The sequence below is a fragment of the Rothia similimucilaginosa genome (assembly GCF_029850875.1).
GTDB lineage: Bacteria > Actinomycetota > Actinomycetes > Actinomycetales > Micrococcaceae > Rothia.
Map to the genome: position 1 here is coordinate 1 of NZ_JAOVAM010000008.1, position 57,671 is coordinate 57,671.

General features: G+C 59.8%; 43 protein-coding genes, 1 tRNA gene, 1 pseudogene and 1 riboswitch (1 of these 46 running past the window's edge). Of the genes and pseudogenes, 26 read left to right on the forward strand and 19 right to left on the reverse strand.

Features of this window, described 5'->3' with window-relative positions:
- Nucleotides 1-108: 108 nt before the first annotated feature.
- The 4 genes from QFX05_RS06935 to QFX05_RS06950 form a co-directional block, all read right to left on the reverse strand.
- Nucleotides 109-1,509 carry an MFS transporter gene (locus tag QFX05_RS06935; RefSeq protein ID WP_279741982.1) on the reverse strand — a complete coding sequence of 467 codons (1,401 nt, stop codon included), beginning with the start codon at nt 1,507-1,509 and terminating at the stop codon, nt 109-111.
- A gap of 366 nt (nt 1,510-1,875) precedes the next feature.
- Entirely contained in the window at nt 1,876-3,696 is a 1,821-nt protein-coding gene (locus tag QFX05_RS06940) for an acetyl/propionyl/methylcrotonyl-CoA carboxylase subunit alpha (protein ID WP_279741983.1), read from the reverse strand.
- A 140-nt stretch (nt 3,697-3,836) separates the two neighbouring features.
- Nucleotides 3,837-4,562 carry a Maf family protein gene (locus QFX05_RS06945; RefSeq protein WP_279741984.1) on the reverse strand — a complete coding sequence of 242 codons (726 nt, stop codon included), beginning with the start codon at nt 4,560-4,562 and terminating at the stop codon, nt 3,837-3,839.
- Nucleotides 4,563-4,945: 383 nt separating this feature from the next.
- Nucleotides 4,946-6,355 (reverse strand): dicarboxylate/amino acid:cation symporter, encoded by a 1,410-nt coding sequence (locus QFX05_RS06950; protein WP_279741985.1) that lies wholly within the window; start codon nt 6,353-6,355, stop codon nt 4,946-4,948.
- Nucleotides 6,356-6,774: 419 nt separating this feature from the next.
- Here QFX05_RS06950 and QFX05_RS06955 point away from each other — a divergent pair, with 419 nt between their 5' ends.
- Both QFX05_RS06955 and QFX05_RS06960 read left to right on the forward strand, forming a co-directional pair.
- On the forward strand, nt 6,775-7,644 hold the full coding sequence (locus QFX05_RS06955) for a hypothetical protein (RefSeq protein WP_279741986.1): 870 nt from the start codon (nt 6,775-6,777) through the stop codon (nt 7,642-7,644).
- Between the two features lie 100 nt (nt 7,645-7,744).
- Complete coding sequence (locus tag QFX05_RS06960) at nt 7,745-9,037, forward strand: glutathionylspermidine synthase family protein (protein WP_279741987.1); 1,293 nt, start codon at nt 7,745-7,747, stop codon at nt 9,035-9,037.
- A 173-nt stretch (nt 9,038-9,210) separates the two neighbouring features.
- Here the strand turns inward: QFX05_RS06960 and QFX05_RS06965 are convergent, their stop codons facing one another.
- The 6 genes from QFX05_RS06965 to QFX05_RS06990 form a co-directional block, all read right to left on the reverse strand.
- A complete protein-coding gene (locus tag QFX05_RS06965) occupies nt 9,211-10,968 on the reverse strand; it encodes a DUF885 domain-containing protein (RefSeq protein ID WP_279741988.1) in 1,758 nt (585 codons plus the stop codon).
- Between the two features lie 220 nt (nt 10,969-11,188).
- Nucleotides 11,189-13,585 (reverse strand): restriction endonuclease, encoded by a 2,397-nt coding sequence (locus QFX05_RS06970; RefSeq protein WP_279741989.1) that lies wholly within the window; start codon nt 13,583-13,585, stop codon nt 11,189-11,191.
- Nucleotides 13,586-14,047: 462 nt separating this feature from the next.
- A complete protein-coding gene (locus tag QFX05_RS06975) occupies nt 14,048-15,136 on the reverse strand; it encodes a restriction endonuclease (RefSeq protein WP_279741990.1) in 1,089 nt (362 codons plus the stop codon).
- Nucleotides 15,137-15,435: 299 nt separating this feature from the next.
- A complete protein-coding gene (locus QFX05_RS06980) occupies nt 15,436-15,831 on the reverse strand; it encodes an acyl-CoA carboxylase subunit epsilon (protein ID WP_279741991.1) in 396 nt (131 codons plus the stop codon).
- Nucleotides 15,832-15,897: 66 nt separating this feature from the next.
- The gene (locus QFX05_RS06985) at nt 15,898-17,499 is read right to left on the reverse strand and encodes an acyl-CoA carboxylase subunit beta (RefSeq protein ID WP_279741992.1); all 1,602 of its coding nucleotides are present in this window, start codon (nt 17,497-17,499) and stop codon (nt 15,898-15,900) included.
- Between the two features lie 307 nt (nt 17,500-17,806).
- Nucleotides 17,807-18,088, reverse strand: coding sequence for a YciI family protein (locus tag QFX05_RS06990; RefSeq protein ID WP_279741994.1), 282 nt, complete (start codon nt 18,086-18,088; stop codon nt 17,807-17,809).
- Between the two features lie 232 nt (nt 18,089-18,320).
- On the opposite strand from QFX05_RS06990, the gene QFX05_RS06995 reads away from it, so the two are divergent.
- From QFX05_RS06995 to gatB, 9 genes are all read left to right on the forward strand, one after another.
- Nucleotides 18,321-19,250 (forward strand): biotin--[acetyl-CoA-carboxylase] ligase, encoded by a 930-nt coding sequence (locus tag QFX05_RS06995; protein ID WP_279741995.1) that lies wholly within the window; start codon nt 18,321-18,323, stop codon nt 19,248-19,250.
- Nucleotides 19,251-19,356: 106 nt separating this feature from the next.
- A complete protein-coding gene (locus QFX05_RS07000; protein ID WP_279741996.1) occupies nt 19,357-19,845 on the forward strand; it encodes a glucose ABC transporter permease in 489 nt (162 codons plus the stop codon).
- A 289-nt stretch (nt 19,846-20,134) separates the two neighbouring features.
- Nucleotides 20,135-21,286, forward strand: coding sequence for an adenylate/guanylate cyclase domain-containing protein (locus QFX05_RS07005; protein WP_279741997.1), 1,152 nt, complete (start codon nt 20,135-20,137; stop codon nt 21,284-21,286).
- The gene (locus tag QFX05_RS07010) at nt 21,283-22,176 is read left to right on the forward strand and encodes a PP2C family protein-serine/threonine phosphatase (RefSeq protein WP_279741998.1); all 894 of its coding nucleotides are present in this window, start codon (nt 21,283-21,285) and stop codon (nt 22,174-22,176) included. The genes QFX05_RS07005 and QFX05_RS07010 overlap by 4 nt, the downstream gene beginning before the upstream one ends.
- A 223-nt stretch (nt 22,177-22,399) precedes the next feature.
- Nucleotides 22,400-24,634, forward strand: coding sequence for an NAD-dependent DNA ligase LigA (gene ligA / locus QFX05_RS07015; RefSeq protein WP_414628309.1), 2,235 nt, complete (start codon nt 22,400-22,402; stop codon nt 24,632-24,634).
- Between the two features lie 707 nt (nt 24,635-25,341).
- The gene (locus QFX05_RS07020) at nt 25,342-26,046 is read left to right on the forward strand and encodes a transglycosylase family protein (RefSeq protein ID WP_279741999.1); all 705 of its coding nucleotides are present in this window, start codon (nt 25,342-25,344) and stop codon (nt 26,044-26,046) included.
- 211 nt (nt 26,047-26,257) lie between these two features.
- Nucleotides 26,258-26,554: an Asp-tRNA(Asn)/Glu-tRNA(Gln) amidotransferase subunit GatC gene (gatC, locus tag QFX05_RS07025; protein WP_005507016.1), complete on the forward strand. Its 297-nt coding sequence runs from the start codon at nt 26,258-26,260 to the stop codon at nt 26,552-26,554.
- 15 nt (nt 26,555-26,569) lie between these two features.
- Nucleotides 26,570-28,174: an Asp-tRNA(Asn)/Glu-tRNA(Gln) amidotransferase subunit GatA gene (gene gatA, locus QFX05_RS07030; protein ID WP_279742000.1), complete on the forward strand. Its 1,605-nt coding sequence runs from the start codon at nt 26,570-26,572 to the stop codon at nt 28,172-28,174.
- Nucleotides 28,174-29,679: an Asp-tRNA(Asn)/Glu-tRNA(Gln) amidotransferase subunit GatB gene (gene gatB, locus QFX05_RS07035; RefSeq protein WP_279742001.1), complete on the forward strand. Its 1,506-nt coding sequence runs from the start codon at nt 28,174-28,176 to the stop codon at nt 29,677-29,679. Before gatA ends, gatB begins: the two co-directional genes overlap by 1 nt.
- A 257-nt stretch (nt 29,680-29,936) precedes the next feature.
- Here gatB and QFX05_RS07040 read toward each other — a convergent pair whose 3' ends face one another.
- The 5 genes from QFX05_RS07040 to QFX05_RS07060 all read right to left on the reverse strand — a co-directional run bounded on the left by QFX05_RS07040 (nt 29,937) and on the right by QFX05_RS07060 (nt 36,320).
- Complete coding sequence (locus QFX05_RS07040; RefSeq protein ID WP_279742002.1) at nt 29,937-32,114, reverse strand: S9 family peptidase; 2,178 nt, start codon at nt 32,112-32,114, stop codon at nt 29,937-29,939.
- Nucleotides 32,115-32,330: 216 nt separating this feature from the next.
- Nucleotides 32,331-33,551: a ribosome small subunit-dependent GTPase A gene (gene rsgA, locus QFX05_RS07045; RefSeq protein ID WP_279742003.1), complete on the reverse strand. Its 1,221-nt coding sequence runs from the start codon at nt 33,549-33,551 to the stop codon at nt 32,331-32,333.
- Between the two features lie 75 nt (nt 33,552-33,626).
- Nucleotides 33,627-34,475, reverse strand: coding sequence for an ABC transporter (locus QFX05_RS07050; protein WP_279742004.1), 849 nt, complete (start codon nt 34,473-34,475; stop codon nt 33,627-33,629).
- A 1-nt stretch (nt 34,476) separates the two neighbouring features.
- The gene (locus QFX05_RS07055) at nt 34,477-35,337 is read right to left on the reverse strand and encodes an ABC transporter permease (protein WP_279742005.1); all 861 of its coding nucleotides are present in this window, start codon (nt 35,335-35,337) and stop codon (nt 34,477-34,479) included.
- On the reverse strand, nt 35,334-36,320 hold the full coding sequence (locus tag QFX05_RS07060) for an ABC transporter ATP-binding protein (RefSeq protein WP_279742006.1): 987 nt from the start codon (nt 36,318-36,320) through the stop codon (nt 35,334-35,336). Before QFX05_RS07060 ends, QFX05_RS07055 begins: the two co-directional genes overlap by 4 nt.
- A gap of 356 nt (nt 36,321-36,676) precedes the next feature.
- Nucleotides 36,677-36,789, forward strand: a riboswitch (SAM riboswitch).
- Nucleotides 36,790-36,892: 103 nt separating this feature from the next.
- Between QFX05_RS07060 and QFX05_RS07065 the strand changes: the two genes are divergently transcribed.
- The 3 genes from QFX05_RS07065 to QFX05_RS07075 all read left to right on the forward strand — a co-directional run bounded on the left by QFX05_RS07065 (nt 36,893) and on the right by QFX05_RS07075 (nt 40,192).
- The gene (locus tag QFX05_RS07065; protein ID WP_279742007.1) at nt 36,893-38,239 is read left to right on the forward strand and encodes a bifunctional o-acetylhomoserine/o-acetylserine sulfhydrylase; all 1,347 of its coding nucleotides are present in this window, start codon (nt 36,893-36,895) and stop codon (nt 38,237-38,239) included.
- Between the two features lie 190 nt (nt 38,240-38,429).
- Nucleotides 38,430-39,740: a homoserine O-acetyltransferase MetX gene (metX, locus tag QFX05_RS07070; protein WP_279742008.1), complete on the forward strand. Its 1,311-nt coding sequence runs from the start codon at nt 38,430-38,432 to the stop codon at nt 39,738-39,740.
- A gap of 224 nt (nt 39,741-39,964) precedes the next feature.
- Entirely contained in the window at nt 39,965-40,192 is a 228-nt protein-coding gene (locus tag QFX05_RS07075) for a MerR family DNA-binding protein (protein ID WP_279742009.1), read from the forward strand.
- Nucleotides 40,193-40,319: 127 nt separating this feature from the next.
- Here QFX05_RS07075 and QFX05_RS07080 read toward each other — a convergent pair whose 3' ends face one another.
- Nucleotides 40,320-41,135 (reverse strand): MerR family transcriptional regulator, encoded by an 816-nt coding sequence (locus QFX05_RS07080; RefSeq protein ID WP_279742010.1) that lies wholly within the window; start codon nt 41,133-41,135, stop codon nt 40,320-40,322.
- 94 nt (nt 41,136-41,229) lie between these two features.
- Here QFX05_RS07080 and QFX05_RS07085 point away from each other — a divergent pair, with 94 nt between their 5' ends.
- Nucleotides 41,230-41,982 carry an alpha/beta hydrolase gene (locus QFX05_RS07085; protein WP_279742011.1) on the forward strand — a complete coding sequence of 251 codons (753 nt, stop codon included), beginning with the start codon at nt 41,230-41,232 and terminating at the stop codon, nt 41,980-41,982.
- A 578-nt stretch (nt 41,983-42,560) separates the two neighbouring features.
- Here the strand turns inward: QFX05_RS07085 and QFX05_RS07090 are convergent.
- The gene (locus QFX05_RS07090) at nt 42,561-44,030 is read right to left on the reverse strand and encodes a multicopper oxidase family protein (RefSeq protein WP_279742012.1); all 1,470 of its coding nucleotides are present in this window, start codon (nt 44,028-44,030) and stop codon (nt 42,561-42,563) included.
- 29 nt (nt 44,031-44,059) lie between these two features.
- Here QFX05_RS07090 and QFX05_RS08410 point away from each other — a divergent pair, with 29 nt between their 5' ends.
- Nucleotides 44,060-44,317: a hypothetical protein gene (locus QFX05_RS08410; protein WP_279742013.1), complete on the forward strand. Its 258-nt coding sequence runs from the start codon at nt 44,060-44,062 to the stop codon at nt 44,315-44,317.
- Nucleotides 44,318-44,435: 118 nt separating this feature from the next.
- Here QFX05_RS08410 and QFX05_RS07100 read toward each other — a convergent pair.
- Nucleotides 44,436-44,749, reverse strand: a pseudogene (locus tag QFX05_RS07100) (sensor histidine kinase); the annotation flags it as partial.
- Between the two features lie 135 nt (nt 44,750-44,884).
- Between QFX05_RS07100 and QFX05_RS07105 the strand changes: the two are divergent.
- From QFX05_RS07105 to QFX05_RS07115, 3 genes are all read left to right on the forward strand, one after another.
- Entirely contained in the window at nt 44,885-45,211 is a 327-nt protein-coding gene (locus QFX05_RS07105; RefSeq protein WP_279742014.1) for a heavy-metal-associated domain-containing protein, read from the forward strand.
- Nucleotides 45,212-45,471: 260 nt separating this feature from the next.
- Nucleotides 45,472-47,496: a copper-translocating P-type ATPase gene (locus QFX05_RS07110; RefSeq protein ID WP_279742067.1), complete on the forward strand. Its 2,025-nt coding sequence runs from the start codon at nt 45,472-45,474 to the stop codon at nt 47,494-47,496.
- 90 nt (nt 47,497-47,586) lie between these two features.
- Complete coding sequence (locus QFX05_RS07115; RefSeq protein WP_279742015.1) at nt 47,587-47,733, forward strand: hypothetical protein; 147 nt, start codon at nt 47,587-47,589, stop codon at nt 47,731-47,733.
- 370 nt (nt 47,734-48,103) lie between these two features.
- Here the strand turns inward: QFX05_RS07115 and QFX05_RS07120 are convergent, their stop codons facing one another.
- Complete coding sequence (locus QFX05_RS07120; protein WP_279742016.1) at nt 48,104-48,319, reverse strand: RNA-binding S4 domain-containing protein; 216 nt, start codon at nt 48,317-48,319, stop codon at nt 48,104-48,106.
- A gap of 234 nt (nt 48,320-48,553) precedes the next feature.
- Here QFX05_RS07120 and QFX05_RS07125 point away from each other — a divergent pair, with 234 nt between their 5' ends.
- From QFX05_RS07125 to QFX05_RS07155, 7 genes are all read left to right on the forward strand, one after another.
- Entirely contained in the window at nt 48,554-49,933 is a 1,380-nt protein-coding gene (locus tag QFX05_RS07125) for a glycine--tRNA ligase (RefSeq protein ID WP_279742017.1), read from the forward strand.
- Between the two features lie 128 nt (nt 49,934-50,061).
- Nucleotides 50,062-51,039, forward strand: a complete 978-nt coding sequence (locus tag QFX05_RS07130; RefSeq protein ID WP_279742018.1) for a GNAT family N-acetyltransferase — start codon at nt 50,062-50,064, stop codon at nt 51,037-51,039.
- Between the two features lie 207 nt (nt 51,040-51,246).
- Nucleotides 51,247-52,413, forward strand: a complete 1,167-nt coding sequence (gene dusB, locus QFX05_RS07135; RefSeq protein WP_279742019.1) for a tRNA dihydrouridine synthase DusB — start codon at nt 51,247-51,249, stop codon at nt 52,411-52,413.
- Nucleotides 52,414-52,551: 138 nt separating this feature from the next.
- Nucleotides 52,552-54,639, forward strand: coding sequence for a DNA primase (gene dnaG / locus QFX05_RS07140; RefSeq protein WP_279742020.1), 2,088 nt, complete (start codon nt 52,552-52,554; stop codon nt 54,637-54,639).
- 216 nt (nt 54,640-54,855) lie between these two features.
- Nucleotides 54,856-54,928 (forward strand) — tRNA-Asn (locus QFX05_RS07145).
- A gap of 418 nt (nt 54,929-55,346) precedes the next feature.
- A complete protein-coding gene (locus tag QFX05_RS07150) occupies nt 55,347-56,219 on the forward strand; it encodes a phage holin family protein (RefSeq protein ID WP_279742021.1) in 873 nt (290 codons plus the stop codon).
- Between the two features lie 312 nt (nt 56,220-56,531).
- Nucleotides 56,532-57,671, forward strand: the 5' portion of a protein-coding gene (locus tag QFX05_RS07155) for a glycosyltransferase (RefSeq protein ID WP_279742022.1). 66 nt of this gene lie beyond the right edge of the window; the window shows 1,140 of its 1,206 coding nt (coding positions 1-1,140); the start codon lies at nt 56,532-56,534; its stop codon lies off the right edge, out of view.

Genomic DNA, 57,671 nt, shown 5'->3' on the forward strand with positions numbered 1-57,671 from the left:
AATTCCCCGGCCGCAAAAAAGGGGGGGGGGGGCCCCCCCCTATTTCTTAGAACTTCAGGAGGCGGCCCCCACCGCTTTGCTGTAGAGACGCGTTAGCTCCGCGAAGTTTTACTTCGTGGTGCTGACAGCGTTCATGTCCACATCACGGGTTTCGTGAGTGAGCAGGATGAAGACAACGCTCAGGATCGAAGCGAACGCCAGGTAACCGCCTACGGCAGCCACACCGTAGGAGGTGTTCAGCCACACTGCCACGAACGGGGTCAGCGCCGCACCGAGGATGGACGCCACGTTGTAGGCGATACCGCTGGCGGTGTATCGCACGTTGGTGGGGTACAACTCCGGCAGGTATGCGGACATGGAACCAAAGGACAGACCCATCAGGCACATACCGATGAAGATGAAGAAGGTGACCACTGCGACGTTCGCATTCTGGCCGGTGCCGACAACGGAGGGGGAGATGAACAGGCCGAAGCACAGACCGAAGACTGCCATCGCGATGGTGGTCCACAGCTGCTGGGTGCGGCGGCCGTACTTATCGGCCAGCCAACCCGAGATCGGGATGAAGATTGCGAAGCCGATGATGGAAATCAGCTGAATCACAAGGAACTCTCGGTAGGGGATAGCCAGACCGCCCTTTTCAACCTTGCCGATACCGTAGGAAAGAACCCACGCTGTCATCAGGTAGAACAGCACGTAGCATGCAACCATGATGAAGGTACCCTGAATCATGGGCCACCAAGCGACCTTGAACGCCTCAACGAGGGGGGTCTTAACCTTCTCGTTGTTAGCGGCAGCCTTGGCGAAGACGGGGGTCTCCTCCAGCTTAAAACGCACGTACAGGCCGACAGCGACCATCACGATGGACATCAGGAACGGAATACGCCAACCCCAGACGAGGAAGGGATGATCAAGGGTCTTACCGTCGGTCGCGGAGTTGAAGGAAATCCAGCTGGTCAGCAGCAGCATGAAGCCGTTTGCAAGCACAAAGCCGATGGGTGCGCCCAGCTGAGGCCACATAGCGGCGCGGGCACGCTTGCCTTCCTCAGCATATTCGCTGGCGAGTAGTGCTGCACCGGACCATTCACCACCCAGGCCCAGGCCCTGGCAGAAACGCATAATGGTTAGCATAGTCGGTGCCCACAGACCAATCTGGTGGTAGGTGGGCAGCAGACCGATGATGAAGGTTGCCAGACCCATAGTGAGCAGCGCACCGACGAGGGTTGCCTTACGGCCAATCTTGTCGCCGAAGTGGCCGAAGATTATTGAACCGAGAGGGCGCGCGATGAAGGCAACGCCGAAAGTAGCGAAGGACGCCAGAAGTTCAGTGGTTGCGTCCTTCGAGGGGAAGAACAGCACAGGGAACACAGCCACGGCTGCGGTGGCGTAAATGTAGAAATCGTAGAACTCGATGGTGGTACCAACGAGCGAGGCAAGAATAACTCGACTACGAGGAGTCGTATTCTTCACCGATGCAGCAGACGCTTTCGTGTCAGGTGCAGAGGCGCTCATGAGGAAAACTCCCAGATGGTGAATTTGTGTGTACACAAGGAGCCTGAGGTAGGTGTTCCATGACCGTTCAGCGCGGGATGCGGGTGTGCTGTAGACGCGTACCGGGGGCCGTAACTGCACCGGGTGGGGTGCGGTGGGCGCTGGATTCTGAAAGGCTCCTCTAAAGTGCAACATTATAACTCTGTTCAGAAAAAGCCCAACAAATGCAGTCACTATCTGGACGTAATCACAGGGGTTAGTCGCGTAAATCCCATAGAAACAGAAGAGAGCACATATGGAGAATCCCCCGAAAGGGTACGAGGTAATACCTCAAACCTTCCGGGGGATTTGTATAGCCTGGAGCGCTCGCGAGGGTGCTGAAAGGTCTTACTTGATGGTCGCCAGCACCGTACCGGAGGTGACGGTATCGCCAGCCTTAGCCGACAGACCCGAAACCTTACCCGCCTTGTGCGCGATAATGGGCTGCTCCATCTTCATGGCCTCCAACACCAGAATCAGGTCGCCTTCAGCGACGGTGTCACCGTCAGAAGCGGCAACCTTCACAATGGTGCCCTGCATGGGGCTGGTCAGCTCGTCACCGCCACCCTTCGCGGCGCCGCGCGCCGAACGGGACTTGCGGGTTTTGGACGCGGACTTAGCGGCAGGCTTCGCGTTACCGCTCAAATCGGGCAGAGATACCTCCATGCGCTTGCCGTTCACCTCAACGACCACGGTGGTGCGTTCATCCTCATCGGAGCCCACGCTACCGGGTGCACCAGAGTACATGGGGATGGTGTTGTTGAACTCGGTCTCAATCCAGCGGGTGTGCACCTTGAAATCGCCGCCCTCAGCCGGCGCGAAAGCGGGATCATTCAACACAACGCGGTGGAACGGAATGACGGTGGGCATACCCTCAATAGTCAGCTCAGCCAAGGCACGGCGGGCACGCTGCAGAGCCTGCTCGCGATCCGCTCCGGTGACAATGAGCTTAGCCAGCATGGAGTCGAAGTTACCGCCGATAACGTCGCCAGCCACGAAGCCGGAATCCCAGCGAACACCGGGTCCGGTGGGTACGGTCATCTTCTCTATGGTACCGGGGGCAGGCATGAAGGAACGGCCCGCATCCTCACCGTTAATACGGAACTCGAAGGAGTGACCGCGCAGAACCGGGTCCTTATCCTCAATCTTCTCGCCGCGGGCAATGCGGAACTGCTCACGAACCAAATCCAGGCCGGAAATCTCTTCAGAGACGGGGTGCTCCACCTGCAGTCGAGTGTTCACCTCCAGGAAGGAGATGGTGCCGTCGGTACCGACCAGGAACTCACAGGTGCCAGCACCCTGGTAGCCAGCCTCACGCAGAATTGCGCGGGATGCCTCGTAGAGGCGCTTGTTCTGCTCATCACTCAGGTAGGGGGCGGGTGCCTCCTCGACAAGCTTCTGGTTACGGCGCTGCAGGGAGCAGTCACGGGTGGATACCACCACAACGTTGCCGTGCGCATCCGCCAGGCACTGGGTCTCAACGTGGCGGGGCGAGTCCAGGAAGCGTTCAATGAAGCATTCGCCACGGCCGAATGCTGCGGTGGCTTCACGAACAGCGGATTCGTACATCTCGACGATGCTTTCACGGTCACGGGCAACCTTAATGCCGCGGCCACCGCCACCGAATGCGGCCTTCACCGCGATGGGCAGACCGTGCTCATCTGCGAAAGCAACAACCTCATCGGCGGACTTGACAGGGTCCTTAGTACCGGGCACCAGGGGAGCGCCCACCTTCTGCGCGATGTGGCGGGCAGCCACCTTATCACCCAGCTGGGTGATGGACTCGGGGGAGGGGCCAATCCAGGTCAGACCAGCGTCAATGCACTTCTGCGCGAACTGTGCGTTCTCAGAAAGGAAACCGTAGCCGGGGTGTACAGCGTCAGCACCGGAGCGGCGAGCGATTTCAATGAGCTTGTCCATCACCAGGTAGGACTGTGCCGCGGTGGCTCCGCCGAGAGCGTAGGCTTCATCGGCAAGCTTTACATGCTGGGCGTCGCGGTCGGGGTCAGCGTAGACGGCGACGGTCTGCAGGCCCTCATCACGGGCCGCACGAATCACGCGGACAGCAATTTCGCCGCGGTTAGCAATCAGAATCTTGCTGACCGGGCCAGTATGGCGGCCGGGGACTGCAGTAAATTTCTTGGGGGTTTCTGCCTGGTGCTGAGTCACTTAAAGCTCTCCTTTAATCTCCTGCTCCAAGGATACATTGGCAGGATTGGCGAATATAACGCGCATCATACTGTTCTATCTTATCGATTGGTGTTCAATAATGTGTATTTCAGGGCGCGCTTTGAGACAGATTTATATGATTACGCTGGATCTAATTCCTCGTCTTGGGCTGCTATCCACAACTCGGTTACCGCAACTTCGCGGCGGCGCAGCATATCGCGTAGCGCGTGGATGGATAAGCCCACCACCGTGTGGAACTCACCCTCAATACCGCGAATAAATGCCGAACCGTAGCCGTCCAGGGTAAAGGAACCGGCTACCCAGAGCGGCTCACTGGTAGCAATGTACGCCTCAATTTCTTCGGGGCTGAGCGTATCGAAGTGGACGGTAGCACTGCGCAACTCAGAAACAGTGGGTAGGTCAGAAGTAGCGGGTAATTCGGCACCCAGCTCAATGCCACGCAAATCCACGAGTGCGTGACCGGTATGCAGCACACCGTAGTTGCCGCTCATTGCGCTGATGCGCTCACGTGCCGCCTGAGCAGTGTGAGGCTTACCGTAGGCAACCCCCTCAAACTCGAAGACCGAATCGCATCCCAGAACCAATGCATTGCGTACACCCTCGGCGGCAAGTTCGGCGGCAACTGCCTGCGCCTTCAGTTGCGCCAGCAGGGAGGCTGTTTCAGCCGGGGTGAGTCCTGCCCGTCCCTGCGCTCGTGCCTGGTTGTTGGCGGCGGTGAGCGCGGCGTCCTCATCTACGGAGGAGACGCGCACCGTGAACACGATGCGCGAGTCTTCCAGGAGCTTGCGGCGCGCCGGAGAGGCGGAGGCAAGAATCAGTTGGGTTGATGAAGCACTGGTAGTCATGGGTTCTATTTTAGAGTGTTGCCGGCGAGTTTTACTCTCGGGTGCAGATTGAGGGTCACTAGGTGGAACCCTCCGCCGGTGTATCAGCGCTGAATACGGGCCCTAGGAGTAATCTGAGGGCGTGATCTGCGGGAGGGGAGGGCCGGAGCGTCGAGCTCGGAGGGTATAAAAAAGAGCGTGTCCCATCCCCCTCAACCACGTAGGAGATGGAGCACGCCGCTCAAAATCATAACTCTTCTCAAGAATTAACGAAAAGAAGGGTCGATCGTGATGTTTTATGACGTTTGGCGAATGTATTTTGCCCATGCTGGGGGCATAGACGGTGGAGAAGCAGCACGGCGCTAAGCAGTACCGCCTAGCGCCGTGTGTGAGCCTCAGCCAGATTAGCGGCGTGCCGTCTCCTCCACCTCGTGAAGTCGCTGCGCCTCGCCGGCGATGCGCTCATTGTAGAATTCCTGAGTCACAAAGCCACCCTCCAAACGGGGAGCGTTGTAGAGATCCTCATCCAGGATGCCCTCGCGGCGAGCCACAATTGCGGGAACCAGAGCCTGACCGGCAACGTTCAGAGCGGTACGGCCCATATCAACAATCGGGTCAATCGCCAGGAGCAGACCCACACCGTCCAGCGGCAGACCCAGAGTGGAAAGGGTCAGGGTCAGCATCACGATAGCGCCGGTCGTACCGGCAGTCGCAGCCGAACCGAGAACGGATACCATTACAATCAGCAGATACTGGGTGAAGTCCAGTTGAATACCGTAGAACTGAGCCACGAAGACCGCGGCAAGAGCGGGGTAAACCGAGGCACAACCGTCCATCTTGGTGGTCGCACCCAGCGGAACGGCGAAGGATGCGTAGGCGCGGGGAACACCCAGGTTGCGTTCGGCAACGGTCTGAGTCATCGGCATCGAACCCATCGAAGAGCGGGACACGAAGCCCAGCTGGAGCGCCGGCCACACGCCAGAGAAGTACTGGCGGACCGACAGGCCGTTCGCGCGAACAATAATCGGGTAGACCACGAGAAAGACCAGTAGCAGGCCAATGTAGAGGGCGATGACGAACGCGACCAGCGAACCCATTGACGCCCAACCGTACGCGAACACTGCCTTAGCAATCAGACCCACGGTACCCAGCGGTGCCAGGCGAATAATCCACCATAGAATCTTCTGAATAATCTCCAGAGCGCTCTTGACCACGTCAATGAACGGCTTGGCTGCCTCACCGACCTTGAGCGCGGCAATGCCGACCACGCCGGAAATGACCAGGATCTGCAGCACGTTGAAGGATGCCGAGGCGGTGATGCCGGAATCACCGGACTTAGCGCTGACACCCAGACCCAAGAAATTCACCGGAATCAGACCGGTCAGGAACGCGGTCCATGACCCGGTCGAGCCGGTGTACGCCTTGCCCTGCACCTGCGCGCCCACGCCCGGCTGAACAAGCAGGCCCATCGCAATACCAATGAGCACTGCGAAGAACGCGGTAATCGCAAACCAGATGAGCGTGTTAACCGCCAGACGCGCCGCGTTAGTCACCTGTGACAGGTTAGAGATGGAGGCGACCACGGCGGTGAAAATCAGCGGAACAACAGCCGCCTTCAGCAGGGTGATGTAGGAGGAACCAATGGTATCTAAGGTCACCATGAGCCAGTTAGGGTTGCTCTTCGCGTCCCCGCCCAATGCGAGAGCGAGCGCGCCAAGAACAATACCCAGAAGGAGGGAGGCAATGATTTGGTTGCCGAAAGAAGTAGCCCACTTGGGTAGACGTGAACGAGATGCTGCATGCGGTGTAGACATGTGGCATACTCTAAACCTTTTGCGTACTCCGGCGCGAGTTTGTGTGAAGAAGTATTGCAATCCGGTGCAGTATAGGGTATGTGTGACGAATCGTGACCTTCCGGCGGCACCTTTCGGCAGTGCATCCAACAGCACATCTACCAGTGTGTCCACCAGTGCTGCCTGCTGCGCCAGTAGGCAGTTAGATCGGCTGATAGTTAACCGGCAGTCACCGCAAAAGCAAAAAGAAAGGAAACAACTGCGCAACATGCTGGGAAGCTTGCTGAGATTTTGCCGTCAGCTAATAATCCGAAAGCTAGAGCTTGATATGCTGGAGCCACACCGGTAGTCCGGCGAAAGTCGCCGGATGATGCTGTATTCACTCAGTTTTATATACGCGCTGAGTAATACGCCACGCACCACCGTTCAAGGAGAGATGCATGAGTTCTGCTCCCCAATACCCCGGCGGAACCACCACCCCTAACGTTCCGAAGAAGCCCGGCAACCGCATGGAAGCAGTTGCCAACTTTGCTACCCGTGCCGCACAGACCTCTGCCCAGCAGGCCCTGAACCTGGGTGCAACCCGCCCCGGCATCGCCAAAATGATTGCCGTAGCTGGCGCTGGCGTGCTACTGATTGGCGGTGGCATCTTCGCCTACAACTCCATGCACCAGGAAGAGAACGCATTCCTGTCGCAGGGTGAAGAGTACGCCCGCGTCTGCCAGGACGCGAAGACCGCCCTGCGCGTGGAAGATAGCGAATGTGAGAAGGCAGGCGTTCAGGAGCCGACCGAATCGCCTTCAGGCTCTTCTACGGAGTCCTCAAGCTCTTCCGGTTCTTTTGGTTCCTCTAGTTCCTCAGGTTCGACCACCACCCACAGTAATTCGAATGCGTTCCTCTGGTACTACCTGGGTCGCCAGAGTGCTGCGAACTCCACCGGTACCCCCATGGTTCCCGGTGTGGGTACCAGGCTCTCCGGAGGTAGTACTACCCGACCCAGCAACGGCACCGTCTACAGTGGCGTTTCCTCTAAGGGCGGTAGCTTTGAAGACTCCTACCGCAGCGCGAAGAAGTCCTCCACCATCTCCTCGGGCAAGGTGACCGGCACCAACAACTCCGGTAAGACCTCCTCGGTGCGTAATAAGACCACCGGCTCGGTCTCCAGCGGTAAGCAGGGCACCAGCAATAGCGGTAGCACCGGCTCCTACAGCAAGTCGAACACCTCCAAGTCGGGTTCGTCCTCGAAGTCCGGCAGTAAGGGCGGTTTTGGCGGCGGCTCCAAGTCGGGTGGCGGTACCTCTGGTGGCTAAGCCATAAACCATCACACTGAATGCGGGCAGGGACTGAACGGTTCCGCCCGCATTTTCCTCACTATTTTCCAATCACTATTTCGAAGGAGCCTAGCCCCTCATGCGCCGTGAAGAATTTCCTGTCGGTCGACCCGACTGGGAGAACGTCATCATTGAGGAAGGCCTCACATACAGCGTGGACGGCCCCCACGACACCGACCACTATTGGAACGAATACGCCGCCTACATTTTCAGTCCGCAAGAAATGGACTTCCTGCGTGCCCAGGCGGAAGAAATGCACCGCATATGCCTGGAAACCGTCGAATACATTGCCTCCGGCGCGTTCGGTACCCTCGGTCTGCCGCAGGCGGCATTCAACCTCGCCGTAGAATCCTGGAACCGCCGCGACGCCGACTTCTACGGCCGCTTCGACTTCAGCTACTCCGGTGTGCCCGGAGACCCTATGAAACTGCTCGAATACAACGCAGACACCCCCACCGGCATCGTGGAGGCGGCAGTCAGCCAGAAAACCTGGGCGAAAGATCAGCGCCTCGACACCCGCGGCTACGCCCACTGGGGCGAAATCGGCGAAGCCTTCACCAACCGTTGGCGCCATATCTTCGCAGCCGAAATTGCCGCCGGCGTGCAGCCTGTATTGCACCTGGCGCATGTGACCGCTGAGATTGATGAGAATAACGAGGACTACAACAACCTCTGGCTCATCGCCTACGCGGCACAGCAGGCGGGCATCAAAACCCACATGATTCCCATCGACGAAATCATCTTCAACGATGAAACCAAGAGCTGGGAAGATGCCTACGGATGCGCCATCACCAACCTCTTCAAGCTTTACCCCTGGGAAGACCTGGTCACCGACAGCGATGCAGGCTACGACAAGCTCCTCTTCGCCTACCATGGCGCTGTGCAGCGCTGGATTGAGCCAGCGTGGAAGATGTTCCTCTCCAATAAGCTGCTGCTCGCTGCGCTCTGGGACAAGTACCCGGGCCACCCGAACCTCGTACCCACCTACGCGGGCCACCGCGGCGGCATGCGTAACTGGGTTCGCAAGCCCATCTTCGGGCGTGAAGGTGACGGCGTAGAAATCTACGCCCCCGACTACGACGTCTTCATCAAGCCTGAAGACGACGATTTCTTCGCCAGCGCTCCCGAAAGCGAATTCATCTACCAGGAGTACATTCCGGCACCGCACTACGAAGGGATTATCAATCCGGTCAGCCACCCCATCCTCGGCGTGTGGGTGGTCGACGGACGCACCGTAGGTGTGGGCATCCGTGAATCAAACGGCGCGCTCACCGACTACTGGTGCCGCTTTGCCCCGCACCTGGTGGATCTGAACGACTCTACCGGCATGGGATTCGACACCACCGACCCCCGCACCGCAAACTTCGGATAGCCCCCAGAAGATATAATCCTCAGAAGACACGAAAATACAGCGAAGTCCCCGCATCAGCCGCAAAGCTGGAGCGGGGACTTCATCTATAGAGTTCCTCATCGAAGACTCTAGCTCAGAGATTCCAGATCAGAGGCTCCAGAGATCCACTCGCCGAGGAACGAGCAGACGAGGGGCTACTCGTCGTCCTCATCATCGTCATCCTCAGTATCCAGAGGAAGCATCATCTCGTCGGTCAGGGCGCGGCGCAGAGTGTCCAGACCCACCGAACCAAGCAGAAGCGCACGTGTGTGGAACGCACGCATGTCATCGCCGCGGTGCAGAGCCTGATCGCGTAGCTCCAGCCAGAGGCGCTCGCCAATCTTGTAGCTTGGTGCCTGACCCGGCCAACCCAGGTAACGCAGGAACTCGAAACGCTGCTGACCCTCGGACTCGTCCAGGTTCAGCTTCAAGAACTCGTAACCCAGGTCAGAAGTCCAGATGGTGCCCGGCTCAACGCCCAACTGCTCAGCCCACTCATCGGGAATCGGCATCTCGCAGTGAACACCAATATCGAAGACCACGCGGGCGGCACGCATACGCTGAGCGTTCAGCATGCCCATGCGGTCACCCGGATCCTTCAGATAGCCCAGTTCCTCCATGAGTCGCTCGGCATACAGTGCCCAGCCCTCACCGTGACCGGAAACCCACAGCATGTTTGTGCGCCAGGAGTTCATGGTGCCCTTCAGAGCCGTAGCGATAGCGATCTGCAGGTGGTGGCCCGGAACACCCTCGTGGTACACAGTGGAGGTTTCACGCCAGGTAGTGAACGTGTCCTCACCCTCGGGAACCGACCACCACATGCGTCCGGGGCGCGAGAAATCGGGGGAGGGGCCGGTGTAGTAAATACCGCCCTCATTCGTGGGCGCAATGCAACATTCAATGCGGCGCATGGGGCCGCCAATTTCAAAATGAGTATCCGCCAGGTTCTCTACCGCGGTGTCGGCGAGCTTCTGCATCCACGCCTTCAGCTCATCGGTGCCGTGCAGCTGACGTGCCGGATCCTCATCGAGTAGCTGCTTCGCACGCTCAATGCTTGCGCCCGGCTCAATCTCTTCGGCAACCTCACGCTGACGAGCAATAATGCTCTCCAGCTCCTTCACGCCCCAGGCATAGGTTTCGTCCAGGTCAATGGTGGTACCCAGGAATGAACGGGAGTGCAGGCTGTACGCCTTACGGCCCACAGCGTCGCGGGAGGGCGCGACCGGCTGCAGCTTCTCCACCAGGTAGCTGTTGAGGCAGCGGTAGCCTTCCTTTGCAGCCTCGGCACCGGCGGCAGCCTCATCCTTTAGGGAGGGCACAGCTGCGGCAACTTCGGTCGCAAGCTCGTCAAAGAAACCACCGGGAGCATAGTATGCGGCGGTCTGCTCAATGACAATATCCACCTGGCGGCGCGGGGCAACCTTACCCTCTTCACGAGCCGCCTCAAGAGTCTGGATGTGGCCCTCCAGCGCCTCGGTCACGCGGTGCATACGACCAATAATGTGCTCCCAATCCTGCTGGGTATTGCGCTTCATCAGGTCAAAGACTGAGCGCACCTCCTGCGGGACGGAGGCAATATTGTTCATCTGCCAGCCACCAAAGCCAGCCTTGTACTGCTTGCGATACAGGCTCAGACGCTCCTGCAGAGCATCCAGGGTGACCAGGTCAACGTCATCAACAGGCAGGACGTTATCGACCTTCTTCAAAGTCTTCTTAGCAAGGCGCGCAAAAGCCTTCTCCCCGGCGGGTGAGTAGTCGGGATACAGCGTCTCTACACCTTTACGACCAAGCTCGGTTGCCTGGACGGGGTTCAGGTCGAGGACCTTTTCAAAATATTCGTTAGCGATCTGATCGACGTCGGTCAGCGAGCGCTTCAATCGGTAGATGCTGGGAAGTTCCTGGTAAGTGCTCATGTTCATATCCTAACTCAGGGGTGTGCCTTCAACCACGATTTTCGGTGATTTAGGTCGCCTAAACCGGCAATATTACGGGCTGAGCAGCACCGAATGCGAGGAAAATGGCTCACCTGGGGACAACTCACCGGGGCGCAGGCGCGAAAACGCCCCGGCTTTCTCCCACCTGAACGTGCAGGAAAGAGAAGACCGGGACGCCACCAAGATAGGCTAAAAGCTGCTAGATGGCGAAGTATTCGCCGTTGAGTTCCAGCAGACCGTTCGTGCCTTCAACCACGCCGAGGCGGTGGGCAATGAGGCGGTCCTGCAGCTCATCGCCGGATACCAAGTCAACCAGAATGTTCGGGTATTTGGTTGAGCAGCGGATGAATTCATCGTATGCCTCATCACTGAACGGTGCGTTCGTGATGAAGGTGCCGAGCTGACCACCGCGGGCGTGAATCGCCAGGAAGAACGCGGTAATATCCTGCGGCTGAACGCTTGCGGACAGAACACTGCTAGCTACCGGGCGCAGAGTACGTACGTAGAATGCGCGTTCTTTTTCGCCGGTGGCGGGGATTGCCACGCCGTCCACGCCCTGAGCTTCCAAAGCCTCTACAGTGTAGCCGCGCATTAGGAACAAATCGAAACCAATGCTACGGAAACGCTCCTCAGACACCTGAGCCAACGCCGGAGCCAACGCCTCGCGGCGGAACACCTGACGGTAACGCTTCAGCGCCTCACGCACCTGAGCGGCAGCCACCTGCAACGCGGTCGAGGGCTCAGTAGCCGAAACAGCAGGAGTGGATACAGCAGACTGGGCGGTAGCCTCAGCGACCGGTCCCGCCGGAACCTCAGCGGGCCCCTGGGCAGTAGCCGCTACCGGCGAACCAGCTGGACGCGCCAACAACGCCGGAGAAGCACCCGGAACCGGAGCCAACTGCTCACGAGATGCACCCTCACGAGCCGCCAGACGAGCCTGACGCTCCGCCGCGCGCGCCTCCTTAGCAGCCTGAAGAGCCTCCTCACGAGCCTGCAATTCAGCCGCAATATCCTGAGGCAGCTTGTGCTTGAGTGACTGCGGCGGCAACGGTGCCATGCGGGCGGTCACCGCCTCCGGAGCACCCTCCGGGAATCGCTTGAGCAGCTCCTTACCCGCATCGCTCAGCTCATAACGCTCCGGATTCTTGCGAGAAGTACGACCCGTACCCTCACGCAGAGCATTCAGGTAGCGTTCGCCCTTAAGCACATGCATCGCCACCGAATAGCGGTTACGCAGACGTGGGGTCAGCTTATAACGGTGCGGAGCAACCTCACCCTGTAGGTACGGGATATCCAAGGCGAGCTTCAACTCATCGTAGATGTTGTAGTAGGAAATACGCGGGTTCTCCTCCACAAGCTTCAGAATCGGGTGCAGCAACTGATGTGGGTATGGCAGAGCATCTACAGCAGCGGGATCCAGTAGGGCCGAAGCCACCAGCTTCTGAACGCTCGGCTCAACCATCTGCGCCAGAGCCGGCGCGAAAGCCGAACCCAGTGAATAGACAGTCTCACCCTCGGAGAGATAGTGGTGGGCAATCAGCACATCGTAGAGGTAATCCTGTGCGTCAATCTGCACAAAGTAAGGGTTTGAGGACTCCTGCTGAATGCGCTCGTCGCGGTCAAAGACCTGCTCCAGGCTCGGAAGGCTCAGCTCCACATCGGCGCCATGGTCGTTGAGGGTGTCGAGCAGAAGAACACCCATATGTGTCAGCAGAGCATCAGTTGCGGCAATATCCTCAGCCGTAATGGAGGCGCCCTCATCTTTCACCAGTGCCAGCACGGAGCTTAGCTCGCTCGCCGGCACGCCGGTCTCCTCATAGCGTGCCACCAGCTCCTTCGCCGAAGGCGACAGCGAGTACAGAGTCAGCGGAGAATCCGTGTGCTCGTGAATAGTCTTGGTGCGGAGGTAGCCCTCGCGGGTCAACAGGCTCAGCGCCTTAGCAATCACCGGCTCAATAATGCGCTGCTCCAGGTATGACAGACCGTACCAGCCCTGTACGAAACCGCACTCGCGTAGCACCAGCTCGCGAATCTTCACGGGAGCCGCCGCAGGGTAGGACGGGGTCACGCTCAGAACGATGGGCAGAAGCCCACGTACCGTAATGTGAGAGAGCAGAACCGGGTAGAACTGCTTCAGGTAGAAGAGGTGCACGCCGCTAAGGAGAGGCAGAACCGGTAGAAGAGCCTGTGCCTGCTGTTCCTTCGGAGTACCGAGTAGCTCACGGCCAGCCTTGCTGAGGCTGTAGTGCAGGTTGCCCGGATGCAACTGGCTGAGGGATATCTCAAGATAGTTAGCATTGACCAGCGCCGCGATCAGCTTATTGAGTGCCTCACGGAAGAGAACATTGTCATCGACCGCAATGAAACGCTGAGTCATATTGAAACCCAGGTCCACACCTACGGGGGTGTACATATCGGGGAAGAAAACCTTCTCGCCATGGTCCTGAGCGCGCTCAAAATGGCGGAGCAGAGAGAAAGCCGCCGCAACGCTGAGAGTGCGTGCTTCCTCTGGTAGAGCCTCCCACGAGGTTTCCTGCTGCAGAGAGTGCAATTCCGAATGGTCGATATGGAGCATTGTTTTATTCACAAAAGCCACGCTGGGCTCCTTATCTGGTGGTATTTATCGTGCGGGCATTCTTCATAAAGTGCAGTCATTCGAGCGGGAAAATAATCACACAATACTGGGCGACACCATCTTTATTTTTGGGTCGTCACTTTGGTAACCCGTCGTGAAGAGAAGCAGGAAAGACAGATTTCTCAGCCCGTTTCGCTTACGTACCGTCTTCTATGACGTGCACCCGGAAAGAACGCTATAAATTATGGTGAAGTACTGACACCGTCACGGGTATATGCACTTCGTGAAATAATGCGAGTATATATAACGCATTACAATCCCATTGTATCGGCTGGTTCAAGAAATAACCTAGATTTCTAAAACCAGCCGGTATATGAAAAATATCCTCAAGGAAAAGTGAAAATACATTAAGTGAAATAACGCAGGAAATGCGCGAAGACCAGAGACATTCAGAGAGAAAAACTCACCTCAAAACACCCCCGGCTACTCCAAACCGCAAGCAAAATACTCCTCATCAATGCGATAACCGCACTCGCCCTCACCATCAAGCACGCCCACACGATGGCGAATCATCAGCTCCACCAAGTGGTGCTGATCAACCAGAGCAATATTGCGTGCACCCGGCAAACCCTGCAAATACTCAGGCACCGGATGCGCAAAAGCACCGCAGGTCACCAAAACGCCCTGTAAACCGCCGTGTAGAAGTACCGCACCGGCAAGCTTCTGAATCTGGTTGGGGGTGACCTTCATAGTTCCGCAATAATGCTTCACCTGAATATAAATCGGCGCGAAATCCAGGCCCTCAGAATAGTGGGCAATAACATCAACACCCTTATCATCAGCACCGCCGGTTACCTCGGTACTAAAACCAAGAGCCGTAAAAATATCGGCAACAATCTGCTCAAAATATTCTGGCGTCACCGCGTGAATATGCTGAATCAAATCCTGCGTAAAATGCTCCGCAAACTCAGCCTGAGCGTGAATCACCGGCGAATCGCTGGCACGCAAAATAATATCCAGCGGAGACTGACCGGCAGGCCAAGAATTTGCAGGTTCAGCAGAATTTAGGGCGGGGATAGGGTAGTCGGCATCGGTCGCATCATAAGCAGCGGGGTTCAGCTGAGTATAATCAGCACCTGAGAAAGGTGACAGAGTATGAAGGGCACCGGTATCAGAAGCGCCAAAAATGAGGCGATGCTCTTCCTCAGCATTCTCCAGTAGCGCGTTCGCCTGCTTCTGCAGCTTCTTCACACTCTTCGCCGTCAAACTCTGAGAGCACAAAGCCCGCACCTGCTTCACAACATGCGGCGGCACCGAACCGTGCAGATGCGGGGTGCAGGTCAGTTCGGCACCCAGGGGAGTAAGCAGGTACTTCCTCTTCTCCCACGGGGTCAAACGAGGCATAAGCTGGGCATAACGAAGTGCCACCAAGATTTTCAAGGTGGTACGCACAGCCACCGCAAAATCGGTGGATTCAAGAGCCGGTAGGTTCTTCTTCGACCCCAACGCCTTAGTCTGCTGCCGCAACTGCTCGCTAACATAGGCGGCGGTGCGAGGCACAGTCTTCGACAAGCGCCGTAGTGCCGGCAACAGAAGCGTGATATAGACATCCGGTGGGGGCCTATGGTTTTTATTCATCATCTTTGCCACGGTCCCTGCCAATTTACTAACACTATTGTGACGGTATATACATCGTAGCATCAGCATATATCATCATGACTTTATTGGCTCTAATATGACGAAACCATATGAATCAGTGTATTAGATATTGAATAACGCAATATAAGTCTTGAATTTGGGACAATACAATAGATTCCCGTCATACCAGCAGGTGTAACGGGAATCTATCCGTCAGATGTGAGCTACCCGCATTACATGGGGCGAGCGCGCCTCCACGAACCGGGGCCCGGGCGCAAGGAAGCGCCCAGGCGCTGACCGCGGTTCAGGATCCGTGAAGCGGCACCCACCAGCAAGTTCTGCTCCTGCTGCTCGCCATTTGCCTGCATCATTGCAACCACAGCGGTGAGGGCAGCAATCTCCTCCGAGGTGGGGGATCCCATAACCACCTTCAGTAGAGGCTCCTGCTTAGTGTCAGTATCTACCGAAGGCTGAGCAGAATCCTTCGCGGCGCTGGATGCGGTATCTGCATGCGCAGAAGAATGTGCGGAGCTACGCTCAAGCTGCTCGGCGCTCTCAGTAGCCTCCGAACTATCCTTCTTTTTACCGAATGAGAAATAATTCAGCGGGTTGTAGCCTGCCAAAGGCACACCTCCTTAGAAAACCTAAAATCCTGTGAATGCTCGCGCCACAAATGGTGCGGGCACATCGGAAGCCTACAGCGGGATATTGCCGTGCTTCTTCGCCGGGGTTGCCGCACGCTTATCGTGCAGGGCACGTAGCGAGGAAATAATACGCATGCGAGTCTCACTCGGGGCAATAACCTCATCAATGTAACCCAGCTCAGCAGCCTGGTATGGGTTCAGCAGCTCTTCCTCATACTTGGTAATCAGCTCAGCGCGGCGAGCCTCAACATCGCCACCCTCAGCCGCCAGAGCAACCAGCTCACGACGGTACAGAATATTCACCGCACCCTGGGCACCCATCACGCCAATCTGAGCGGTGGGCCACGCCAGGTTAATATCGGCACCCAGCTTCTTCGAACCCATCACAATGTATGCACCGCCGTACGCCTTACGGGTAATAACGGTGACCAACGGAACGGTCGCCTCCGCGTAAGCGTAGAGCAGCTTAGCGCCGCGGCGAATAATACCGTTGAATTCCTGATCGGTACCGGGTAGGAAGCCGGGAACATCTACAAAAGTCAGAATCGGAATGTTGAACGCATCGCAATGGCGCACAAAACGGGCAGCCTTCTCCGAAGCGGAGATATCCAGGCAACCTGCGAACTGCATCGGCTGGTTCGCCACAATACCAACCGTGCGGCCCTCAACGCGGGCGTAACCAATCATCACGTTCGGGGCGTAAAGTGCCTGCATCTCCAAGAAGTGGCCGTCATCCACGACGGACTCAATGACCGCGCGCATGTCATAAGGCTGGTTTGCCGAATCCGGGATGAGAGTATCCAAATCCAAATCGTCTACAGTTACCACGGGTTCCTGGTCATGCTCCAGGGGCAGAGGCTCAGCAAGGTTGTTTGAGGGCAGGAACTCCAGAAGCTCACGCACAAAGTCGAAAGCGTCTTCCTCATCTTCAGCCAGGTATGTGCTGGTGCCGGTCACGGCGTTATGCTGACGCGCACCACCGAGGGTTTCCATGTCCACGTCCTCACCGGTCACAGTCTTGATGACGTCCGGGCCGGTAATGAACATGTGTGAAGTTTTATCCACCATGATGATGTAGTCAGTCAGAGCGGGGGAGTACGCGGCACCACCAGCGCAGGGGCCCATAATGACAGAAATCTGCGGAACCACACCGGAGGCGCGCACGTTCATGCGGAAAATATCGGCAAACATCGCCAGAGAAGCCACACCCTCTTGGATACGGGCGCCACCACCATCGTTAATGCCGATAACCGGGCAGCCGTTCTTCAGAGCGAACTTCTGCACCTTCACAATCTTCTCGCCGTTCACCTGTGAGAGAGAACCACCGTAGACGGTGAAATCCTGCGAATACACGGCGACAAGGCGACCATCCACGGTGCCGTAACCGGAGACTAGGCCGTCCCCCAGAGGCTTCTTCGCCTCCATGCCGAACGCGGTGGTGCGGTGGCGGGCGAGGGCATCAAATTCTACGAAAGAACCCTCGTCTAGAAGCATGTCGATGCGCTCGCGGGCGGTGTTCTTACCGCGTGCGTGCTGCTTCTCAATAGCTGCCTCACCGCTGGGAGCAAAGCTATGTTCTCGACGTGCATAAAAATCAGCGAGCTTACCGGCGGTGGTGCTCAAGTCAAAATCCTGCTGGAGGTTCTCGGACATTATTCCTCGTTCCTGCTCCACCCGATCGTCGGGAGCCAGTGGTTGCGGTGATAGGGTGCTCAGGTGCCCCGAAGAGCACTCTTGAACAACGTACATATCTCTCAACTATAGTGCGAACTAGCACACATATGCCAGATGAGGAGCCAGAATATCAACACTAGATACACTTTCATGCACACACTGCCCGCAATGATGCGCGAAGAGCGCGAAAGAGGCATCTAGGACGCAAAGATACGATGCGGAAAACCCCCTCTTGCACCGGCAATCCTTGTCGGCGAAGGGGGGAGCTACTTGAGCTTTGCGAAATTTAGATGGTGCCCAGGACCGGGTTCCATTCAGTCACGGTGTGAGACAGAACTGCGCCACCAATGTTCATCGGGTCGTTAGCCACAATCTTCTCAGCAGCCTCAGCGGAATCAACCTTGGCAATCAGCAGAGCGCCGGCGGGGGTCTCGCCATCCAGCAGGGGGCCGGAAACAATCAGGTTGCCCGCCTCAATCTGCGAACCAAGGTGCTCACGGTGAGCAGGACGGTACTTCGCCTGCTCCTCGGGAGCAGCGTAAACGTAAGTAATTGCGTAATAAGCCATATCGGTCTTCTTTCGAGCAGAGCGGAGGAACCTCCGCAGCCGGTCGGTGCTTCATGCACCCTCACTGTCTAATGTACCGTCTCGGGTGCCGGGTGGGTATCACCGGCGGCAAGAAATTGATATGGTGAGAAACCAGTGCGATTGGAGAGAAACCGGCAGGTTTTGGCGGCGGGTCGGAGTACTGCAGAGTAGCTTCGGACAGGACAGAAAGGCGCAAACTATGGAGGAGAATATGCATACCGAGAGTGATCGTTCGGTTTTGGATGCGCCGCGCATCCGCACCATTGCAATGGAAACTGGATACTCCAGCGTAAATCTCTACAATAAAGTCGACTCCACTACCACCCGTGCCCGCGAGGTACTTATGGGCGGCACGGACTCCGAACGCGAACAGCTCGGCGAGCTCTCTGTCTACACTAGCCTCTACCAAAGCGCCGGACGCGGCCGTCTAGCCCGAGTCTGGATCGCCCCTGCCGGTGCCTGCCTCGCCACAAGTATCGTGGTGCGCCCGCATGCCTCCGCCGACCCTCTCGCTCGAGAACTCACCGAAGACAGCTACCACTGGCTGACCCTCATCGCCGGGCTCAGCGTGGTCGATATTTGGCGTGACTACGGGGTAGACGCCGCCCTCAAATGGCCCAACGATGTGATTGCACAGGGTGCCAAAGGCTGCGGAATCCTCGCCCAGCTCGTTCCCGAAAGCGGCTCCACCGAGCAACAACGCAGCATTATTGTGGGCATCGGCCAGAATACGAACATGTCCGCCGAACAGCTGCCCGTACCCACCGCCACCAGCCTGAGCCTGTGCACCGGGCAGGTCATCGACTCCTCCGAGGTGCTCACCCGACTCCTTAAGATCTTCGCCCGCCGCTACCGCGCCTTCGTGCGCGCCGGCGGTGACCCCGAGCACCCCGACCCCCTCAACCCGCAGAGCATCAGTCTGCTCGATCAGGCACGCGCCGCCACTGCAACTCTCGGAGCTAGCGTGCGCATGAGCCTGCCGGATGGAAGCACCGTAGAAGGCATCGCCGAAGACCTCGACGCGCAGGGGCGCATCCTCATTCGCCGCGAAGATGGAACCCTAGAGCCCTACGCGGTGGGCGATATTGAGCATCTTCGCCCCGTCAACGGTAGCTACGGAGACTTTCAGCAGGCACACTAGAACCAACCCCTAAAATTACAGTCCGGCACGGCAACTGCATCAATCCACACCGCCTCAACTGGCGCCTCCAGCCGGCCCATAACAACCAGCACAGCTAAGGAACACCATGCGTCTGCGCGGAAAACTCAACCCCGGTGAGCATGTCATCATTACCACTCGACAGCACTACGGCGCCCTGCTACCCGCGCTCGCCTACATACTGGTTGCTATCGCCGCCTCAACCTTTGCCTCCACGGCACGGTCCTCACCGATTCTGTGGACTCTCGGCATGATGTGTGCGGTTGGTACTGTTTTCGGAGCGGTGCGTACCGGATGGCGTTGGGCTACCACCTCCTACCTGCTCACCACGCACCGGCTTGTGGTTCGCCGTGGCGTGATGATCCGAACAGGAGACGACTCTCTCTACTTGGATTCCATGGGGGAACGCTGGGTAAAACAACGCGGCCCGGGCGCCTGGTTAGGCTATGGCTCCGTGTATGTGGTCTGCCACGGAGCGCACCACTGTCTGACCTATGTGCCTGAACCCAGGTGTTTTGAAAAAGAAATTAAATCCGCTAGACGTGACTATTACGCCTTGAGTTCCCGCTACATCTAGCTTTTCGGGGGTGTGTCTGCCAACTATAAAGAGGGTAGACCGGTTGACTCAGAGCCTAACCTGGCACCTAAATCAGCTGAAAAATGTGGATTAGAGTATTCTTAAATGTGAATTACTCCACTAAAATATCTTTGGGGGTGGATGCTTTGGTGCCCAAAACACCGCAGTGGAGGGTATATTAACAAGGCGCTATACAGTGAAGTAGTGCACAATCGACGCACAGCACCAGCTAGCGCACCCGCACGAGAGAACAGATGATTCGGCAGATATGAAAGGAGCAGCAACGGTAATGAGCACGGCAGACCCCCAGAAACCTGCACACTCTCTGCAGGGTACTGGCGCCACCATGGGCCCCGAAACCCAAATGCTGAACCTCAAAATTCTGCAGAACCTCGCGCAGAACAATATCTATCGAGACGAGGAATCCAAAGCAGGAATCCGAGCCCTCGAAAAGTCGCTCCTGGGACAGGGCCGCCGCTACACCCCCGTAGAAGCCGCAGAGTGCGCCGGACTTCCTCTCGAAACCGCCCAGCGTATCTGGCACAACATGGGTTTCCCAACGATCGCCGACCACTCGCCCTACTTCACTGAAACAGACGTGCAGATGCTTGCAGACCTGCAGAAGTTGGACGCAGAAGGCGACATTCGCATGGAATACGTGGCATCCCTTGTGCGCTCCGAAGGTCAACTGACCGACCGTACCGTCGCATGGCAGATTGAGGCGCTCGTGCACAATATCATGGTCACCGAAAACCTCAGCGATAATGATGCCCGCCGTAAGCTCCTCAAAGACTTCCCGCGCTACCTTGACGTTCTTGAGCGCCTGGCGCTCTACGCATACCGTCGCCAGATGTACGCCGGAATCCTGCGCCTGGGATTGCGCGAAAACAACGTGACCACCTCCGGACTTTCTCGCCTGCCCCTGGTGCGAGGCGTAGGGTTCGTTGACCTGGTTTCCTACACCTCCCTGGTACGTAACCTAGATGCCGCAGCTCTCTCTCAGCTCATCAACCACTTTGAGCAGAGCTGCCTGGACGTTATCGCACCCCTGGGCGGTCGTATTATTAAGACCCTCGGTGATGAAGTTTTCTTCCTTACCGAAGCCCCGGACGCTATCGCAGAAATTAGCCTGCGGCTCTCCGAAAAGATCGGTGCCGACCCGCAACTACCGGATGCCCGCGTCGCCTTCATCTGGGGCGAAGTTCTGGCTAACCGCGGCGACGTGTACGGCTCCAGCGTGAACCTGGCCGCACGCCTGGTCTCCCTCGCTGAACCGGGTACCGTACTGACCGATAATGAGACAGCAAACACGCTCCGACAGGTGGGAAATCGCTATACTCTCACCTCGCAGGGAACGCGAAATGTTAGAAGCTTTGGTAACGTAGACCCCGTGGCGGTGACCCGTCGCGTGAACTACACAATGGAGATAGACCTCTCATGACTGAACTGAAACTACGTACCGGTGGTGCAACGCACCGCGGCGCACATCGAGAAAATAACGAAGATTCGATGGTCGTCGCCGGTTCCCTCTGCGTGGTCGCGGACGGTATGGGAGGCCATGAATCGGGCGAGGTCGCTTCGCGCCTGTGCGTGCGTCAGCTCGCCTACTCGCCCTTCTTCACCATGCCTGGCGGACGCAGCGAAGGAGAACAGCAGACCTACGTTAAGCGCCTCGCAGCTATTGATGAGGAAGACCCCGTTAAGCGCCGTCGCCGCGCAAATACCCTGCTTAACAACGAAATTGTGGGCGCCCTGAACCGTTTGCACGATATCCTCGGCGAAACCAACGAAGAAATTAAACAGGCGCTCTCCCACGCTGGCGGCACGACCGTCACTGGCGCCTGGCTAACCAACATCGGGGACCGTAACCTGTGGGTTATTTTCAACGTGGGCGACTCGCGAACCTACCGTCTGTTGCGTGAGGATGAGGGTATTCACCACTCCGCCATGGAGAAGCTGCCCGGTTCTGAGGGCTCCGCCTCGCTGGAGCAGGTCACCGCTGACCACTCCGAGGTGCAGTACCTGGTCGATGAAGGTCAGATTACCGCCCTGGAGGCGCTGACCCACCCGCGCCGCAACGTAATTACCCGCGCGCTGGGTACCGGTAACTACTGGGAACCGGACTTCTGGGTTCTGCCCGCCCGTGCCGGTGACCGCCTGATGCTCTGCTCCGATGGTCTTTCCGGTGAGCTTTCGCACGAATACATGGCGCGCGTACTCACCTCGATTCGCCACCCGCAGGACGCCGCTGACGTGCTCCAGCACGAGGCGCTGCGTTCCGGCGGTCGCGATAACATTACCGTGATTGTTGCTGACGCGGTCGAAGCCTAAACTTCATACTGTTTGATTCACCCCCGCCTTCTATAGGCACTCGCTCGAGTGCCTATAGAAGGCGGGGGTGAACTGTATCCGCGCACAGAAACTAAGGAGGCATAATCGGGTAAGCGGCTACGGCACTCTTGCATTATCGTTTACGTCATCGTTTGCGTTCGCGGAACCTGCCAATATGACCAGCGATAGGGGAGAGGCGGATCAAAAACGCTAGACTGGACGGGTGACTGAGAACAACACCACCCAGCAGACTGCCCCCGCCGAGATTCGAGCAGAGAGCCCCGCAGAAAACTCCGTGGAGATTACCGAGGCCCTGCGTGCCGAGTATGCGGAACTGACCGATAAGATTCGTGCCGCACGCCGCGCCTACTACAACGAGGATGCGCCCTTCCTCTCTGACGCCGAGTACGATGCGCTCTACCGCCGCCTTGGAATCATTGAGGCGGAATATCCGCTCATTATCGCCAACGACTCGCCCACCCAGGAAGTCGGTGGTGAAGCCATCGAAGCCTTCGCGCCCGTCACCCACTTGCAGCGCATGTACTCCCTCGAGGACGTCTTCTCCTTCGAGGAGTTGCGCAGCTGGCTGACCAAGACTGAAGAGAACGCCCGGAACCTTACCGGTGGCGCACCGCAGTGGCTGACCGAGCTGAAGATTGACGGTCTGGCGGTGAATCTGCTCTACCGCAACGGCACCCTCGTGCGCGCGGCAACCCGCGGTGACGGCACCACCGGTGAAGACGTCACCCACAACGTGCGCACCATTGCGGGCATCCCGCAGCAGCTGACCGGCGAGAACCACCCTGAGGAAATTGAAATCCGCGGCGAAGTGTTCATCTCCTCCGCAGATTTTGAGAAGCTCAATGAGTCCATGATTGCCGCCGGTAAGAACCCCTTCGCGAACCCGCGTAACGCCGCGGCAGGCTCGCTACGCCAGAAGGACGCGGCGATTACCGCCTCGCGCCCGCTGAGCATGTACGTGCACGGCATCGGTTCACGCACCGGCCTGGATATTGCCACTCAGTACGAGACTTACGACCTGCTCGCCTCCTGGGGTCTGCCCGTGAGCCCCTACAGCGAAATTGCCGATAACACCGAGGCGGTGTTCGACTTCATTAACAAGTACGGTGAGCAGCGCCACTCCCTGGTGCACGAAATTGACGGCATCGTCATTAAGGTCAACGACTTCGCGACCCAGGCTCAGCTGGGCTACACCTCCCGCGTGCCGCGCTGGGCGGTGGCGTATAAGTACCCGCCCGAAGAGGTGCACACCAAGCTGCTGGACATCCGTGTGGACGTGGGACGCACCGGCCGCGTGACCCCCTACGGCGTCATGGAGCCTGTGTTCGTCTCCGGCTCGACCGTGGAGCGCGCCACCCTGCACAACCAGGACGTGGTCAAGGCTAAGGGCGTGCTCATCGGTGACACTGTGGTGCTACGCAAGGCAGGTGACGTGATCCCCGAGATTGTCGCCCCCGTGGTTGCCCTACGTGACGGCACTGAACGTGAGTTCGTCATGCCCAGCGAATGCCCATCCTGCGGTTCGCCCCTTGCCCCCGGCAAGGAAGGCGATGTGGATCTGCGTTGCACGAACCCTCGCTCCTGCCCGGCGCAGCTGACCGAGCGTGTGTACTATGCGGCAAGCCGCGGTGCCTTCGACATTGAGGCACTCGGCTTCGAAGCAGCTAAGGCGCTCACCAGCCCCGCAACCCCGGACACCCCTCCACTAACAACCGAGGCACACCTGTTCACCCTCAACATTGAGGACCTGCGCGAGGTCACTATCGAGCGTGAGAAGAAGGTCAAGGGCGTGGGCACCGGAAAGATGGAGCGCGTGCCCTACTTCTACACCAAGCCGACCAAGGCACGCCCCGAGCCGAAGCCTACGAAGAATACGCTGAACCTCTTCGCTGAGCTGGAGAAGGCTAAGCAGCAGCCGCTGTGGCGCGTGCTGGTGGCTCTCTCGATTCGTCACGTGGGACCGACCGCTGCCCGCGCGCTTGCCGCCGAGCTCGGTTCGATGCAGGCAATCCGCGAGGCTGATCGTGAGCGTCTTGCTGCTGTGGATGGTGTGGGCACCACGATTGCCGATTCGATTATTGAATGGTTTGCTGAGGATTGGCACGCCGAGGTTGTGGACTCCTGGGCTGCCGCCGGTGTGCGCATGGAAGATACTCGTGACGAGTCCGTGGAGCGCACTCTGGAGGGCCTGACCGTGGTCGTAACCGGCACGCTGAACGGTTACACCCGTGACGGTGCGAAGGAAGCCATTATTTCTCGCGGCGGTAAGGCTTCGGCGTCGGTTTCGAAGAAGACCCACTTTGTGGTCGCAGGCGCGAATGCCGGCTCGAAGCTGGATAAGGCTCAGCAGCTGGGTCTGAAGGTGCTGGACGAGGAAGGCTTTACTGCTCTGCTTGAAGGTGGCCCCGAGGCAGTTGAAGCCGCTTCGGAGGAGTAGACCCGGTAGCGGGGTTATCTGAATCTGAACCCTGCAATATATATAGAGATATATAGAGCATTCAGGCTCTGGAGTACGGGCTTCAGAGCCTGAATGCCAATTTTGGGCATTTGTAATTACCACAGCATTTAAGGTGGAAGCGCCTTAAAACACTCCCAAAGCGTGTAAATATTTAAAAAATATTTACACGCTGTTCAAAACCTTTGAAATCGGCACCCATTCAATACTGAATCGGAGCACTCCAGGAGGGGAAACCTCCGACTGCACGCCCTAGAAAACCCCGAAATTCCGCGGTTAAACCTTGAAAATATGCGGCCTGCAAGAGCGCCAATAAAGTTTCTTGCACTTTTAACCTGAAAGAACCCTGGGAACCCTGCGCGTTCGCCGTGAACCTGAAACTGGGTTGGAATCATAAAAAACCTCGGTTATCTTTGAGACCAGATAGATTCTCGCAAGGGAATCGCCTGTGTGGTTTCAAGCTTGGAATGCTTGAAACGATGCCCGGTTCTACCGCACGTCCCTACCGAGGAAGTGCCACCCGGATTCCGCACACAAGTGCAGAATCACTCACGGTGACATGAAATCGGTGGAGAGCCGCTCACATGGTAGAGCCAGAACATGAGTAACCTACTTCGTTATCAAAGGGTGAGCGGCAGCGCGTTAGAGTTCCGGGGACGGAACGAGCGGGGACGGCCCCAAGGAGCATTATGAAGAACACTTCCATTCGTCGTACCGCAGCAGCTCTCGCCATCGGTGGCGCTGTAGCAGCTACCATGTCGATGCCCGCTGCAAACGCGGTAGACGGTGCTACCTGGGACGCACTGGCACAGTGCGAGTCCGGTGGTAACTGGTCCATCAACACCGGTAACGGCTTCTACGGTGGTCTGCAGTTCACCCAGCAGTCCTGGAACGGCGTCGGCATGTCCGGCTCCCCCGTGACCGCTTCCCGTGCACAGCAGATTGAGGCTGGCGAGCGTCTGCTCGCTATCCAGGGCTGGGGCGCATGGCCCGCTTGCTCCGCTAAGCTTGGCCTCTACGGCAAGACCGGCGCAGCTCCCACCTACACTGAGCCCACCACCGTGGCTGCCCAGTCGCAGACCCAGCAGACCTACACCGCTCCCGCGGCACAGGCTGCACCCGCAGCTCCTGCAGTTCAGGCTGCACCCGCAGCAGCTGAGGCACCCGCAGCACCCGCTGCAGCACCGGCAGTTGAGGCTCCCGCAGCACCCGTCGCAGTAGCTCCCAAGGCTGCAGCAGGTACCTACACCGTGGTTCCCGGTGACTCCCTCTCGCTGATCGCTGCAAAGCTCGGCGTTGCAGGCGGCTACCAGGCAATCGCAGCTGCGAACACCGACATCATCTACAACGTTGACCTGATCTTCCCCGGCCAGGTTCTGACCATCCCTGCCTAAGGTTTTAACTCTCAAGCGTAACTTGGGCACGTTGTAGTCCAACGCCCCGCACCTCACACGAGGAGCGGGGCGTTGAGCATTTAACCGAAAGGAGAAAAATACCGCCTGAACACACAAGCCAGCAGGTAAACCCTCCAACCCTCAATGAGACGGAAAACGCAACCTCCACTACACTAGAGAAGAGACAAGAAAACAAAACTACGGGAGAACCATGTCTGCCATCACCTTTGAACAGGTCAAGCACCTGGCATCGCTGGCACTCATTGAGATGACCGATGAAGAACTCACCGCGATGGCGTCTGAGCTGGACGTCATCGTCGCATCCGTTGAGACCATGTCGCAGAAAGCAACTGCTGACATCCCCGCGACCAGCCACCCCATCCCCCTCGAGAACGTCTTCCGTGAAGACGTACCCGTCACCACCCTTACCCAGGAAGAGGCGCTCTCAGGCGCCCCCGACGCACAGGACGGCAAGTTCCGCGTGCCGGCAATCCTCGACGAAGACTAAGAGGAGAACAACCAAGTGAACGAATTGATCCAGCTCACCGCCGCAGAAGCAGTAGAAAAGCTCGCATCCGGCGAAATCACCTCCGTTGAGCTTACCCAGGCACACCTGGACCGTATCGCAGCCACCGACGGCGCATCCCTGAGCGACAACCGAGCAGACGGCAAGAACGGCCTCAACGCCTTCCTGCACATCAACGCTGAAGAAGCACTCGCCACCGCAGCCGCAGTGGACGCAGACCGTGCAGCAGGCAAGGAATTGCCGCTGCTCGCAGGCGTACCCATCGCCGTCAAGGACCTCATCGTCACCAAGGGCCAGCCTACCACCGCAGCATCGCGCATGCTCGAAGGCTGGATGAGCCCCTACGATGGCACCGTCACCCGCAAGGTCCGCGAAGCACGCATGCCCATCCTCGGCAAGACCAACCTCGACGAATTCGCAATGGGCTCCTCCAACGAGCACTCTGCATTCGGCGTAGTCCGCAACCCCTGGGCACTCGACCGTGCACCCGGCGGCTCCGGCGGCGGCTCCGCAGCAGCCGTCACCGCCTTCCAGGCACCCCTGGCGCTCGGCACCGACACCGGCGGCTCTATCCGCCAGCCTGCAGCACTGACCGGTAGCGTTGGCGTCAAGCCCACCTACGGCTCCGTCTCCCGCTACGGTGTCATCGCCATGGCATCTTCCCTCGACCAGGTAGGCCCCTGCGCCCGCACTGTCCTGGATACCGCACTGCTCCACGAAGCAATCGCAGGCCACGACCCGCTCGATGCAACCTCCCTGCCTGATGAGCCCGGCAACTTTGTTGAAGAAGCCAAGGCAGGCGCAGAAGCCGCACGCAAGCGCGACCTGTCTGGCCTGCGCATCGGCGTCATTAAGGAACTCGGAGGCGGCGACGGCGCAGGCTTCGAAGCAGGTGTCCTCGCACGCTTCCGTGAATCCGTCGAAGAGCTGCGTGCCGCAGGTGCAGAAATCGTTGAGGTCTCCCTGCCCTCCGTCACCGAAGCCATCAGCGCCTACTACATGATCATGTCCTCCGAGGTGTCCTCCAACCTGGCACGCTACGACGGCGTCCGCTACGGCCTGCGCGTCGTACCCGAAGACGGCCCCGTCACCATCGAGCGCGTCATGTCCGCAACCCGCTCCGCAGGCTTCGGTCACGAGGTCAAGCGCCGCATTATTCTCGGCACCTACGCACTGTCTGCAGGTAACTTCGATGCCTACTATGGCGCCGCACTGCGCGTACGCACCCTCATCCAGCGCGATTACGCAGCAGCATTCGAAAAGTGCGACGTGCTCATCTCCCCGACTGCACCCTCCACCGCGTTCAAGCTCGGCGAGAAGACCGAAGGCGACCCCATGGCAATGTACCTGGGTGACGTCGCAACCGTGCCCGTCAACCTGGCAGGTGTCCCGGCGCTCTCCCTGCCCGGCGGCCTCTCCGAAGAGAACAACCTGCCCGTCGGTATCCAGTTCACCGCACCCGCACGCGAAGACGCACGCCTCTACCGCGTCGGCGCAGCACTGGAAGAACTGCTCACCGCAAAATGGGGCGCACCGCTCTACAGGAGCCTGCCCGACACTGAAACTCTGATCCGCGACTTTGACTTTGGGGGAACCAAATAATGAGTGAAGAAGTCCTCAGCTTCGAAGAAGCCATCGAAAAGTACGACCCGGTCCTCGGCTTCGAGGTGCACGTCGAACTGAACACCAAAACCAAGATGTTTGACTCCGCACCCAACGAGTTCGGCGACGACCCCAACACCAACGTCACCCCCGTATCGCTCGGCCTGCCCGGTGCGCTGCCCATGGTGAACAAGACCGCTGTTGAGTCTGCCATCAAGCTCGGCCTGGCACTGGGCTGCGAGATTGCAGACAAGTCCTACTTCGCCCGCAAGAACTACTTCTACCCGGACTCCCCGAAGAACTTCCAGACCTCCCAGGCTGGCGGCCCCATCGCGGAAAACGGCTCCCTGGACGTTGAGCTCGAAGACGGCACTATCTTCACCGTTGAAATTGAGCGCGCCCACATGGAAGAAGACGCAGGCAAGCTCACCCACGTCGGTGGTGCAGATGGACGAATCCAGGGTGCAACCTCCTCACTGGTCGACTACAACCGCGCAGGCGTTCCTCTGATCGAGATCGTCACCCGACCCATAGTCGGTGCCGGCGAGCGTGCACCCGAACTGGCACGCGCCTACGTTGCCGCAATCCGCGACATCGTCCGCTCCCTCGGCATCTCTGACGCCCGCATGGAACGTGGTAACGTCCGCTGCGATGCCAACGTCTCCCTCATGCCCAAGGGCGCAGAGAAGTTCGGCACCCGCTCCGAAACCAAAAACGTGAACTCCCTTCGTTCGGTTGAGCGCGCCGTCCGCTACGAGATCCGCCGCCACGCAGCAATCCTCGAACGCGGTGAAAAGGTCACCCAGGAGACCCGCCACTGGCACGAAGACACCCGCGAAACCTCCTCGGGCCGCCCCAAGTCCGACGCCGACGACTACCGTTACTTCCCCGAACCGGACCTCGTACCGGTCGTCACCAACAGCGAATGGATTGAGCGTCTGCGCGCTGAACTGCCCGAACCCCCGGCAGAGCGCCGCCGCCGCCTCAAGGGTGAGTGGGGCTACTCCGACGAAGAGTTCCGCGACGTCGTCAACGCTGGCGCACTCGACGTCATCGAAGAGACCGTCGCCGCAGGTGCAACCGCAGCAGCCGCCCGCAAGTGGTGGATGGGCGAAATCGCCCGCCGCGCAAAGCAGGCTGAAGTTGAGCTCACCGCCCTCGGCGTGGAGCCCGCAACCGTGGTTGCCCTCGAAGCACTCATCTCTGAGGGGAAGATTAACGACAAGATCGCCCGCCAGGTGCTCGAGTTCGTCCTCGCCGGTGAAGGCACCCCCGCCGAAATCGTTGAGGCACGCGGCCTCGCCGTGGTTTCCGATGACGGCGCGCTCACCGCAGCTGTCCAGGAAGCACTGGCGGCAATGCCCGACGTTGCCGACAAGATTCGTGCCGGTAAGGTTCAGGCTGCTGGTGCTATCGTCGGTCAGGTTATGAAGGCTACCCGCGGTCAGGCTGATGCCGCCCGCGTGCGTGAGCTGATTCTGGCTGAGTGCGGCGTGGAAGGCTAAGCTTTTCCGCTGACCCGGCTCTAACGAAAGAGGCGCTGTCTCCCGAGGTGGGAGGCGGCGCCTCTTTTGCTCCATTCCAGGGTCTGCGCGAGTGCGGCCGTGTTTTCCGGATGCGCCCTCCGGGTGACGGGTGCCCCTGCGTAGGCGCGGAGGAAATATGCGGTGCCTCACCCCTCGAGCAGAGCAACGTACATAAACGAAGAACGCTCCGTCCGTATCACTTAGATACAGACGGAGCGTTCTATTTAAGAGACCAGCTACTCAGTAACGCCGAGGTTGCTCATGAGGAATGCGTAATCCCACGCGATCTCACGCCAACGCGTATACCGGCCGGAACCGCCACCGTGACCGCCCGACATGTCAATCTTCAGCAGCGGCACCGGCGACGACGGGTCAATCTGCTCACGCAGCGCCGCAACCCACTTCGCAGGCTCCACGTAGAGCACGCGAGTGTCGTGCAGGCTCGTCACCGCAGCAATCGCCGGGTAGCGGACCGGGCGGATGTTCTCGTACGGGGTGTACGACTTCATGTAAGTGTACACTTCCTGGTCCTCAATCGGGTTGCCCCACTCCTCCCACTCCATTGCCGACAGTGGCAGCTCCGGATCGAGGATGGTGGTCAGCGCATCCACGAACGGTACGGCTGCCAGGCAGGCGGCGTACTTTTCGGGGGCGAGGTTCAGCACGGCGCCCATGAGCAGACCGCCGGCGCTACCGCCGTAGCAGCCGATACGCGCCTCATCAGCCCACGGCTTAGCCGCAACGTAGCTGGTGACGTCCACGAAGTCGGTGAAGGTGTTCTTCTTCGCGAGCTTCTTGCCGTTCTGGTACCAAGAGCGGCCCATCTCGCCGCCGCCGCGAATATGCGCGATGACGTAGATGACGCCGCGGTCCAGAATCGACAGCATCGGGATGGAGAACATCGGGTCCATGGACGACTCGTACGAGCCGTAACCGTACTGGATGACCGGGTGCGGCTTGCTCATGTCCAGATCGGCGCGGTGAATCACCGAGATCGGGATGAGCGTGCCGTCCGCCGCCGGTGCCCAGTCGCGGTAGGCGCGGTAGTCCTCACGGTTGTAGCCGCCGAGTACCGGGGTTTCACGGCGCAACAGCAGGGTCTGCGACATGGGGAAGTAGTCGTAGACGCGGCGTGGAGTCAGGTACGAGGTGTAGGCGATGCGCAGCACGGGGGAGTAGTTCTCCGCACGCAGCACGGAGGCGGTGTACAGTTCCTCGTCGAAGCCGACAGGTTCCATGAAGGTCACGCCGGCGGGGCGGCGGCGGCGCCACTGGATGGGCAGCTGCTCACGCGGTGCAAGGAAAATGCGGGTGGTGGTGTCTGCGCGGGCGGTGACGACCAGGTGCGTTGCGGTCAAGGTGAAGCCCTCCAGGCGCACATGTTCGCTGTGGCGGATAACCGGAACCCACCGCTTCGCGTACTCTTCGAGGCTTTCACTTTCGCGCGGCATATCTGCGAGGACCAGCTCGGAGTTCAGCGCATTGTAGTCGTGCTGAATCAGCAGGTGCTGTTCGCCGGCAATGTTGAGCGGCTCGGCGTAGTATTCGATTCCCGCGCTCTTGGGAATGAGCAGGGTCGGCTCGCTCTTGGGTTCGCGGGTGGGGATGATACGCACTTCTGTGTATTCGGAGTTGGAGCTGGTAATGACCACGGAGGAACGGTCGGAGCTCATGGCTGCGCTGAGCCACATGGTGTTGTCCGGTTCCTCGTAGATCAGGTGGTCTTCGGTGCCCTGTCCGACGTCGTGCACGTAGACACGCCAGGGGCGCCACGACTCGTCGGGGACGGTGTAGATGAGCTGATCGGCGTGGTTGATGAAGAAGGAACCCGCCGCAATGTTGGGGATGGTGTCTTCGAGGAAGGAGCCGGTTTCCATGTTGAGGAAGCGCTGCTCGTAGCGTTCGTCGCCCTTTTCATCCACGGAGATGCTCAGCAGCTTGCCGTTACGTGCAGGCTGGAAGCTACCGAGGGAGAAGAACTCCATGTCCTTGGCGTACTCGTTGCAGTCGAGGATGACGACCTCACCTTCGAGTACTTCGCCGGGGGTGACGGTCGGCGGGGTGTAGCGCACCACCTCGTCGCCTTCGTGCAGGGCGGGGTAGCGGTAGAAGACGGGATACTGGCCGCCGGGCACCATGCGGCTGTAGTACCACCAGTCACCGATACGGTTCGGGACGGTCAGATCCGACAGCAGGGTGCGGTCCTTGATTTCGTTGAAGATGGATTCGCGGAGGGGCTGCTGGTCTGCGGTGACAGCTTCGGTGTATTCGGCTTCTGCCTTGAGGTAGTTGAGGACCTCTTCGCTTTCCTTGTCGCGGAGCCATTCGTAGGGGTCGATGAAGACGTCGCCGTGGTGTTCGCGACGGTGCTCGACCTTCTTCGGTACGGGCGGGGTGAGGTTCTGTTCAGTCATGCTGCCACCTCTTTCCTTGAGTTATGGGTTTGTGAATGGTGTGTGCCGTCTGTGCCTGCGTTCCTGTGCCGCCGGGTGGCGGTGAGGGTGTGCGGGGGACTGTGGGCATGCCTAGTTCTAGTGTATCGAAGAGTGAGGCAGGCTACTATATTGCGGCCTGGGCAGTATCACCCAGATTAGCCCCCTGCACTCTTCTGGAACGTGCGCATTTGGTGGCTAGTTAGCGCGCCCCTTAATGGACATGAGGGTGCGGCGGCCCGCCTTATTCGCCTTCGTGAAGGCACGGTTACTTTGCCTGTACTCACGTTCTTGAGAGCGCAGGCGTAGACGCGCGGATTCGGCTATCATCCTGCGGTAGCGTTCGAAGCGCTCGGGGTCGAGAGAGCCGTCGGCGAGCGCCTGCTGCACCGCGCATCCGGGTTCGGAACCGTGGGAGCAGTCGCTGTACCGGCAGGCAGAAGCGTAACCGGAGACGTCGTCGAAGGTTTCGTCAATCGCGGCGCTATCGCTCGTTGCGGCTAGGGCTCGTACGCCCGGAGTGTCGATCAGCACCGTGCCAGATGATGATTTTGCGTTGGTCGAGTCTCCTTCGCTTGAGCCTTCCGCACCGGGTAAAACAAGCATCTGGCGGCTGGTGGTGGTGTGGCGCCCCTTGCCGTCAGCATCTCGGACTGTGGAGGTGACCTGCACCTGATGTTCTTGGCTATCCTCGCGGGGGTCAACTCCGGGGTTGAGCAGGGCGTTGACCAGGGTGGATTTTCCTGCGCCGCTGCGACCCAGGAATGCGGCGGTGCGTCCGGCGACAAGCTCCGCCACCGGGGCAGGGTCGTAGCCGTTGTCCGTGCAGACGGCGAGCACCGCATCCACACCACCTGCGGGGGAGTCCCTGTAGTTGGTGAGCTGTTCGGCCGTTACCAGGTCACCCTTGGTGAGAATCAGCGCGACCTGCACCCCGGAAGCGTGCGCCAGGGCGGTGTAGCGTTCAATTCGCCCAATGGACGGCTCGGGGAAGCAGGGCTCAACGATGCAGAGTATATCCACGTTGGCGGCGACAGGCTGATCCGCGGATTCTCGGGTGGCGCTGGGTCGGGTGAGGTAGCTTCGCCGGGGCAGTATCGCGAGAGGTTTGTGCTCCGCGGGCTGGCTATCGCTACCGGTTCCAGGGATGGGCTGGGTGAGTACCCAGTCGCCGACGACGGGGTACTCTTCTTCGCCGTAGTCGTTCTCAACCGGACGCAGCGGAGCGGAAAGCTTAATGAGCTCACCCCGCTCGCAGGTCAGTAGCTCGCAGCGGGTGCGGTGCACGGCGCTGACACGGGCGAGGGTAAAGTTTTCGAGGGTACCGCCGAGGGTGAACGCGGCGCGGATTGCTGAACCCTGCCAGGAAGGGTCGAACCCTAGGGTCTCTAAGGTGTATGAAGCGGGAGCAATGGTCACAGGAATAGTCTTTCTTGGTTGCGGCGCCCGGATAGCGGGTGATTACAAGGTTCGTTCTTTTTCAGGTTTCACCGTTCACAACAGCGAGGCGCGGGCGCCGGCACGGATACGGCGGGCGGCAAGGACCATCAGCCCCAACCCGATTGCGGCGTAGAGTACTGTCAGGGCTGTGTCTGCCGCCAGGAGCGCGAAAAGCTCCGGCGCGGTGCCGTTCGCGATACCGCTAGAGGCATCTAAAACCTGCACCAGCCGGGACCCCGGAACCCAGGAACACAGCCATGCAAGCCAACCCGGGTAGGTACTCACCGGCACAATCACGCCCGCGCTCACTGGCAGAATAATCGACAGAAAATTCGACCCCGTGTACGGATCCGACAGGTACAGACCGAGCCCGGCGGCAAAAATGCCCAGGCAGACCCCGCCCAGAACCGCAACCGGCATCAGTAAGATGGCACCGACTAAAAGTCCGGAACTTGCTCCCGTAGCGGAGGATGTGAGGGACAGTAACCACACGATGCCCACATTGCTCAGACCCGTTACGGATGCCAGCAACGCGGGTACCGCCGCCGCACCGAGCCAGTATCCAGCATCCACCGGGCGCGCCGTGCACACGTACTCGAAGACGCCAATCCACCGGTCTGTGGCAACGCGCGCGACAATACCGGCTGCCACGGAGCTGAGGGTCGCAATCAGGGCGGTCGCGCAGCCGATGCGTACCGTATCGTTTGCGGCAAGATCAGCACCCAGAAGCACCGTGAAAAGCACGTTAAGACCGGGTACGAGAACCAGGGTCGTGATGGCCGTTCCGAGGGTTGCGAAGGTAATAGACGACGACCAGCCAATAGAAGCGGTCGACAGAGCCCGACGCGCCGTGCCAGACAGTGATACAGCGCCAGGCAGGGCAACAGAGGAGAGAGCACGCACGCTACATCGCCCCCAGGGTGCCGCGACGGCGGGCTGAGGCGAGAGCCTTCCGAGCAAAGAGGAAGGCGCACAACGCCCAGATGAAGCTCACGACCAGGGTCTGAATTACGGGCAGGAGCGCATCCGCCGGGGTAGTGATGGCGGTACGCCCAAGTAGCAGGTGAACCGGCGCCTGTAGGGGAATGAGCACACCCGCGGCATCCAGCCAGGCGGGCGCTTCAACGGTCGTGAAGAGAACCCCGGAAAGAATAAAAACCGGCACGAGCAACAGCTCCTCGTAGGCGATAGCGTTCGGCGTGGCCACGAAGAATACCGCAATCATGAACGTGACCGACAGGCACGCAAGCCACAGCAGGGGAACGCCCAGAACGTAGCGCGGCCAGAGTGCTGAAAAGTCTGTGACCTGCAGGTTGAGCGTCACAAGAGCCCAGATGAGCCACGACAGGGGCAAAGCCGCCAAACCCACAACGGATGCGCTTGAAACGATAGCCGCCAGCACCCGCACCGGAGAAATCGACCCCGAACACAGGTACACGAGGGTCCCACGGAAACGCTCAAAATTGATGATGCCCGCAGACACGATGCAGACCGACCACATGCCCACAATGCCCGCGCGGGTCCACGCGAGAGTCGGGTCAACGGAGTGACCCGCGGAGCTCTGCGCCGCCGCATGCACGGCGAGCGCCTGAAGGATGACTGAGCCGAGTACCGTGCTAATGAGCAGCTGAATGAAGTAGGGGACCGTCAGGAACTGGCGCAGGCTAAAGCCCATGAGCCGTAGCTGCCGGGCGCACTCCTGCCACAGGTCGTACCGTCGACCCTGCCGCTGGAACTCTTCTGAGCGTTGCGTCTGAGCGTTCATCGCTTGAGCCCCTCCGCCATCGCCAGGTATGCCTCTTCCAAGGTTGCCGGGCGCGTGTACGGTTCGGTTCGCGCCCCAATGCGTGCGGCGGCAAGTCCCTCCGTCAGGATGCGGTGCGTCTCGCCCGCCTCGAACGTGGCGCGCTCGCCGTGCCAGTAGAGGGTCAGTTCCCAGCCGGAACCGCGTGGGGCAAAAAGTACCGCCGCCTTATCGCCGAGGAACCCGCGGAGCGTATCAATGCCCTCGGTGGCGGTGGGCTCGACCTGAACCACGGTCGTGGCGGCAATACCTGCGTGCGCGGCAACGTCCTCGAGACTGCCGCTCACAGCAACGGAGCCAGCGCCCAAGACGGTGATGGTGTGCGCCAGGTCCTCGATTTCGCCCAGCAGGTGGCTTGTGAGCAGAATGGCGGCGCCGTCTTCCGCGAGAGAACGGATAAGGGTTCGTACGGTTAGGGCGATATCGGGGTCGAGCCCGTTGGTCGGCTCATCCAGCAGGAGCAGAGCGGGGGAGCCGAGCAGTGCACGGGCAATATGTAGGCGCTGCTTCATGCCGCGGGAAAACTCCTGGACAGGCCGCGTTGCCGCATCGGTGAGTTCCACACGGGCTAGGGCATGCTCAACCTCGTGCCCTCGGGCCCGCCCGGAAACCCCCGTAACATCGGCAAAGAACAGCAGATTATCGCGGGCACTGGCGCGCGGGTAGAAGCCGTTCTCCCCGCCCAGCGCGAGGCCCACGTGACGGCGCGCCCGCTGCGGGTGGGCGATAGCGTCAATACCGTTCACGGTGAGGCTACCGCCGGTGGGGGTGAGCAGAGTCGAGCACATCTGCACGGTCGTCGTTTTGCCCGCACCGTTGGGGCCGAGGAGGGCGTGAATTTCCCCGGAACTGACGCGAAGTGACACCCGGTCGACGGCGGTAAAGGTATTTTTACCTTTGCCAAAGACTCGGCTGAGTTGCGTGGCGTCAAGAACAAGAGACATGGTAGGTAACCTTCGGGTATGACCCTCTGGCTCCTATACCGGAGGGATGTTGAGCAGGATAAGCGGCTTAGCGAGCCGTAGCGAGTTGTACCCTGCGTGAGTGTATGTGTCATTTCAGTGTACCGAAAAGCACAGATAAAAGTGATGGAGGTTACTACGCAAATAGTGGGTGTTCACCTCCGCATTCTAATTACCTCGCCCTCTGACTGTCCCGGCATCGTCACTCACGTTTTGTTGCAGGCGATTTTTGGTGACAGACGTTAAAAAACGTCATCTTTGCAATGAAATGTCTTAAAGTACCGCACACCCACAAAACCCTTGACCCCACCCCGTGCCCTATGACACTCTAAATAACAGGTCAAGAGCGCCAGCGATAAGCCCCAGCTAGCTGGCCGGCAACCCTCCTCCGCGGTGGGGTGCCCTGGGTGAAGACCGGGCGGCACGCAAGAGCGTGACGCAAGCGCGGGACCGATGTGACCGAAAACGGTACATCAATCGTGACAGGATTATTCGACGACGATTCCTGTACCGTCGGCATGCGGCCCCCTAAGAATCCCCATTAGGAGCCACGCATGAGCAACAACACTACCGTCCCGACTCCCGCCAACCCCGCCGGTTGGAAGTTCGAAACCCGCCAGATTCACGCAGGTCAGGCGCCGGATGCCGCAACGGGAGCTCGGGCACTACCCATCTACCAGACCACCTCTTTCGTCTTTGAAAGCGCCGAGCAGGCAGCGAACCGTTTCGCCCTCGCCGAGCTGGGCCCCATTTACACTCGCCTCAACAACCCCACCCAGGAAGCAATTGAAAACCGTATCGCTTCCCTGGAAGGCGGCGTTGGCGCGCTACTGCTGGCATCCGGTCAGGCAGCTATCACCTACGCAATCCTGAACATTGCCGGTGCAGGCGACCACGTAGTTGCATCGCCCTCCGTATACGGCGGCACCTACAATCTGCTCAAGTACACCCTCGCCGACCTCGGTATCGAAACCACCTTTGTGGAGGACCCGGACGACCTGGACGCATGGCGCGCCGCAGTCCGCCCCAACACCAAGCTCTTCTACGGCGAGTCCGTGCCTAACCCCCGTAACGACGTGCTCGACATTGAGCCTATTGCTGCAATTGCGCACGAAAACGGTGTACCCCTGATTGTGGACAACACCGTACCCACCCCCTACCTGCTGCGCCCCATCGAACATGGCGCGGACGTGGTCGTCCACTCCGCAACCAAGTACCTGGGTGGCCACGGAACCTCCATCGGCGGCGTAATCGTTGATTCCGGTAACTTCGACTACGGTGCAGACCCCGAGAAGTTCCCCAAGTTCAACCAGCCCGCCCCCGGCTACCACGGCCTGGTCTACGCACGCGACCTGGGCAAGGACTCCGCATTCGGCGCGAACCTCTCCTACATCCTGAAGGCGCGCGTCTCCCTGCTGCGCGACACCGGTGCCGCCATCTCCCCGACCAACGCCTTCAACATCGGTATCGGTCTGGAGACCCTCTCTCTGCGCATCGAACGCCACATTGAAAACGCTACCAAGGTTGCCCACTGGCTCGAAGCAAACCCGCAGGTCGAGAAGGTCATCTGGGCTGGCGTGGAATCCTCCCCCTGGTACGAGCGTGCACAGAAGTACCTGCCCAAGGGCCCCGGCGCGGTTCTCGGCTTCACCCTCAAAGACGCAACCCTGGAGCAGACCCGCGACTTCGTAGATGCCCTGAAGCTGCACTCCAATGTGGCAAACATCGGTGACGTGCGCTCACTCGTGATTCACCCCGCCTCCACCACCCACTCCCAGCTTTCCGCTGAGGAGCTGGAGAAGATCGGCGTGTACCCGAACTTTGTGCGCCTGGCAGTAGGCATTGAGAACATTGATGATATTCTCGCCGACCTGCAGCTGGGCTTTGACACCCTCTCCTAAACGGTGATGTAATCCGCAGGTGGACCGGTAAGCTACGGCTTTTCGGTCCACCTGCGGATTCCCCGTTACGGAGCGTTTTGTCACTGCGCGGCGCTGATGCCGCCCCACCCGTTGCTCCTTCTACCCACAGACGAGTACCCCGCTCACACCCGGCACTACCTTGCCGGCCAAACCCAGTGAAGGGACCCCCATGACTACCCAGAGCACTAACCAGTCCGGTACCACCCAGCCTGTTACCGCGCCCATCCCCGTGGCAGGTACCCAGCGCGAACACCCCGAAGCACAAGGCTATCTGCGTCAGCTGAACATCGGCGACTTGGAGCTCGTATCCGGCGTGATTCTTCCGCAGGTCACTATCGGCTACGAAACCTGGGGTACGCTCAATGAGGCTGGCGACAATGCCATCCTGATTTTGCATGCACTCACTGGCGATACGCATGTCTCTCGGGGCGTACCCACCCCCGACATGCCCGCCCCGCTGATTCGGGCTATTGAATCGGATGGCTGGTGGGAAGGCATCGTGGGGCCCGGCTCGGTCGTAGACACTAACCGTTATTTTGTGATTGCCCCCAATATTCTGGGTGGTTGCTATGGGTCGACTGGACCGGCAAGCATCATTCCCGAAGGTTACCCGGGTGCCGGTGAATACTGGGGTTCCCGCTTCCCGCAGGTAACCATCCGTGATTCTGTGCGTGCTGAGGCGTACCTGGCCCGGGCCCTGGGGGTAACCAGCTTCCGCTACGTGATTGGTGGTTCTCTCGGCGGCGCTCGTGCCCTGGAATGGGCGGCAACTAACCCTGAGCTGGTACGTGGATGCGCGGTGATTGCCTCCGGCCCTTCAGCAACGGCGGAGCAGATTTCATGGGCTCACACCCAGAATATTGCGATTCGTTCGGATGCGAACTTTGCCGGCGGTGACTACTATGCCGGTCCCGCGCCGACCGCAGGACTTGCCTTAGCTCGCCGTATCGCGCACACCACCTACCGCAGCCCCGCCGAGCTGGAGCACCGCTTCGGCCGTGAAGAGAACCGTGGCGAAAGCATCGTGGGTGGCTCGCTGGGTGAGCCGCGTGGCCGCTACGCTATCGAAAGCTACCTGGACCATCACGGTGCCAAGCTGGTTGAGCGTTTTGACGCGAACAGCTACCTGGCGGTTAATGAGGCACTGATTTCGCACGACGTGGCGCGTGGCCGCGGCACCCTGGCGCAGGCGCTGGTGCACACCGATTGTGAGTGGACGATTGCGGCGGTGAACACGGACCGCCTGTTCTTCCCGCATGAGTCGCACCGCCTGGCGGAGGCGCTACCCACTCCGGTGCCCGTGGACATTATCGAGTCGAACCACGGCCATGATGGCTTCCTCATTGAGTCGAAGCAGGTGGAGAAGATTCTGGCGCGTGCCCTCGGCGTTGAAGATGAATCTGCCACCCAGAGTGAGGCGCAGCGTGAACGTGAAGCTCTGGAGTCGATGACTCGACTGTACGGCGCTGTTACTCGCTAAGGCAACCGGCACCCGGGCGCGTTACGCGCATCCCGCTGGATGTTGTTTTCTCCAAACAGTGGGTGTGGGATTGTGAGGGAATGGCTGGGTATTCTCAACTGTCTTTCCGCCCGTTGAGAATTAACGTTCACCTTAACGGTTGGATTATGGGACGCCGGGTGCTCGTATAGCGTGAGTGCCCGGCGTTTCTTGGAACTCGCGCTTTTGACGAGGAATTCATCTCCTTGGTACGGTTTATTGCTACCTGCCGTCAGACCGGAATGAGTCTTGCCGACAATCGCACAATTTTGGATAATCTGGATAACCACGCACTCTCCATCGACGTGATGGAGCGCGCCCGCCGAAAGATTGAAAACGAGATTGTCGGGCTGCAACAGAACCTTGAACACCTGGATCGCCGTATTCAGGAGCACCGCCATCACCTCGACAGCACCCGCTCGATAACCATCTAGTTTTAATGCACAAACAGCATGTAACACCCGGTAGACCCGATGTAGGGAATACCGGGCATCTTTTCATATTCAGCTGAGTATGCTTGGTTACTCATGCTAAGCTGCTGGGTGTTTTCAGTTTCTAGCTTTAGCTCCAGGTAGCTTCCAGCGGGTCAACACCGTGTGCACGAGCATTCTCATAGATGACTTCCCGCAACCACTCCGCAAGCCCGGTCACGAGATTCTCGTAATACGCCTTGAAGCGGGCATCCTCAACGTAACCGCGGGCTAGAATAGCGTGCTTAGCGGGGGTGACCTCAAAGAAGAACAGGGAGGCGCGGTGCCGCTCGGCGAGTGCGTTCGCTTCCTCACTGCCCGGCTGCACGCCGCGGTTGAATGCCTTGACGAGGGCTCGTTCTACCTCGTCAATCTGCTGTTTGCCGTTCTGCCAGTCGGCACGGTCCATTGAGGCAGTACGGCGCTGGTATTCAGCCCAGTCGTCAGTTTTCTCGTAACGCTCCTGCGCTTCCTGCTGGTGGGCGAGGCTGAACCCTTCACCCATAATCTCTGCTTTTTCGGCAGCGCTGAGCTGCTCATTTTTAGGTGCCATAGTGTCCTCCAAAAGGCGTTCGATGGTTTCAAGCATGCGCCGGTGGGCGGCGATTTTGCGTTGAAGCATATCCCGCTGAGCGAGCAGATGCTCGGTGCTGTTCTCCTGGTCCTGCAGTATGTTGCGAATAGCGTCAAGGCCCATGCCGATGGAGCGGTACCCCAGGATGACGGTGATTCGTTCAAGGTCTGTATCGGTGTAGTACCGGTGCCCGTTGAACTCATCATGTGCCGGGTTGAGTAAGCCCCGCTGCTCCCAGTGGTGTAGCGTGCGGACTGTGAGCCCGTGCAATGATGCTGCTTCTCCTACGGTGTATTCATGATGCCCGTCAGGTGGTGTTATGTTCGCGTCCATGGTGTCACTCTAAAACCTGACGTTAGGTGAGGGTCAAGCTGGCGGCGGAACCTGCGGTGCAGGTTTGCGCGGCAGTCCTCGCTAAGATGGGTGCATGAGCGAAAACAAATACGTCGTCGAATACACCCGCCCCGAGAACGAACGAGCAGGCACCCACCTGGTGCTCATGCTGCACGGCTACGGCTCCCAGGAGCACGATTTGCTGTCCCTGGCGGCGCACCTTCCGCAGGAGGGCTTCACCTACGCCTCCATGCGTGCGCCGCAGCCGGTCGGTACCCAGTTCTCCGCGGACTCGACCGGCGCTTACATTGCCGCAGATGCTATCGGCTACCAGTGGTACCCGCTGAACCAGCAGCTCGAATCTAACCAGCGCGCCATCGAACAGGCGAGCGACTACGTGCTGGAATGGGTGCGCGAGAACCGTGCACCGTACGCTTCGGTGACCCTGCTGGGCTTCTCGCAGGGCATGGGTGTCGCAACTTCGATGGTGCGTCATGCCCCCGGCGAGTTCGCTGCGGTGGTGGGTCTGTCCGGCTACGCGGTGGACTCGGATTCGCCGTACTTCAAGGATGATGAGCTGAAGAAGACCGAACTGCCGGTGTTCTTTGGTCGCGATCAGGAAGACCCCGTCATCCCGCAGGAGATAGTGAACTACACCTACGACTGGATCCGCAAGTACACCGACGGCATCAAGGTGCTGTACGCCGGTACGGGTCACGGCGTGAGCGCCATGGAGATTCGCCATGTGGGCGAGTTCCTGGAGGTGAAGGTGCAGGGGCAGGAGCCGCGTATTCGTGCGCAGAAGGTTGCGGAGGCGACCGGCGCCGCGGAAGGCTCTGACGCCTAAATCGACTATATGGAAAGCCCTCGGGTCATGACGACTCGGGGGCTTACGTTGAGCTTTTGCTTCTGCTTGGGATGCCCGGTTCCGCTTGGAAAGGCGGTTATCGTCCTCGTTCCTACAGGGAACCCGCCTTCGCTTCGCTTCGGGCACCCTGATGTCACGTTCGGACGATACCGCCTTTTCGCGCTGGAGTTAGCAGGCCTGCCTGTAGAGCTGTGCGGGTGCGGCCGCGTTTTCCGGATGCGCCCTCAGGGTGTCAGCCCGGACGCTCTCCGATGCGGAGCGAGGAGAGGGCGGAGCGTCCGGGTGACGGGTGCCCCTGCGTAGGCGCGGAGGAAATATGCGGCGCCCCGCCCCTGATTAGTGAGGGGAGGAACGAAGGGGAGCACCGCGGCAACCACGATGGCGGCTCTGCGGGGTGTGCTCGGCACGGATTAGATCTTCTTATTCCGGGGCGGTGGGAAAGAAGGCGGTGTTCTGGCTGTCCCGGAAGACCACAACACCGAGGAAGATCATCGTGCTGCCCGGTGGGTGGTCTGTAGCGACTCTGCCCACCTCGGCACTCAACCCTGCTGTGGGGGTTACGTGTAGCGAAGCGAGCTGAACATCCCGGTTTCCATGTGATAGGCGTTATGGCAGTGAAATGCCCACTCACCGGGGTTCTCAGCGATCAGGTCGGCGATTATGGTTTCGCCGCCGCGGAGAAGGACGGTGTCCTTGCGTAGCCCGCCGCTGCCGGGCAGCGACCACGTGTGGCCGTGGATGTGCATGGGGTGGGGCATCATGGTCCTGTTGCGCATGACCATCCGCAGGCGCTGGCCCTCCTGCACGGTCGCGGAGGAGGATTGGCCGTCGGTGAGAATGCTCCATTTATACGGCATCATCTGCCCGTCCAGGTCGATGCTGACTTCTCGGTCTGGTGTGCCCTCGGGCAGGAGCGCACGGTCTGCTGGCTTCAGGGAGGACAGAAGCAGCCCGGTGGACGACAACTCGGGGAAGTCGACATCGGGGCTGGGGGCCTGGCCGCCGGCGGTGCGGATGACGGCGAAGGCGCGGTCGTTCTTACCCACCGCCAAAGCCGTGAGCGGGAAGACGCCGTCGCCGAGGATGACCTCGACGTCGACACGCTCGCCCATCGACAGGTAGATCGATTCGGTCTCCAAGGGCTGGACAGGGAAGCCGTCGGTGTGGGTAACGGTCATGCGATGACCCCCGAGGGCCAACTTGAAGATGGTGTCACCGCCGGAGTTGATAAACCGCAGGCGGGCCTTGTTGCCCGGGCGAGCCTCGAAGGTCCGGTGAGCACGGGGGATACGTCCGTTGATGAGGTAGTGCGGATACATCACATCGCCGGCATCCCCGCCCAGTACCCGATCCGGGGTGCCGTGATGATTTTCCATTCCCATCTTCCCGTGATGGTCGCCCGAACCCATTCCGGTGAGCTTGTCGAGCTCATCGTCGGGAGTGCCCTGAATGCCATCGACCCAGTCGTCGAGCACGATGGTCCACTCAACGTCATGGTCCTCAGCGTCTTGCGGATCACGGATGATCAGTGGGGCGTGGAGGCCGCGATCAAGCTGCAGGCCGGCGTGGGAATGGTAGAAGTAGGTGCCACCGTGGGGGACTTTAAAAACATAGGAGAAAGACTTGCCAGGTTCAATGGGGTCCTGGGTCATGCCGGGCACACCGTCGGCTGCGTTGTGGAGTGCGATGCCATGCCAGTGGATGGAGGTGCTCTCAGGCAGTTCATTGGTGATATCGACCTGGAGGACGTCGCCGACGGTGGCCTCAATGGCCGCATCCCCGGTGTTAGAGACGTATCCCCACGTCTTGGCTTCGATGCCACCGATATCCAGGGAGAGGGGCCGGGCGGTCAGCGTCCGGCGCACCGTCGGCTCACCGAGCGCAGTGGGGGTGGGAGTGGGGCGAAAGGAGGGACCTGGTGTCGAGGCAGCGGGTCCAGGGTTGCTGGTGCATGCGGCCAAGGCCCCGGTGCCGGCGAGGGCGAGCCCGCCGAGCAGAAACTGTCGTCGGGGAAACGCGTTCGTCATGATTTAACCTTTCTTGGTACAAGATTTCAGTGATATGGGAGACAGGCGCAGGTGAGGACTCTGCTGAGCCATCACGTCAGGCGCAGGTCTGTGACACAGATGGCACCGTCGTCGGTGGTGGAAAACTCCGTGGTGCCGGTACGCCCCTGGTAGCTGACCTCAATCAGGCCGATGGCATCATCGGTGATTGTGACCTGGATATCCTCATTGTCGAGTTCCCCCAGGCAGGTCGTGAGGCTGTGGTAGAAGCAGTCGTGGGAGGCTATCGGCAAGAGGCGGGGCGGTGATCACGGGAAAGCTCCTACGAGTCGGTGGGATGCGGTGATGCCACTTCTCCAGCATATACCCCCCTGGGGTATATTTTCAAAGGGGGAGGGTATGGCTCTCGCGCGGGGCAGGGCGTGGTCACCGAGTAGCCTCCTCACTATTGGGAGGGGACAGTGGGAGGCGGAGGGTAAACACTGCTCCGCGACCGGGCCCGGGGGAGGTGGCGGTGAGAGTGCCGCCGTGGGCCTCAATCTATGCCTTGGAGATGGTCAGACCGATACCGGCCCCGCCATTGTCCCGACTGCGGGCGCCCCCCCCGGGTAGAAGCGTTCGAAGATATGTCCGGGCTGGCCAGGTGGGATGCCCTCGCCGTCATCGGCGACGTGGATGAGCGCGGTGGACGCCCCCTGTCGGTGGACGCTAATCCGGACCTGCCCGCCGGCCGGGGTGTGTCCTCCACCCCTTGAAAATATACCCCAGGGGGGTATATACTGGAGAATAGCATCGCCGCCCTCAATATATACCCCAAGGGGGTATATGCTGGAGAGTGGCATCGCCGCATCCCACCGACCCGTAGGAGCTTTCCCATGATCACCGCCCCGCCCCGCCTCTTGCCGATGGCCTCCCACGGCTGCAGCTGTTGCGGACCTGCCTCACGTGCCGACACCGTCTCCAACCCTGCCGCCAGCGACTCGTCAGCAGGAGGGTCCTCCTCTAGCTATCAGGTCACCGGCCTTACCTGCGGGCACTGCGCGAAAAGCGTGACCCAGGCCCTTCATACCCTCCCCCAGGTCGACGACGTCCAGGTTGATCTCGCTGCTGGTGGTGTTTCCACCGTCACGGTCACCGGTGTCGTACCTCCGGAGATGGTTCGCCGGGCTATCGAGGCGACCGGCTACACCGTCTTATCCTGATCGATTTACCCATCATCTCGACCCCGACCGGGTTGAGCGAAAGGAACGTCATGAACACTCCCCACCATTCCGGCGATCACCATGGTGATCACCCCGCTCCAGAAACAGACCACACCCACCACCCGGATCATGCCAGCCACGAACACCATGCAGATGCCGACACTCACGGCCAGGCGATGTCCCACGGTCACCCGCACTCTGTCCTGGACGAAGACCACCAGGTTCATGGTCACGGCGAACACGCCGGGCACAGTACCGCAATGTTTCGGGAACGCTTCTGGTGGTCACTGATTCTGTCCATTCCCGTCGTTATTTTCAGCCCCATGGTCGCCCACCTGCTCGGCTACCCCCTCCCGGAATTCCCCGGATCCACCTGGATTCCCCCGATACTGGACACGATCATCTTCGTCTACGGCGGAACGCCTTTCCTCAAGGGCGGATGGAAGGAACTGAAATCCCGCCAACCCGGGATGATGCTCCTGATTGCCATGGCCATCACCGTGGCGTTTGTCGCCTCCTGGGTCACCACTCTGGGGCTGGGCGGTTTTGACCTGGACTTCTGGTGGGAGTTGGCCCTGCTGGTGACCATCATGCTGCTGGGACACTGGCTGGAGATGCGCGCTCTCGGGGGTGCGTCCTCCGCGCTTGACGCGCTGGCTGCCCTATTGCCGGATGAGGCCGAGAAAGTCATCGATGGGACCACCCGCACCGTGGACATCTCCGAGCTGGTCGTCGGCGACGTCGTACTGGTGAGGGCCGGTGCCCGGGTGCCGGCCGACGGAACCATCATCGACGGAGCCGCCGAATTCGATGAGGGGATGATCACCGGCGAATCCCGTCCCGTCTTCCGCGACACCGGTGACAAGGTGGTCGCCGGTACCGTGGCCACCGACAACACCGTCCGCGTCCGGGTGGAGGCTACCGGCGGGGACACCGCCTTGGCCGGAATCCAACGCATGGTTGCCGACGCACAGGAGTCCTCCTCCCGGGCCCAAGCCCTGGCGGATCGGGCGGCGGCGTTGTTGTTCTGGTTCGCGCTGATCTCTGCTCTGATCACCGCGGTGGTGTGGACCACCATCGGCAGCCCGGACGATGCCGTGGTGCGCACGGTCACGGTGCTGGTCATCGCCTGCCCGCACGCCTTGGGCCTGGCGATTCCGCTGGTCATTGCGATCTCCACCGAGCGGGCCGCGAAATCCGGGGTGCTCATCAAGGACCGGATGGCGCTCGAGCGGATGCGCACCATCGACGTGGTGCTCTTCGATAAAACCGGTACCCTGACCGAGGGCGCGCACGCGGTCACCGGTGTCGCGGCAACTGTCGGCGTCACTGAGGGCGAGCCGCTGGCCCTGGCCGCCGCCGCGGAGGCCGACAGCGAGCATCCCGTGGCCCGCGCCATCGTGGCGGCCGCGGCCGCCCATCCCGAGGCCTCTCGTCGGCAAATCCGTGCAACTGGTTTCAGCGCCGCCTCCGGCAGGGGGGTCCGGGCCACTGTCGATGGCGCTGAGATCCTCGTGGGCGGGCCGAACATGCTGCGCGAGTTCAACCTCACCACCCCGGCCGAGCTCACCGACACCACCAGCGCCTGGACCGGGCGTGGGGCCGGTGTACTCCATGTTGTCCGCGACGGTCAGATTATCGGTGCGGTGGCCGTCGAGGACAAGATCCGCCCCGAATCCCGCGCCGCTGTGAAAGCCCTGCAGGACCGCGGGGTGAAGGTCGCGATGATTACCGGTGACGCGCAGCAGGTGGCCCATGCGGTTGGCCAGGACCTGGGGATTGATGAGGTCTTCGCCGAGGTTCTGCCCCAGGACAAGGAGACCAAGGTCACCCAGTTACAGGAGCGTGGCCTGAGCGTGGCCATGGTCGGCGACGGTGTCAACGACGCCCCGGCCCTGGCCCGCGCCGAGGTCGGCATCGCCATCGGGGCCGGCACGGATGTGGCAATGGAATCCGCCGGAGTGGTCCTGGCCAGTGACGATCCCCGGGCAATATTGTCGATGATTGAGCTCTCGCAGGCCAGCTACCGTAAGATGATCCAGAACCTCATCTGGGCGTCCGGTTACAACATCTTGTCCGTGCCCCTGGCCGCCGGCGTGCTCGCCTCTAGCGGCATTCTGCTTCCCCCGGCTGCTGCTGCGGTGTTGATGTCGCTGTCGACGATTGTGGTGGCGCTTAACGCTCAGTTGCTGCGCCGGATTGATCTGGACCCGGCCCACCTGGCTCCCACCAGTCCGAAGGAAGAACACACCACGCCTACTCCGGCATCCACCGCCGTCCACTGATTCACCACTTCTCTCCACTGCCCCATATGACCCTGAAAGGCTCCACCATGAAGCGCACCCTTTCAGGGTCATATGGGGACCATGGACGAGATGGGTGGAATGAATCACGGCGTGAGCGCCATGGAGATTCGCCATGTGGGCGAGTTCCTGGAGGTGAAGGTGCAGGGTCAGGAGCCGCGTATTCGTGCGCAGAAGGTTGCGGAGGCGACCGGCACCGTGGAAGGCTCTGAATCCTAAATCGACTAAACGTATAGCCCTCGGGTCATCATGACTCGGGGGCTTACGTGTAGTTCCGTTTGGAAAGGCGGTTATCGTCCTCGTTCCTACAGGGGCTGGGTGGGTGGACGCTATACCCTTCCTCCGCTCCTGCAGGGGCACCCGCCGCACCCGGACGCTCCGCTCTTCCTTGCTCCGCGGCGGAGAGCGCCCGGGTGGGCACCCTGATGTCGCTTCCGGAGGGTATAGCTACCCTCGGCTCTGGTGAGGTGCGCGCGGAGGGGCGGTGTCGTCCGTAGTGACATCAGGGTGCCCGAAGCGAAGCGAGGGCGGGTTCCCTGTAGGAACGAGGACGAGCACCGTCCCTCAAGCGTTCACGTCAAGGGGAGTGTTAGTCTTCGTGCGCAACCTTCACGGTCACTCTGTTGAAGGTCACCGTATCGCCGGGGTGCAGCTGCTTGCCGCGTGCTTCCTCAATGTCGCCGTTGACCTTTACCAGGCCGTGCTGAATGACCTCGCGTGCCTGCGCGCCGTCCTCGACAAGGTTAGCTAGCTTCAAAAACTGGCCCAGACGAATCATATCGTCGCGAATAAAAATTTCTTCCATGCTCTCTAGTTTATCCCGCCGGGTGCATCCTGGCGTCCGGCAAAAAAAGGGGGAGTGGTGGGCCGGGGCAGGCATACCCAGGGGTGGGGCGGTGATGGTACCCTAGTGTCTTGCATCAAAAAGTGTGCATATTGCGCCGATGAGCGCGAATACGGGCGCCCCGTTCTGGGCGGTGTCCCTTATGAACCCGAACTCACGCACGTCACAGCCGGTGGCGGGGCAGAAGGAGTAACTATGGCTGAAAAGTCCACCCTCGATAACGTTATTGCGCTCGCGAAGCGCCGCGGCTTTGTTTTTCAGGCCGGTGAAATTTACGGCGGTTCCCGCTCCGCATGGGACTATGGCCCCCTCGGTGCAGAGCTGAAGGAAAACATCCGTCAGCAGTGGTGGCAGCGTTTCGTCCGCTCTCGTGCGGATATGGTTGGCCTGGATTCTTCCGTTATTCTGCCTCGTGCGGTGTGGGAGGCGTCCGGTCACGTGGCGACCTTCACCGACCCGCTGGTTGAGTGCCTGTCGTGCCACAAGCGTCTGCGTCAGGATCACCTGTTGGAGAACTTTGAGGCGAAGAAGGGCCGTGCGGCTGAGGGCATGGAAGAGATTGCTTGCCCGAACTGTGGTACTCGTGGTGAGTGGACTGAGCCGCAGAACTTCTCCGGTCTGATGAAGACTTACCTGGGCCCGGTTGATAATGAGGAGGGTCTGCACTTCCTGCGCCCGGAGACCGCTCAGGGTATTTTCGTGAACTTCAACAATGTGGTCACTGCTTCTCGTAAGCGCCCGCCGTTCGGTATTGGCCAGATTGGTAAGTCGTTCCGTAACGAGATTACTCCCGGTAACTTTATTTTCCGTACTCGTGAGTTCGAGCAGATGGAAATCGAGTACTTCGTGCACCCGGATGACGCTGATAAGTACTTCAACGAGTGGGTTGAGGATTGCTGGAACTGGTTCATTGACCTGGGTATTAACCCGGATAACATGCGCCGCTTCGACGTTCCTCAGGAGGAACGTGCACACTACTCGGCTGGCACTATTGACGTTGAGTACCGCTTCGGCTTCCAGGGGTCTGAGTGGGGCGAGCTGATGGGTGTTGCGAACCGCACCGACTACGACCTGGGTGTGCACAACGAGCACTCCAATGCGAAGCTTGAATACTTCGACCAGGCTACCGGTGAGCGTTACGTGCCGTACGTGATTGAGCCGTCCTTCGGTCTGACCCGCTCCATGATGGCGTTCCTTGTTGACGCATACGTCGAGGATGAGGCACCCAACACTAAGGGCGGCGTGGATAAGCGCGTCGTGCTGAAGCTCGACCCGCGCCTGGCGCCGGTCAAAGCTGCTGTCCTGCCGCTGTCGAAGAAGGCTGAACTGTCTGAGCCGGCAACCAAGCTGGCGAATGAGCTGCGTGGCCTGTGGAACGTGGACTACGACGAAGCGGGCGCTATTGGCCGCCGTTACCGCCGCCAGGATGAGATCGGTACCCCGTTCTGCATCACCGTGGACTTTGACACTCTCGAGGATCAGGCTGTGACTATCCGCGAGCGCGACACCATGAACCAGGAGCGTGTGGCTCTGGATCAGGTGAAGTCTTACCTGGCTGCGCGCCTGGCAGGCTAAAAATAATTCATAACATGGTCGGCGGGTAGCTTCTTGGAGTGAAAGAGGCTACCCGCCGTCGTGTATTTGGGCTACCCTGGTTAGACTGATTGGCACGATTGATGCGAGCGAAGGAAAGGTGCACGAACATGGCTAAACGCCTCAGCGAAAAATTTGAGATTCGCCCTTGGCAGGAGGGTGATGACCTTGCCCTGCTTGAGATTTGGAACTCTGCCCGCAATGAGAATGAGGAGCGACAGCGTGGCCTTTTCGGCCCGGATACGGACGCGCCGTTTAGCCGCACCCTGGTGGTGACTGTTTCTGGCGTGCCGGTGGCTGCGGGTACTGTGGTGGCTTCGCTGCTGCATCCGACGCGTTTGTGGTCGTATGTGGAGGTGGCTACTGATCACCGCCGTCAGGGTATCGGTTCGGCGCTGCTGGATGCGTTGCGTGAGGTTGCGGCGGAGCACGGCCAGACCACTACTCTGCGTGTGAAGCTTGCACCGTTTAGTGACGGTGAGGAGTTCGCTCAGGCTGCTGGTTTTAAGCTGGTTCAGCGTTCCCGCATGGTGCGTGTGGAGCCGGGTGCGATTCCTCCGGTGTCGTTGCGTGAGGATGCTGACGGTAACGAGACTCAGGCTATTGAGGATTTGGCGACCGGTTCGGTGGAGCTGACCGCCGCGCTGTGGGAGTTCTACCGTCGAGCCCACGAGTGGGATGTTCCCGCCGAGGTGGGGTTGGGCACGGTGAACCGTTATTTCCTTTCCGATGAGTCGCGTGCTTTTGGTGCGGTGGTGCTTCGCGATCATATTCGTGAGGCTGCCGCCGAGGGTAAGAAGGGCCCGATTGTTGCATTTGCGGTGAGCTACCACCCGTTCGAGACTGACCCGGAGGCGGCCCTGGTGGATGAGAACACCGCCACCGAACTGCTGCTGGGCTACGACTTCGATAATGAGGGTGCTGTGGAGGCGATTATGCAGGTGTTGTCCCTGTTGAGTGCTAAGTACCCGGTGCTGGTTGAGGTTGATGACTCTATGGAGGCGCTGGTTCAGGTAACCGACGTGCTGCTGCGTGCCGGTACTGCTTCGGTGGAGGGTGACCCGACCTATATTTACGTGACCGAGTAGGTTTTCGGTACCGGGCCTGCTGGCTGATTCTTGCTGAGAGGGGCGGGGGAGTGGAGTGCTTCCCCGCCCCTTGTGCGTACCTGCGCCTCCTGGCGGTTGCTGTGCCTGCGCCATGCCGCTGTGCTGTGTTGTGCTGTTGTGTCGCGCCGCTGTACCCCCTCAGCTGAGTCCGGTTCTCAATTTGCCCCCGTGTGCCACAATATAGGGGTGAATTCTGAAGCACCCCGTCTTACCCTTCCGCCCCTGAAGCTGGGCAATCTGACCGTTGATACTCCCGTGGTTCTCGCCCCGATGGCCGGCGTGACCAATAAGGCTTTCCGCCGCCTCTGCAGTGAATATGGCGGCGGCCTGTACGTGACCGAAATGGTGACCGCGCGCGCCCTGGTGGAGCGTAAACCCGAGTCCATGCGCATTATTGAGCATGACTCGGACGAGAAGATTCGCTCCATCCAGATTTACGGTGTGGACGCGGTCAACGTCGGTAAGGCTGTGCGTATGGTCGTTGAAGAGGACCGTGCCGACCACATTGATTTGAACTTTGGCTGCCCGGCTCCTAAGGTGACTCGCCGCGGTGGCGGTGCCGCTCTGCCCTGGAAGACTGACCTGTTCACTGCGATCGTACAGACCGCGGTGAAGGAGGCGTCCCGCAACGATATTCCGCTGACCATTAAGATGCGTAAGGGCATCGACGATGACCACATTACGTTCTTGGAGTCCGCCAAGATCGCGCGTGATGCCGGTGTTGCGGCGATTGCTCTGCACGGTCGTACTGCGGCTCAGCATTATTCGGGTAAGGCTGACTGGGATTCTATTGCGCAGCTGCGTGAGCTGATTCCGGATGTGCCGATTCTGGGTAATGGCGATATTTTCTCTGCCGAAGATGCGGTGCGCATGGTTGAGCAGACCGGCGTGGACGGCGTGGTGATTGGTCGCGGCTGCCAGGGTCGCCCGTGGCTGTTTGGTGACTTGCAGAATGCGTTTGAGGGTTCGTCGGAGCGTATCCGCCCGACCCTGACTGAGGTGTCGGACATGATTTACCGCCACGCAGAACTGCTGGTGGAGACTTTCGGCGATGAAACCCGCGGCTTGCGCGAGATTCGCAAGCACGTGGCGTGGTACTTCAAGGGTTACCCGGTCGGTGGTGAGCTGCGCGCGAAGATGGCTCAGGTGCCCGATCTGGTGACGTTCCGTGAGCTGATTGCTCAGCTGGACCACTCGATTGGTTACCCTGGCGTCGCCGTGGAGGGTTCGCGCGGTCGCGCCGGCAGCCCCAAGCAGCCGCACCTGCCCGATGGCTGGCTGGATTCGCGCATCCTGGGGGATGCTGAGCGTCTGGGCCTGGTCGAGGCTGAGCTGGATATTTCCGGCGGCTAAACACCTGTACTTGTGTGCCGCGGCGTGCTGTTTGCGCGTCGCGGCGCATCCTTTTTTGCGAGCCTGTTTGCGCGCTATCTCCCGCTCCTGCAACGCCTGTAGGCGCTACCTGTTGACCCTCACCGTAGAATTGAGTTTATGGCTGGATTAATCCGCAAAGAAGATATTGACGAAGTCCGCGCTCGTACCGATATCCGCGAAATCATTGAAGGCTATGTGAGCCTCAAAAGTGCCGGTATAGGCACCTTCAAGGGGCTGTGCCCGTTCCACGACGAGCGCACGCCCTCCTTCAATGTGCGCCCGCAGGTTGGCTCGTACCACTGCTTTGGCTGCGGTGAATCCGGTGATGTGTACTCCTTCGTCATGGCGATGGAACACACCAGCTTCGTGGAGACGGTGGAGCGCCTTGCCGCGCGCATCGGCTACACTCTGCATTATGAGGGCGGTAAGCCGGGCGACCGCTACGAGGCGGGCATGCGCCGCCGCTTGCTCGATGCGCACAAGATTGCCACTGAGTTCTTTGAACGCAACCTCTACTCACCGGATGCGCAGGAGGCACAACGCTTCCTCGGCGCCCGCGGTTTCGACCCCGCCGCAACCCGCAAGTTCGGTGTCGGCTACGCCCCGCGCGGCTGGGACCACCTGCTCAAGCACCTTCGCTCCCGGGGCTTCACCGATGAGGAACTGAAGGCTACCGGCATGTTCTCGGAGGGTAACCGTGGCCTGTATGACCGCTTCCGTGGCCGCATCATCTGGCCGATTCGTACCATCGCCGGTGAAACCATCGGCTTCGGTGCTCGCCGCCTTTTTGACGATGACCAGGGTCCCAAATACCTGAACACTCCCGAGACGCAACTGTACAAGAAATCCCAGGTGCTCTACGGCATTGACCTGGCAAAACGCGATATGACCAAGACTAAGCAGGTTGTCATTGTGGAAGGCTATACGGACGTCATGGCGGCACACCTCGCCGGAATCACCACCGCCGTTGCGACCTGCGGCACCGCGTTCGGTCCCGGGCACATCAAGATGGTGCGCCGTATGATTACCGACGACGGTTCCGGTGGCGAAATCATCTTCACCTTCGATGGTGATGCCGCAGGACAGAAAGCCGCCATGGCCGCCTTCCAGGAGGATCAGCGCTTCGTCGCACAGACCTTTGTGGCGGTAGCCGAGAATGGTATGGACCCCTGCGACCTGCGCCTACACAAGGGCGACGCCGCCGTGCGCTCTCTGATTGCTTCGCGCCGACCGCTCTTCGAGTTTGCGATTGATTCGACCCTCGTCAAGTACGATTTGGCGACCCTTGAAGGCCGCGTGCTGGCGATGCGCGCTATCGCCCCGATTATTGCCGGCATCAAGGACCGCGATCTGCGCCCCGCCTACATGCGTAAGGTGTCTGGTCAGCTCGGTCTGGAACTCGACGAGATTCAGCGTGCCGTGGCGTACGCACAGAACCACCCGAAGCTTTCGCGCATCCAGCAAGCGGAGGCTACCGCCGCGCCGCGGTACGAGCGTCTGAATGAAGGTCCGCAGGGTGTGCCCGGCGCGCCAGGGTATGCAGGTATTCAGGGGGCAGTTCATGCGGACGCGCCCTACGACCCCGCCTACGATGCACCGCCCCCGGAAGACCACGTCGCACCCAGCGCCTACGCCGGGCAGAACGCTGCCGCGCACCCACCGAGCAGTATTCAACCCGCTGTACCCCAGCCGGAGGCGACCGCCCCCGCCGTCGAGGAATTCCTCACCCCCGACCCGCGCGACCCGGTTGCCCGCCTCGAAAAGGCGGCGCTCGAGATTGCCCTGCAGTACCCCGAGCTCATCAGCGTGGAACAGTGGCGTAATCTCGCCATCGTGCAGTTCCGCTACCGCACCCACCGCGAGGTAGCGGCCGGCATTATTCATGCGGCAACCGTCATGGCACCTACCCCTGGAATCGAATGGATTAACTGTGTGCGCTCCGGCGCCGTGGAAGGCGTACACCCCGCTATCGCGGAGCTTGCTGTCTCACCGCTACCGGTCAGTAGCGACGAGTACCTGCCCAACTTCGTTACCGGCGCACTCAACGCCCTATTCGAACAGCAGATCGCCCGCCAAAAATCTGACCTGATGATGCGCCTGGAACAGCTCAGCGCCAACCCCGACGACGAAGAGTTTGAAGCGGTACAGCGTCAGCTCCTCGAACTGGAAATGCGCCGCCGCCAGCTCAGCACACAGCGCGGCTAAGCACGGTTCCTTGTGAATACCCCGGCTAGCTGTAGAACCTCTACGTTCCACAGGTAGCTGGGGGAGCACCGCCAATCAGCAGGAGCCGTACCGCCCAATCTCATCAGACAGCCCAAAGAGTGACGCACTTCACGGTATTTAAAGTTGCGGAGCCCAAACAGTCCCGGTATAGTTATTACTCGTTGCAAGGGAAGCCGGCAACGAAAAGCAAAATAATCCCCCGTAGCTCAATTGGCAGAGCATTCGACTGTTAATCGAAGGGTTACTGGTTCGAGTCCAGTCGGGGGAGCAAATAGTGAAAGCCTCAGAATAAAGTTCTGAGGCTTTTCCATTTTCCCGACGGGACTCCAGCGCAGTAACCACTCGGCGAGAACCACTCGGCGAGGCAACGATGCTTCACCCTGCAAAAATGTGAAGTCTAACGCATAGGAAAGTTCCCCACTTACACGCCACGCATCCACCCAGCGCGTAGCGGGGGAGTGGTCGGTCAGCATCCTCTTGCGCCTGCTCCAGAGCAAATCCGTAGCGCAACCAAACCCAGAAAGCTACGCCTGTAGCTCAACACAATCTCCAGAAAGTCGAAAATACCTGAAGAGATAGTATAAAACCGCACTCAAACGGTCATCCAGAGATGGAATAAGGGGCTAAACTATAGGAGGTGGAGTGCGAAAAAGAAGCCTCCAAAAACACGTCACGGAGAGGTGGTCATGACCACTACTACTAATCCTAAGGCACCTAAGGGTTTCTTTGCTGGCATCAGCGGGATTAAGTCCGGCGTCGCGAACATCATCGACGCTGGCAAAACCTTCAAGACCCTTGGACCCAGCCAGGTTAAGGACGAAATCCAGATTGCAAAACACGAGCTGAAGACCAAGGGTATCGCCGTTGGTAAGGGTGCGGCCTTCTTCGGTGTAGCAGCAGTCTTCGGTCTGTTCCTGATCATTGCCCTGGTTGCTGCAGCAATCCTCGGTCTCGGCACCGTCATGCCCTACTGGGCATCCGCGCTGGTCTTCGCCCTCATCTTCCTCATCGTCCTGGCAATCTGTGCCCTGGTCGGTCTGAAGAAGGTCAAGGCGCAGCTGCCGTTCAAGCCCGAATCCGCAATCTTCGGTCTGCTCTTCGACCTCGGCGTACTCAAGGAAGGTACCGCCATGTCCGCTGAGCGCCTGAAGAAGGAACAGGCAGAGCGTGCAGAGCAGAAGGCTAAGGAAGCTGAAGAAGCAGCAGAACGCGCACGTCAGGAAGCTGAAGAGCGTAAGGCACGCGGTGAGGAAGAGCCCAAGCCGCCGACCTTCGAAGAGCTCAAGCAGCGCACCGCAGAGCGTCGCCAGCACCTGGCAGCCTTGCGCGACGACCTGCAGTCCTACACCGGCGACGTTCAGAACAACACCGAGCAGGCTCTGGATGCTCTCAAGGCAGTCCCCTCCGAGGTTGCTGCAGGTGCAGCAGCTACCGGTCGTGGCCTGGCAGAGAACGTGCGCAAGCCCGAGGTTTTGCAGGCACGCTGGAAGTCTTTCGCAGTACTGGGTGCATCCATTGCAACCGTCCTGCACTTCCTGAACCGCCTGGTTCGCCGCTAATAAAGACCGTTTGCCGCTCAAACCGGCATAGGTTTAATGCCAAGCGTCCAAACGCCCCGATGAGTACATCGGGGCGTTTGCGCGTCTTGGGTAAATTGAGGGCACCTGGCCGGACGGGAGGTTTAGAGGCAACTCCCAGCCAAACCCTCCCTCCATGAATCGGAGAAGGACGCAGCTCACAGGTAGAATAGACAAGTGCTATACGTACTGGACCCACCCGGTTCACGCGACAGGCAGAGGTAGAAGCGGCGCACCGTCGCACCCGAAACCCCAAAGTCACCGACACGCTACACCCCGATGAGGAGCCCCGTCATGGAACAGGCAAAGACGATTCTGATTGGCGCAGAAACCTACCCGCCGGACATTAACGGTGCAGCACAATTCGGTCACCGCCTCGCCACCTCCATGCTCAAGCGCGGCCACTCCGTACACGTAGTCGCAGCCAGCCCTATCCCCGGCCCCAGCTACCGCACCGAAGTAGAGGGCGGTATCGTTGAGCACCGCCTGCGCTCGCATCTGCCCCCGACCCACGAGACGAACCGCATCTGCCTGCCCTGGGAGATTTGGTCCGAGGTCGGCGCAATCCTCGATGAGGTCCGCCCGGATGTGGTGCACGTGCAGTGCCACTACATTATTGGTCGTGCCCTTATCTTTCAGGCGAAGCGTCGCGGTATCCGCGTCATCTCCACGAACCACTTCATGCCGGCGAACCTTGACCCGTTCCTGCCCTTCCCCTCCGCAGTGAAGCGTGTGATTGAGAAGATCACCTGGAGGGACATGCGTTTCTGCTTCTCCCAGACCGCCGTCGTTACCACCCCCACCCAGATTGGTGCAGATGCGATGCGCGACCTGGGCCATTTTAATCGCCCCGTTATGCCCGTTTCTAACGGTATTGAGATTAGCGACTACGAGCTGGCTGAGGGCGCTGACGCTGGCAAGGTTCCGGGTGAGCTGCGTATCGCCTTCGTGGGTCGCCTGGCTGAAGAGAAGAATGTGGACGTGCTGATCGAGGCGCTCTCCCTGCTGCCGGATACTCTCGAGCACGTCGTGCTGGATATCGCCGGTGGCGGCGAGCTGCGTGAGGCTCTCGAACAGAAGGCGCACGATTGCGGCGTGTTCGACCGCGTGATTTTCCGCGGCTTCGTTCCGGATGAGCGTCTGCCCGAGGTGTACCAGATGGCTGATGTGTTTTGCCAGCCCGGTACCGCCGAACTGCAGTCCCTGGTTTCCCTGGAGGCGATGAGCGCCTCCACCCCCGTGGTTCTCGCGAATGCGCTGGCTCTGCCGCACCTGGTGGAGGATGGTGTGAACGGCTACCTCTTCGAACCCAATAACGCTCAGGATTTGGCCAAGAAGCTGGAGGCTGTGCTCTCCCTGCCCGCCGCTGAGCGTGAGCAGATGGGTCGTGAGTCCCACCGCATCGTGGGCTTCCACAGCGCTGAGAACACCTGG

Excerpts from the sequence above, each read along its gene's own strand:
- QFX05_RS07080 (WP_279742010.1), bottom strand. The coding sequence starts at position 41,135 with ATGGACGCGAACATAACACCACCTGACGGGCATCATGAATACACCGTA.
- QFX05_RS07130 (WP_279742018.1), top strand. The coding sequence starts at position 50,062 with ATGGCTAAACGCCTCAGCGAAAAATTTGAGATTCGCCCTTGGCAGGAG.
- QFX05_RS07020 (WP_279741999.1), top strand. The coding sequence starts at position 25,342 with ATGAAGAACACTTCCATTCGTCGTACCGCAGCAGCTCTCGCCATCGGT.
- gatC (WP_005507016.1), top strand. The coding sequence starts at position 26,258 with ATGTCTGCCATCACCTTTGAACAGGTCAAGCACCTGGCATCGCTGGCA.
- QFX05_RS07010 (WP_279741998.1), top strand. The coding sequence starts at position 21,283 with ATGACTGAACTGAAACTACGTACCGGTGGTGCAACGCACCGCGGCGCA.
- dnaG (WP_279742020.1), top strand. The coding sequence starts at position 52,552 with ATGGCTGGATTAATCCGCAAAGAAGATATTGACGAAGTCCGCGCTCGT.
- QFX05_RS07150 (WP_279742021.1), top strand. The coding sequence starts at position 55,347 with ATGACCACTACTACTAATCCTAAGGCACCTAAGGGTTTCTTTGCTGGC.
- QFX05_RS07120 (WP_279742016.1), bottom strand. The coding sequence starts at position 48,319 with ATGGAAGAAATTTTTATTCGCGACGATATGATTCGTCTGGGCCAGTTT.
- QFX05_RS06965 (WP_279741988.1), bottom strand. The coding sequence starts at position 10,968 with ATGAGCACTTACCAGGAACTTCCCAGCATCTACCGATTGAAGCGCTCG.
- QFX05_RS06945 (WP_279741984.1), bottom strand. The coding sequence starts at position 4,562 with ATGACTACCAGTGCTTCATCAACCCAACTGATTCTTGCCTCCGCCTCT.
- QFX05_RS06955 (WP_279741986.1), top strand. The coding sequence starts at position 6,775 with ATGAGTTCTGCTCCCCAATACCCCGGCGGAACCACCACCCCTAACGTT.
- QFX05_RS07110 (WP_279742067.1), top strand. The coding sequence starts at position 45,472 with ATGTTTCGGGAACGCTTCTGGTGGTCACTGATTCTGTCCATTCCCGTC.
- QFX05_RS07065 (WP_279742007.1), top strand. The coding sequence starts at position 36,893 with ATGAGCAACAACACTACCGTCCCGACTCCCGCCAACCCCGCCGGTTGG.
- QFX05_RS07115 (WP_279742015.1), top strand. The coding sequence starts at position 47,587 with ATGGGTGGAATGAATCACGGCGTGAGCGCCATGGAGATTCGCCATGTG.
- QFX05_RS06950 (WP_279741985.1), bottom strand. The coding sequence starts at position 6,355 with ATGTCTACACCGCATGCAGCATCTCGTTCACGTCTACCCAAGTGGGCT.
- QFX05_RS07085 (WP_279742011.1), top strand. The coding sequence starts at position 41,230 with ATGAGCGAAAACAAATACGTCGTCGAATACACCCGCCCCGAGAACGAA.
- QFX05_RS07060 (WP_279742006.1), bottom strand. The coding sequence starts at position 36,320 with ATGTCTCTTGTTCTTGACGCCACGCAACTCAGCCGAGTCTTTGGCAAA.
- QFX05_RS06960 (WP_279741987.1), top strand. The coding sequence starts at position 7,745 with ATGCGCCGTGAAGAATTTCCTGTCGGTCGACCCGACTGGGAGAACGTC.
- QFX05_RS07105 (WP_279742014.1), top strand. The coding sequence starts at position 44,885 with ATGATCACCGCCCCGCCCCGCCTCTTGCCGATGGCCTCCCACGGCTGC.
- QFX05_RS07090 (WP_279742012.1), bottom strand. The coding sequence starts at position 44,030 with ATGACGAACGCGTTTCCCCGACGACAGTTTCTGCTCGGCGGGCTCGCC.
- QFX05_RS06990 (WP_279741994.1), bottom strand. The coding sequence starts at position 18,088 with ATGGCTTATTACGCAATTACTTACGTTTACGCTGCTCCCGAGGAGCAG.
- metX (WP_279742008.1), top strand. The coding sequence starts at position 38,430 with ATGACTACCCAGAGCACTAACCAGTCCGGTACCACCCAGCCTGTTACC.
- gatB (WP_279742001.1), top strand. The coding sequence starts at position 28,174 with ATGAGTGAAGAAGTCCTCAGCTTCGAAGAAGCCATCGAAAAGTACGAC.
- QFX05_RS06935 (WP_279741982.1), bottom strand. The coding sequence starts at position 1,509 with ATGAGCGCCTCTGCACCTGACACGAAAGCGTCTGCTGCATCGGTGAAG.
- QFX05_RS07125 (WP_279742017.1), top strand. The coding sequence starts at position 48,554 with ATGGCTGAAAAGTCCACCCTCGATAACGTTATTGCGCTCGCGAAGCGC.
- QFX05_RS06985 (WP_279741992.1), bottom strand. The coding sequence starts at position 17,499 with ATGTCCGAGAACCTCCAGCAGGATTTTGACTTGAGCACCACCGCCGGT.
- QFX05_RS07005 (WP_279741997.1), top strand. The coding sequence starts at position 20,135 with ATGAGCACGGCAGACCCCCAGAAACCTGCACACTCTCTGCAGGGTACT.
- QFX05_RS06995 (WP_279741995.1), top strand. The coding sequence starts at position 18,321 with ATGCATACCGAGAGTGATCGTTCGGTTTTGGATGCGCCGCGCATCCGC.
- QFX05_RS07055 (WP_279742005.1), bottom strand. The coding sequence starts at position 35,337 with ATGAACGCTCAGACGCAACGCTCAGAAGAGTTCCAGCGGCAGGGTCGA.
- QFX05_RS07000 (WP_279741996.1), top strand. The coding sequence starts at position 19,357 with ATGCGTCTGCGCGGAAAACTCAACCCCGGTGAGCATGTCATCATTACC.
- QFX05_RS07040 (WP_279742002.1), bottom strand. The coding sequence starts at position 32,114 with ATGACTGAACAGAACCTCACCCCGCCCGTACCGAAGAAGGTCGAGCAC.